Origin of the sequence: Azoarcus indigens (assembly GCF_004361735.1) — a bacterium.
Classification (GTDB): Bacteria; Pseudomonadota; Gammaproteobacteria; order Burkholderiales; family Rhodocyclaceae; genus Azoarcus; species Azoarcus indigens.
The window spans coordinates 129370-187040 of record NZ_SNVV01000006.1 but is presented as its reverse complement, the minus strand read 5'-3'; the positions used below and the strand labels follow the sequence as shown (position 1 = coordinate 187040).

44 protein-coding genes and 3 tRNA genes (1 of these 47 running past the window's edge) are annotated in these 57671 nt (G+C 68.1%); 28 read left to right on the top strand and 19 right to left on the bottom strand.

The features are described 5' to 3' along the window. On the top strand, window positions 1-98 hold the final stretch of the coding sequence (gene leuA / locus C7389_RS09210) for a 2-isopropylmalate synthase (RefSeq protein ID WP_133590579.1). 1603 nt of this gene lie to the left of the window's left edge; the window shows 98 of its 1701 coding nt (coding positions 1604-1701); the start codon falls outside the window, past its left edge; it ends in the stop codon at window positions 96-98. 158 nt (window positions 99-256) lie between these two features. Further along, entirely contained in the window at window positions 257-1000 is a 744-nt protein-coding gene (rquA, locus tag C7389_RS09205; protein WP_133590577.1) for a rhodoquinone biosynthesis methyltransferase RquA, read from the top strand. Between the two features lie 18 nt (window positions 1001-1018). On the opposite strand, the gene C7389_RS09200 is transcribed toward rquA, so the two are convergent. After that, on the bottom strand, window positions 1019-2665 hold the full coding sequence (locus C7389_RS09200; RefSeq protein WP_133590575.1) for a DEAD/DEAH box helicase: 1647 nt from the start codon (window positions 2663-2665) through the stop codon (window positions 1019-1021). A 310-nt stretch (window positions 2666-2975) separates the two neighbouring features. On the opposite strand from C7389_RS09200, the gene C7389_RS09195 reads away from it, so the two are divergent. Beyond that, window positions 2976-4124 (top strand): M48 family metallopeptidase, encoded by a 1149-nt coding sequence (locus C7389_RS09195; RefSeq protein WP_133590573.1) that lies wholly within the window; start codon window positions 2976-2978, stop codon window positions 4122-4124. Between the two features lie 19 nt (window positions 4125-4143). On the opposite strand, the gene C7389_RS09190 is transcribed toward C7389_RS09195, so the two are convergent. The 3 genes from C7389_RS09190 to cbiB are packed head-to-tail and all read right to left on the bottom strand — an operon-like array spanning window position 4144 to window position 6981. Beyond that, window positions 4144-5043 (bottom strand): cobalamin-binding protein, encoded by a 900-nt coding sequence (locus C7389_RS09190; RefSeq protein ID WP_211342503.1) that lies wholly within the window; start codon window positions 5041-5043, stop codon window positions 4144-4146. Continuing rightward, window positions 5040-6044 (bottom strand): threonine-phosphate decarboxylase CobD, encoded by a 1005-nt coding sequence (gene cobD, locus C7389_RS09185; RefSeq protein WP_133590571.1) that lies wholly within the window; start codon window positions 6042-6044, stop codon window positions 5040-5042. Before cobD ends, C7389_RS09190 begins: the two co-directional genes overlap by 4 nt. After that, window positions 6037-6981 carry an adenosylcobinamide-phosphate synthase CbiB gene (gene cbiB / locus C7389_RS09180; RefSeq protein ID WP_133590569.1) on the bottom strand — a complete coding sequence of 315 codons (945 nt, stop codon included), beginning with the start codon at window positions 6979-6981 and terminating at the stop codon, window positions 6037-6039. The genes cobD and cbiB overlap by 8 nt, the downstream gene beginning before the upstream one ends. Before the next feature lie 203 nt (window positions 6982-7184). Here cbiB and C7389_RS09175 point away from each other — a divergent pair, with 203 nt between their 5' ends. Continuing rightward, window positions 7185-8660, top strand: coding sequence for a cobyric acid synthase (locus C7389_RS09175; protein WP_133590567.1), 1476 nt, complete (start codon window positions 7185-7187; stop codon window positions 8658-8660). A 127-nt stretch (window positions 8661-8787) separates the two neighbouring features. Here the strand turns inward: C7389_RS09175 and C7389_RS09170 are convergent, their stop codons facing one another. After that, window positions 8788-9570, bottom strand: a complete 783-nt coding sequence (locus C7389_RS09170) for an enoyl-CoA hydratase/isomerase family protein (RefSeq protein WP_133590565.1) — start codon at window positions 9568-9570, stop codon at window positions 8788-8790. A 252-nt stretch (window positions 9571-9822) separates the two neighbouring features. Between C7389_RS09170 and fumC the strand changes: the two genes are divergently transcribed. Both fumC and paeA read left to right on the top strand, forming a co-directional pair. Next, a complete protein-coding gene (gene fumC / locus C7389_RS09165) occupies window positions 9823-11232 on the top strand; it encodes a class II fumarate hydratase (protein ID WP_133590563.1) in 1410 nt (469 codons plus the stop codon). Between the two features lie 81 nt (window positions 11233-11313). Further along, window positions 11314-12627, top strand: a complete 1314-nt coding sequence (gene paeA, locus C7389_RS09160; RefSeq protein WP_425455568.1) for a polyamine export protein PaeA — start codon at window positions 11314-11316, stop codon at window positions 12625-12627. Between the two features lie 32 nt (window positions 12628-12659). Here the strand turns inward: paeA and C7389_RS09155 are convergent, their stop codons facing one another. Beyond that, window positions 12660-13331: a GntR family transcriptional regulator gene (locus tag C7389_RS09155; protein ID WP_133590559.1), complete on the bottom strand. Its 672-nt coding sequence runs from the start codon at window positions 13329-13331 to the stop codon at window positions 12660-12662. Window positions 13332-13735: 404 nt separating this feature from the next. Between C7389_RS09155 and scpA the strand changes: the two genes are divergently transcribed. The 7 genes from scpA to ypfJ all read left to right on the top strand — a co-directional run bounded on the left by scpA (window position 13736) and on the right by ypfJ (window position 23582). Beyond that, window positions 13736-15901: a methylmalonyl-CoA mutase gene (gene scpA, locus C7389_RS09150; protein ID WP_133590557.1), complete on the top strand. Its 2166-nt coding sequence runs from the start codon at window positions 13736-13738 to the stop codon at window positions 15899-15901. A 46-nt stretch (window positions 15902-15947) separates the two neighbouring features. Continuing rightward, window positions 15948-16958 (top strand): methylmalonyl Co-A mutase-associated GTPase MeaB, encoded by a 1011-nt coding sequence (meaB, locus tag C7389_RS09145; RefSeq protein ID WP_133590555.1) that lies wholly within the window; start codon window positions 15948-15950, stop codon window positions 16956-16958. A 121-nt stretch (window positions 16959-17079) separates the two neighbouring features. Beyond that, entirely contained in the window at window positions 17080-18615 is a 1536-nt protein-coding gene (locus C7389_RS09140) for an acyl-CoA carboxylase subunit beta (RefSeq protein WP_133590553.1), read from the top strand. A 20-nt stretch (window positions 18616-18635) separates the two neighbouring features. Next, on the top strand, window positions 18636-18761 hold the full coding sequence (locus tag C7389_RS25685) for a hypothetical protein (protein ID WP_281275370.1): 126 nt from the start codon (window positions 18636-18638) through the stop codon (window positions 18759-18761). Further along, complete coding sequence (accC, locus tag C7389_RS09135; protein WP_133590551.1) at window positions 18754-20742, top strand: acetyl-CoA carboxylase biotin carboxylase subunit; 1989 nt, start codon at window positions 18754-18756, stop codon at window positions 20740-20742. The genes C7389_RS25685 and accC overlap by 8 nt, the downstream gene beginning before the upstream one ends. 422 nt (window positions 20743-21164) lie before the next feature. Next, window positions 21165-22556: a KamA family radical SAM protein gene (locus tag C7389_RS09130; protein ID WP_211168245.1), complete on the top strand. Its 1392-nt coding sequence runs from the start codon at window positions 21165-21167 to the stop codon at window positions 22554-22556. Window positions 22557-22730: 174 nt separating this feature from the next. Further along, window positions 22731-23582 (top strand): KPN_02809 family neutral zinc metallopeptidase, encoded by an 852-nt coding sequence (gene ypfJ / locus C7389_RS09125; protein ID WP_133590549.1) that lies wholly within the window; start codon window positions 22731-22733, stop codon window positions 23580-23582. 102 nt (window positions 23583-23684) lie between these two features. On the opposite strand, the gene C7389_RS09120 is transcribed toward ypfJ, so the two are convergent. From C7389_RS09120 to C7389_RS09105, 4 genes are all read right to left on the bottom strand, one after another. Next, entirely contained in the window at window positions 23685-24161 is a 477-nt protein-coding gene (locus C7389_RS09120) for a VOC family protein (RefSeq protein WP_133590547.1), read from the bottom strand. A gap of 131 nt (window positions 24162-24292) precedes the next feature. After that, window positions 24293-25045, bottom strand: a complete 753-nt coding sequence (locus C7389_RS09115) for a response regulator transcription factor (protein ID WP_133590545.1) — start codon at window positions 25043-25045, stop codon at window positions 24293-24295. After that, complete coding sequence (locus tag C7389_RS09110; protein WP_133590543.1) at window positions 25042-27156, bottom strand: PAS-domain containing protein; 2115 nt, start codon at window positions 27154-27156, stop codon at window positions 25042-25044. The genes C7389_RS09115 and C7389_RS09110 overlap by 4 nt, the downstream gene beginning before the upstream one ends. 135 nt (window positions 27157-27291) lie before the next feature. Further along, window positions 27292-28386 (bottom strand): AraC family transcriptional regulator, encoded by a 1095-nt coding sequence (locus C7389_RS09105; RefSeq protein WP_425455567.1) that lies wholly within the window; start codon window positions 28384-28386, stop codon window positions 27292-27294. A gap of 255 nt (window positions 28387-28641) precedes the next feature. Between C7389_RS09105 and icmF the strand changes: the two genes are divergently transcribed. From icmF to C7389_RS09060, 9 genes are all read left to right on the top strand, one after another. Continuing rightward, window positions 28642-31920 (top strand): fused isobutyryl-CoA mutase/GTPase IcmF, encoded by a 3279-nt coding sequence (gene icmF, locus C7389_RS09100; protein ID WP_133590541.1) that lies wholly within the window; start codon window positions 28642-28644, stop codon window positions 31918-31920. A gap of 235 nt (window positions 31921-32155) precedes the next feature. Next, window positions 32156-34135 carry an AMP-dependent synthetase/ligase gene (locus tag C7389_RS09095; protein ID WP_133590539.1) on the top strand — a complete coding sequence of 660 codons (1980 nt, stop codon included), beginning with the start codon at window positions 32156-32158 and terminating at the stop codon, window positions 34133-34135. A gap of 95 nt (window positions 34136-34230) precedes the next feature. Continuing rightward, window positions 34231-35067, top strand: coding sequence for an ABC transporter ATP-binding protein (locus tag C7389_RS09090; RefSeq protein WP_133590537.1), 837 nt, complete (start codon window positions 34231-34233; stop codon window positions 35065-35067). A 338-nt stretch (window positions 35068-35405) separates the two neighbouring features. Then, complete coding sequence (locus tag C7389_RS09085) at window positions 35406-36323, top strand: branched-chain amino acid ABC transporter permease (RefSeq protein WP_133590535.1); 918 nt, start codon at window positions 35406-35408, stop codon at window positions 36321-36323. A gap of 54 nt (window positions 36324-36377) precedes the next feature. Continuing rightward, window positions 36378-37445 (top strand): branched-chain amino acid ABC transporter permease, encoded by a 1068-nt coding sequence (locus C7389_RS09080; protein WP_133590533.1) that lies wholly within the window; start codon window positions 36378-36380, stop codon window positions 37443-37445. Between the two features lie 69 nt (window positions 37446-37514). Further along, the gene (locus C7389_RS09075) at window positions 37515-38849 is read left to right on the top strand and encodes an ABC transporter substrate-binding protein (protein ID WP_133590531.1); all 1335 of its coding nucleotides are present in this window, start codon (window positions 37515-37517) and stop codon (window positions 38847-38849) included. Between the two features lie 93 nt (window positions 38850-38942). Then, window positions 38943-39761: an ABC transporter ATP-binding protein gene (locus C7389_RS09070; protein WP_133590529.1), complete on the top strand. Its 819-nt coding sequence runs from the start codon at window positions 38943-38945 to the stop codon at window positions 39759-39761. 42 nt (window positions 39762-39803) lie between these two features. Further along, complete coding sequence (locus C7389_RS09065; protein WP_133590527.1) at window positions 39804-41039, top strand: phenylacetate--CoA ligase family protein; 1236 nt, start codon at window positions 39804-39806, stop codon at window positions 41037-41039. A 112-nt stretch (window positions 41040-41151) separates the two neighbouring features. After that, complete coding sequence (locus tag C7389_RS09060; RefSeq protein ID WP_133590525.1) at window positions 41152-42042, top strand: AEC family transporter; 891 nt, start codon at window positions 41152-41154, stop codon at window positions 42040-42042. A 102-nt stretch (window positions 42043-42144) separates the two neighbouring features. On the opposite strand, the gene C7389_RS09055 is transcribed toward C7389_RS09060, so the two are convergent. From C7389_RS09055 to C7389_RS09040, 4 genes are all read right to left on the bottom strand, one after another. Further along, window positions 42145-42564 (bottom strand): PhaM family polyhydroxyalkanoate granule multifunctional regulatory protein, encoded by a 420-nt coding sequence (locus C7389_RS09055; RefSeq protein ID WP_133590523.1) that lies wholly within the window; start codon window positions 42562-42564, stop codon window positions 42145-42147. A gap of 87 nt (window positions 42565-42651) precedes the next feature. Continuing rightward, window positions 42652-44571 (bottom strand): response regulator, encoded by a 1920-nt coding sequence (locus C7389_RS09050; protein WP_133590521.1) that lies wholly within the window; start codon window positions 44569-44571, stop codon window positions 42652-42654. After that, complete coding sequence (locus tag C7389_RS09045; protein ID WP_133590519.1) at window positions 44568-45503, bottom strand: ABC transporter substrate-binding protein; 936 nt, start codon at window positions 45501-45503, stop codon at window positions 44568-44570. The genes C7389_RS09050 and C7389_RS09045 overlap by 4 nt, the downstream gene beginning before the upstream one ends. Before the next feature lie 4 nt (window positions 45504-45507). Beyond that, the gene (locus C7389_RS09040) at window positions 45508-47451 is read right to left on the bottom strand and encodes a TonB-dependent receptor plug domain-containing protein (RefSeq protein ID WP_162851705.1); all 1944 of its coding nucleotides are present in this window, start codon (window positions 47449-47451) and stop codon (window positions 45508-45510) included. Window positions 47452-47702: 251 nt separating this feature from the next. Here C7389_RS09040 and C7389_RS09035 point away from each other — a divergent pair, with 251 nt between their 5' ends. Next, on the top strand, window positions 47703-48332 hold the full coding sequence (locus C7389_RS09035) for a response regulator transcription factor (protein ID WP_133590515.1): 630 nt from the start codon (window positions 47703-47705) through the stop codon (window positions 48330-48332). Between the two features lie 91 nt (window positions 48333-48423). On the opposite strand, the gene C7389_RS09030 is transcribed toward C7389_RS09035, so the two are convergent. From C7389_RS09030 to hppD, 5 genes are all read right to left on the bottom strand, one after another. Beyond that, window positions 48424-49131 (bottom strand): nucleotide-binding protein, encoded by a 708-nt coding sequence (locus C7389_RS09030; protein WP_133590513.1) that lies wholly within the window; start codon window positions 49129-49131, stop codon window positions 48424-48426. A gap of 98 nt (window positions 49132-49229) precedes the next feature. Continuing rightward, entirely contained in the window at window positions 49230-49982 is a 753-nt protein-coding gene (locus tag C7389_RS09025) for a class I SAM-dependent methyltransferase (RefSeq protein WP_133590511.1), read from the bottom strand. 142 nt (window positions 49983-50124) lie between these two features. Further along, a complete protein-coding gene (locus C7389_RS09020; RefSeq protein ID WP_133590509.1) occupies window positions 50125-53658 on the bottom strand; it encodes an indolepyruvate ferredoxin oxidoreductase family protein in 3534 nt (1177 codons plus the stop codon). 193 nt (window positions 53659-53851) lie between these two features. Next, complete coding sequence (locus tag C7389_RS09015) at window positions 53852-55279, bottom strand: FAD-binding oxidoreductase (RefSeq protein ID WP_133590507.1); 1428 nt, start codon at window positions 55277-55279, stop codon at window positions 53852-53854. Window positions 55280-55396: 117 nt separating this feature from the next. Then, window positions 55397-56485 carry a 4-hydroxyphenylpyruvate dioxygenase gene (hppD, locus tag C7389_RS09010; RefSeq protein WP_133590504.1) on the bottom strand — a complete coding sequence of 363 codons (1089 nt, stop codon included), beginning with the start codon at window positions 56483-56485 and terminating at the stop codon, window positions 55397-55399. 30 nt (window positions 56486-56515) lie between these two features. On the opposite strand from hppD, the gene C7389_RS09005 reads away from it, so the two are divergent. The 5 genes from C7389_RS09005 to C7389_RS25805 all read left to right on the top strand — a co-directional run. Continuing rightward, window positions 56516-57085 carry an Lrp/AsnC family transcriptional regulator gene (locus C7389_RS09005; protein WP_246034688.1) on the top strand — a complete coding sequence of 190 codons (570 nt, stop codon included), beginning with the start codon at window positions 56516-56518 and terminating at the stop codon, window positions 57083-57085. A 72-nt stretch (window positions 57086-57157) separates the two neighbouring features. After that, a tRNA-Tyr gene (locus C7389_RS09000) sits at window positions 57158-57242 on the top strand. 80 nt (window positions 57243-57322) lie between these two features. Next, a tRNA-Gly gene (locus C7389_RS08995) sits at window positions 57323-57396 on the top strand. 14 nt (window positions 57397-57410) lie between these two features. Continuing rightward, a tRNA-Thr gene (locus C7389_RS08990) sits at window positions 57411-57485 on the top strand. A 76-nt stretch (window positions 57486-57561) separates the two neighbouring features. Next, on the top strand, window positions 57562-57671 hold a 110-nt coding region (locus tag C7389_RS25805; protein ID WP_211342506.1), incomplete at its 3' end, for a GTP-binding protein.

Here is a 57671-nt window from a genome sequence, read left to right as displayed (position 1 = left end):
TCGTCACCGCGTCCATCCTCGCCATCCTTTCCGGCATCGACCGCCTTGCCGCCCGCGGCGTGGTCGCGGCGCCGGCGGTGGCCAAGGTCGGCAGCTGAGGCTGGTTCGCGGATAGCCGGTAGCGTTCCGGCCGCTAGCAATCGCCCGCATCCCGGGCGTGTCGGCGGCAGGAAAGCGGGGCGCAAGAGAAAAGCCGGAGGCGGCATCGTCGCCTCCGGCTTTTTTCCATCCGGGCGCCAGGGGTTATGCTCTACCCATGAAACCGGTACCCGAAGACCCCGTATTACGCGGCACCGCGGCCGAGCAGACCCGTGCAAGGCCCCCCGCCGACGCTCTCCCCGACTATCTGGCCCGCACCTACACCTGGGCCTATCTCAATCCCCGCAACCTGCGGCTGCTGGATCGCATGCCGGTGGTCAACGCCATCCTGTGGGGTAATGCGAACCGGCTGATGCAGGCCGCCGTAGCCGAATTCGAACCCGGCCAGCGGGTGCTGCAGGCTGCCTGCGTGTATGGCGATTTCTCGATGCGGCTGGCGCGCCGATTGGGCGATGGAGGTCGCCTGGAGGTGGTGGATGTGGCGCCGGTGCAGGTGGAAAACCTGTGGCGCAAGGCCGCCGGGAAATGCCGGCTGGAGGTCCGCGTCGGCGATCTCGCGGCGGAGGCCACGCTGGCGGGGGAGCCCCCTTTCGATGGCGTGTGCTGCTTTTTCCTGCTGCATGAAGTGCCGGCGCCGGAGCGGGCGCGCATCGTGCACAACCTGCTGGGCGCGCTGCGGCCGGGTGGCCGCATCGTCTTCGTCGATTATCACCAGCCCGCGAGCTGGAACCCGCTGCGGCCAGCGATGGCGGCGGTGTTCCGCTGGCTGGAGCCGTATGCGCCGTCGCTGCTGCGGGCGGACATCACCGCGCTGTCGCCGCTGGGCGCGGGCTTCGTCTGGCGCAGGCGCAGCCTGTTCGGCGGCCTGTACCAGATCGTGGTCGGCGAGCGTCCCGGCTGAGGGCGCCCGCCGCCGGGCTCAGCGGTTGCCGTTGCCCGGCTTGGCCGAGAACAGCGCGGCGCGCTGGCCGCGGTTGCCGTCGCGGCCGCCATTGTTGCGCGCGGGCTGGGCGCGGTTGCCATTCACATCCGGGCGACGGTTGTTGTCGATGCGGTTGCCATCCACGTCAGGCCGTTGCGGTGCTACGCGGTTGCCGTCGATCTCGCCACGCTGGCGCTGGGCGGGGGCGCGGTTGCCATCCACTTCGCCGCGCGGGCGGTCGCTGCGCTGGCTGCTGTTGCCGTTACGGCCCTGGCGGTTGCCGGCGTGCGGACGATCGCCATTGGGGCGGTCACCCTGGGTACGTTCGCCATTCGGACGGCCGCCAGCCGGGCGGGTGCCACCGCCGTTGCCGCGGCTCTCACCGCGGCCCTGGCCTTGACCCTGGCGCTGACCTTGCCCCTGGCCTTGGCCGCGGCGGCCGCCACGTTCCTGGCCGCGACGCTCGCCGCGTTCTTCTTCCACCGGTTCCGGCGTGGCCGAGGGCACGAAGCCTTCGGCAGTGGCGCGGTCGACCCGGCGGCGGATGAGGCGCTCGATGGCGGTCAGCAGCTTGGTCTCCTCCGGATCGACCAGCGAAATCGCGTGGCCTTCGGCGCCGGCACGGCCGGTGCGGCCGATGCGGTGCACATAGTCTTCCGGCACGTTCGGCAGTTCGAAGTTCACCACCTGCGGCAGCTGGTCGATGTCCAGGCCGCGGGCGGCGATGTCGGTGGCGACCAGCACCGGCAGCGAGCCGTCCTTGAACTGGGACAGCGCACGGGTGCGGGCACCCTGGCTCTTGTTGCCGTGGATGGCGGCGGCCGGGATGTCATGCCGGCTCAGGTACTCGGCCAGCTTGTTGGCGCCGTGCTTGGTGCGGGTGAACACCAGCACCTGGAACCATTGCTTTTCCTTGATGAGCCAGGCGAGAAGCTCGCGCTTCTGCTTCTGGCCGATCATGTATACCGCCTGCTCCACCCGCTCCGAGGCGGTGTTGCGCGGTGCCACTTCGACACAGCCCGGGTTGTGCAGCAGGCCGTTGGCCAGTTCGCGGATCTCGTCGGAGAAGGTGGCGGAGAACAGCAGGTTCTGGCGCTGCTTGGGCAGCAGGGCCAGGACCTTGCGGATGTCGCGGATGAAGCCCATGTCCAGCATGCGGTCGGCTTCGTCCAGCACCAGGATCTCGACGCCGGAGAGGTCCAGGGTCTTCTGGCCAACGTGGTCGAGCAGGCGGCCGGGCGTGGCCACCAGGATGTCGACGCGCTTCTTCAGCGCGCTGATCTGCGGATTGATGTTCACGCCGCCGAACATGACCATGGAGGTCAGCGGCACGTGCTTGCCGTAGGTCTGCACCGATTCCTCGACCTGGGCGGCGAGTTCGCGCGTCGGCGTGAGGATGAGGCAGCGCGGCCGGCCCGGCTGGACCTGCTTCGGCCGGCTGGACAACAGGTGCAGCAGCGGCAGGGTGAAGCCGGCGGTCTTGCCGGTGCCGGTCTGGGCGGCGGCGAGCAGGTCGCCGCCGGCGATAACGAGGGGGATGGCCTTTGCCTGGATCGGGGTGGGCGCGGTGTAGCCGGTGTCGGCAATGGCGCGCAGCAAGGGCTCGGCGAGGCCGAGTCCGGCAAAGGTGATTTCAGCAGTCATGCAGCAGTGCTCCAGCGACGGCCTGTCGCTCGAAGCCGAGAGACACCAATCGAGGCGGGCGGGAAAGGGGACCGGAAGGGTCGTTTGAGAAGAAGCCGCGATCGATTGGCCAGGACCGCGGAGGCGGCGAATGATAGCGGTTTCGCTGCCCGCTGGCGAGTTGGGGTGCTGCTGATGCAGTGCGGTGGACGCATCACCGACAGGTAACAGGCGGGTAACAAAATACGCCTCTATTGCTTTTGGACAATATCTGTGCTGCGCTGCGGACGCTATAGTCCGCTCCGGTCCCGAAAATGCTTGGAGACGAGCGATGCCCGCCGTCCTTTCCCGTTTATCCCCGATCCGTTCGCGGCTCGCCCTGCGCCTGGGCGCGGTCGCCGCCACCGGGTTGGCGGCGGTGCTCTTCTTCGCAGCCTGCGCGTTATCGATGCAATTGGCCGGCCTGTGGTTGGCCTGGGAGGCGCTGGGCGAGGGGCTGGGCTTCCTCGCTTTCGCCTGGGGATTGCTGGCGCTGCTGTCCGGCGCCTTCTTCGTGATTGCGCTGCACCTGCTGTGGGTACCCTTGCCGCCGCCATCCGGCATCCTGCTGCCACGCGCCGCGGCCGATTCCTTCTACCGCCTCATAGACCGCATCGGCGGCCGGCTGGGCGCGGGCGACATTCACGGCGTATGGATCACCGGCGAGATGAACGCCGCGGTGGTACAGCGCGCGAGCTGGGGTGGCTTCGGCCCCATCCGCACCCATCTGCTGGTCGGCCTGCCGCTGGCCCACAGCCTGTCGCGCCACCAGCTTGCCGCGGTGCTGGCCCACGAGTTCTCCCACCTGGCATTGCAGCGGCAGGGTGCCGGCGCCTGGCTGGCGCACTTCCGCGCCTGGTGGCTGCGCGTGCTGGAGCGGGCCTGCTTGGTCTGCCCGGTGGCGGCGCCGTCGCTGGACGTGACCTTCCGCCGCTACTACCGCGACATGGTGCGGCTGTCCCGCCTGGAAGAGTTCGAGGCGGACGCCATGGCGGCTGAGATGGTCGGCCCGGCGGTGCTGGGCCAGACACTGGTGGAAGTGACGCTGAAGGAGCGCTTCCTCAGCCAGGATTACTGGCCGATGGTGATGGCTCACGGCGCCGCGCAGAACCCGCCTTCGATCCGCCCCTACCGTGAGATGGGGTTGGGCGTGGCGGCTGGCTTCCTGCGCCCGGTGGCAGCCAGGATGACGGCGATGGCGCTGGTCGACAGCGAGCGCGACGGCGATTTCCTCCACCCCACGCTGGCCGAGCGCCTGCGTGCATTGGGCGTGGGCGCGGAGGTTGCCGCCGAGGACATGCCCTCGGCCGCCAGCCACTATTTCGCGCCGCTGCTGCCCAGCCTGGCGTGGGTGTTCGACCGCGCCTGGTGGCAGGACATGCGCCGCATGTTGCGCGGCGAGCGCAAGGGCCGCGCCGCGCAGGAAGACGGCGAAGCCTGAGCGCCGTGCTTTCTCCGGCCTAGCGGCGCGCGCGCGCCTCTTCCAGCTGGGCGCACAGCCGCGAAGCGCCATCCAGTATCCGTGGCGTGTGCCGCTGTATCAGCTCCGGCGGGATGAAGAACAGATTGCCCCGCTGGCTGGCCGTCAGCCTGTCCCAGTTCTTCCACTGATCCAGCCATTCCGGCCGCGCCTCGCCCATGCCGCTGGCGACGATGGCCTCCGGGTTGGCCGCCAGCACCGCCTCGGTGCCTACGGTGGGCGCCAGCTGCGGCAGCCCGGCGAACACGTTCTCGCCGCCGCATAGCGCGATCACCTTGGAAATCAGGTGCTCGCCATTCACCGTCATCAGCGGCTGGTTCCAGATCTGGTAGAAGGTGCGCACCGGCGGCCGCTGTCCATAGCGCTTCTGCAGCATGGCCTGGCGTTCACGGAAGGCGGCCGCCGCATGGAAGGCGCTGAGCTGGGTGCCGGCGAGGCGGCCCAGGGTCTCCAGGCTGCTCGCCACGTCCTCCAGGCTGCGGGGTTCATTCACGTACACCGGAATGCCCAGCGCGCTGAGTCGGTCGAGGTTGCCGCCGCGGTTACCGGTCTTCCAGGCGACGACCAGGTCAGGTTTCAAGGCCGCCACCGCTTCCAGATCCACGTTGTTGTAGCCGCCCACCTGCGGTAGCCGGGTTGCCGCTTCCGGGTAGTCGCTGTAGTTCACCGCGCCCACCACCTTGTCGCCCGCACCCGCGGCAAACAGCAGCTCGGTGACGTGGGGGGCGAGGCTGACGATGCGCTTGGCCGGCGCGGCGAGGCGCAGCTGGCGGCCGGCGTCGTCGGTGACGACGATCTCGGCATGGGCGGCGGACGCTGCGAGGCCGGCGCTCAGCGCCAGGATGGCGAGGGCGGCGCGGGGGCGGAAGCAAAGGCTCACTTGGGGCTCTCGATCAGGGGACGGAGTTCATACAGTGCCCCGGCCAGGCGGGCGAGGGCGGTGGCATCGCCCGGCAAGCCGAAACGCAGGCCGGCGGGCTGTTCGAAGTGGCGCACCAGGATGCCGCGGCGGGCGAGGGCGTGCTGGAGTTCGGCGGCGCGCGGATGCGGCACCCAGCGGAACAGCGGGCAGCCGTTTCCCCCCGGCAGGCCGGCGGCGCGCAGGACTTTGTCCAGGGCGGAGGCGGCGTTGGCGAGGCGCCGGGAGTTGGTCTGCTGCCAGCCGCGGTCGCTCAATGCGGCCCGCGCGGCATGGCGGGCCGGGCCGCTGACGGCCCACGGCCCCAGCTTTCCGACCAGCGCTGCGCGCAGCGTGGCGGGGGCGAGCACGAAGCCGACGCGGGCGCCGGCAAGACCGAAGAACTTGCCCAGCGAGCGCAGCACCACCAGGTTGTCGCCGCGCCCCACCGCTGGGGCCAGGCTGTCTTCCTCTGTGCAGTCGATGAAGGCCTCGTCCACCACCATCCAACCGCCGCGTTGGGCGAGACGGTGCTGCCATTCCAGCAGGCGCTCGCGCGGGTGGCGGTGGCCGGTGGGGTTGTTGGGGCTGACCAGCAGCAGCAGGTCGGTGTCGTCCAGCACCTGCTCTATGGCCTTGGCGTCGCCCGCCGGGCAGCGGTGCTCAATGCGTGCTTCCCAGGCGGCGGCGTGTTCCGCGTAGCTGGGCAGGGCCAACGTGACCCGGCGGGCGGGCAGCAGGTCGGGCAGGGCCTGGATGGCGGCCTGGGAGCCGGCGACCGGCAGCGCTTCGGCACCGTAATAGTGGCGGGCGGCGGCTTCCAGGCCGTCCTCCTCTTCCGGCAGGCGCTGCCAGACGGCGGTCGGCACCGGCGGCACCGGGTAGGCGTAGGGGCTGATGCCGGTGGAGAGGTCCAGCCAGCGTTCGACGGGGATGCCGTGCGTCTGCGCCGCGGCGCGCAGGCGGCCGCCGTGTTCAAGCACCGGCCCGCTCCAGGATGACCGCGAGCAGGCCGGCAAGGCTCAGCCACAGCAGGATGCCGCGGCGGACCAGGGCGACGGCCGCGCGTATCGAGCCCGCATCCGGCGCCTGGCCGCCACCCAGCGGCGGGCGTTGTTCCAGCTGGCCGTGATAGATCGCGGCACCGCCCAGGGCGACGCCCAGCGCACCGGCGCCGGCGGCCATCACTGGGCCGGCGTTGGGGCTGTCCCAGGCCGGCGCCTGGCTGCGCCAGCAGGCGAGCGCGGCGCGGGTGCGGCCGAGCAGGGCATAGGTGAGCGCGGTAAGGCGGGCGGGCAGGGCGTTGAGCAGATCGTCGACGCGGGCGGCGATGCGGCCGAAGGCGAGGTAGCGGGCGTTGCGGTAGCCCCACATCGCGTCCAGCGTGTTGGCGAGGCGGAACAGCAGCGCCGCCGGGCCGCCGCCGATGAGGAACCAGAACAGCGCGCCGAATACCGCGTCGTTGCCGTTCTCCAGCACCGATTCGGTGGCGGCGCGGGCGACGCCGGCTTCGTCCAGTGCGCGGGTGTCGCGGCTGACGATCCAGCTCACCCGCTCGCGCGCCTGCGGCAGGTTGCCGGCCGCCAGCGGTGCGGCAATGGCTTCCGCATGTTCGGCCAGGCTGCGGCCGCCGAGGGCGAGGTAGAGCAGCAGGATGTCCACCGCCCAGTGCGCCTGCGGATGCAGGCTGCGCAGCAGCAGCGCAAGCCCTACCCAGGGTGCGACCGCGGCCAGCCAGGCGAGCAGGCCGAGCGCGAGCTCGCGGCGGTGGCTGTCGCCCGGCCGCCGCAGCTGGCCTTCGATGGTCTTCGCCCAGTTGCCGAAGCCCACCAGCGGATGCCAGCGCCGCGGCTCGCCAAACAGGCGGTCTGCCAGCAGGCTGGCGGCGAGCTTGATGACGAGGAGGGCGAAGGCGGACATCGGCGGCGGGTTTGCGGCGGGGGCTGTTGTAGTGGGGCGAGCGGCGATGGCGGGACTGGAGGGCTGGCTGGGAACGCGGGGCTGGGTGGTGCGCCAGGGGGCACCGCTGGGCTGAATCCACCTCGCATCCACGCGCGGAGCGCCGCTGCGCGGCCCGTACGCGCGATAATCCCGCCCCTCGACGAGGCAGGAGATTCTACGCGATGTCCAAGGCTGCGGCCCTGATGGTGCAGGGCACGACTTCCGACGCCGGCAAGAGCACGCTGGTGGCCGGGCTGGCGCGGGCGCTGCGCCGGCGCGGGCTGCGGGTGGCGCCGTTCAAGCCGCAGAACATGGCGCTGAATTCGGCGGTGACGGTGGATGGCGGCGAGATCGGCCGCGCCCAGGCGCTGCAGGCGCTGGCCGCCGGCGTGCCGGCGCACACCGACTTCAACCCGGTGCTGCTCAAGCCTTCGTCGGACATCGGCGCCCAGGTCATCATTCACGGCAAGGCGGTGGCCGATCTCTCGGCGCGCGATTATCACCGCTACAAGCCGACCGCGATGGCGGCGGTGCTGGCCTCCTGGCGGCGGCTGGAGGCGGCCTACGACTGCGTGCTGGTCGAGGGCGCCGGCAGCCCGGCGGAGATCAATCTGCGCGACCGCGACATCGCCAACATGGGCTTCGCCGAGGCGGCGGACGTGCCGGTGATCCTGGTGGCGGACATCGACCGCGGCGGCGTCTTCGCCCACCTGGTCGGCACGCTGGAGCTGCTGTCGCCGTCGGAGCAGGCGCGGGTGAAGGGCTTCGTCGTCAATCGCTTCCGCGGCGACATTGGCCTGCTGCAGTCCGGCCTGGACTGGCTGGAAGCGAGGACGGGGCGGCCGGTGCTGGGCGTGCTGCCCTATCTGCATGGCCTCTTCCTCGACGCCGAGGATGCGGTGGCCGGCGGCGGCGTGGCGCCGGAGCAGGCGGCGCTGCGGGTGGTGGCGCCGGTGTATCCGCGGGTATCCAACCACACCGATCTGGACGCGCTGCGCCTGCATCCCCAGGTGGATTTCCAGTGGGTGGGGCCGGGCCAGCCGATTCCGCCGGCCGACCTCATCGTGCTGCCGGGTTCCAAGAGCGTGCAGTCCGACCTCGCCTGGCTGCGTGCCCAGGGCTGGGAGGCGGCGATACGCCGGCATCTGCGCTACGGCGGCAAGCTGATCGGCATCTGCGGCGGCTTCCAGATGCTGGGCACGGCGCTGGACGATCCGCTGGGCCTGGAAGGCCGACCGGCGCGGGTGGCCGGCCTCGGCCTGCTGGACATGGAGACGGTGCTGGAGCGGGAGAAGCAGCTGGCCAACGTCGCCGGCACGCTGGCCCTGCCGGGCGCGCCGGCGGTGAGCGGCTACGAGATCCACATGGGCGTGAGCCGCGGCCCGGCGCTGGCGCGGCCGGCGGTGGAGCTAGGCGGCCGCAGCGATGGCGCGCTGTCGGAGGACGGTCAGGTGCTGGGCAGCTATCTGCACGGCTTGTTCGACCATCCGGATGCGCTGGCCGCGCTGCTGGGCTGGGCCGGGGCGCAGGCGCTGGCGCGGGTCGATCTGGCGGCGCGACGGGAGGCGGACCTGGACAGGCTGGCGGATACGGTGGAGCGGCACATGGATGTGGCTGCGCTGCTGGAGGCGGCGGGAGAGGCGCGGCGGCCGGCTTGAGCGGGCGGCTGCGTCGCGGTTGACGGGGTTGTGCGGCAGGCGGGTGTAAATGCCGCGCTGGCTCGTCTGTCCGTCCGCTCGGCAGGAGGCCCGTTCGCCCTGCGCCTTCTGGCTGACCGGGCGCCGCTCAGCGGCCGCTGAACACGGGCTTGCGCTTCTCCAGGAAGGCGGCCAGGCCTTCGCGGTAATCCTCGGTGTCCAGGAAATCGAAGGCGGCGCGCTTTTCCGCCCCGCTCAGTGGGGCGGCCGACTGCAGCCGGCGCGCCCAGGCCTTGTGGGCGCGGGCAACGCCGGGCGCGCCGGCGGCGATGCGGCGGGCGCTGGCCTGGGCTTCGCCGAATACCGCCTCGTCGCCGACGACGCGGGTGAGCAGCCCTTTCTGCAGCGCCTCCGCCGCGCTCAGGATGCGGCCCTCCAACAGGATCTCCAGCACCACCGCCGGGCCGGCCAGCGCCAGCAGGCCGGCCATCTCACCCGGGTACATCGAGAAGCCCAGTTTGTTGATCGGTGCGCCGAAGCGGGCGGACTCGCCAGCGATGCGCAGGTCGCAGCAGCCGGCGATCTCCAGCCCGCCGCCGATGCAGGCGCCGCTGATCGCCGCCACCGTCGGCACCGGGCAGTCGCGCACCGCGGCCAGTGCGGCGGCGACGCCATCCTCGTGGTAGCGCAGGGCGTCATCCACCGTGGCGCGCACGCGGAGAAATTCCTCGATGTCGCCGCCGGCGGCGAAAGCCTGGTTGCCAGCGCCGCGCAGGATCACGCAGCGCAGCCCCGGCTCGGCCGACAGCGTCTGCATGCTGGCGCGCAGGCCGTGCCACATGGCCAGGTCCACCGCATTGAGCTTGGCCGGGTTGGACAGGGTGACGGTGGCGATGCCGTCCACGGTTTCGGTCAGGATGCTTCCGCTCATCTTCAGGTCCGCGCAGGGATGTGGGTGGGGCGGCGCAGGAGCGCCGTGGCGGGCGCCGTACGCCTTCGTATGGGCCGGGTATGATAGCCGACTCGCCATCCCGCGCGATGAGGCGGTGGCCGGCCCGCGTCGGCCGCGAGGGGGCGGCTGTGGGCTCCGGCGGCGGGGCGCATGTCGATGCAAGCGGCGGGAATCCCGGCGCTGCGCCGCCGTCCAATCCGGAACCTGCATCCCGAACAGAGAGGAAACAGCATGGCCAGCAGCCGTATCGAAACCGATTCCATGGGGCCGGTGGAAGTCGCCGCCGACCGCTACTGGGGCGCGCAGACGCAGCGCTCGGTGCACAACTTCCCGATAGGCGTCAGCCGTTTCCGCTGGCAGCGGCCGATGATCCGCGCCTTCGGCCTGCTGAAGAAGGCCGCCGCCCAGGCCAACGCCGAGTTGGGCGAGTTGCCGGAGCCCATCGCCGCGCAGATCGTGCGCGCGGCGGACGAGGTCATCGCCGGCGCGCTGGACGATCACTTCCCGCTGGTGGTGTTCCAGACCGGCTCCGGCACCCAGTCCAACATGAACGCCAACGAGGTGATCGCCAACCGCGCCATCGAACTGGCTGGCGGCGAGCTGGGCAGCAAGTCGCCGGTGCATCCTAACGACCACGTCAATCGCGGGCAGTCGTCCAACGACACCTTTCCGACCGCGATGCATCTGGCGGTGGTGGGCGAGCTGCACGAGCGCCTCTTCCCCGAGGTGACCGCGCTGCGCGACACCCTGGCCGAACGCGCCGCCGCCTTTCGCGACGTGGTCAAGACCGGCCGCACCCATTTGCAGGACGCCACGCCGGTAACCTTGGGCCAGGAGATAGGCGCCTGGGTGGCGCAGATCGACTTCGGCCTTGCCGCGGTGCATGCGGCGCTGCCGGGGCTGCACGACCTCGCCATCGGCGGCACCGCCGTCGGCACCGGGCTGAACGCCCATCCGCGCTTCGGCGACAGCGCCGCCGCCATCCTCGCCCGCCTCACCGGCCAGCCCTTCCGCAGCGCGCCGGACAAGTTCTTTGCCCTGTCCGCCCATGACGCCCTGGTGCAGACGTCGGCGGCGCTGCGCACCCTGGCCGGCGGGCTGATGAAGATGGCCAATGACGTGCGCTGGCTCGCCAGCGGGCCGCGCTGCGGCATCGGCGAACTGCGCATCCCGGAGAATGAGCCGGGCTCGTCGATCATGCCGGGCAAGGTCAACCCCACCCAGTGCGAGGCGCTCACCATGGTCTGCGCCCAGGTGTTCGGCAACGACGCCACGGTGGCCTTCGCCGGCACCCAGGGCAACTTCCAGCTCAACGTCTACAAGCCGGTAATGGCGCACAACGTGCTGGAGAGCATCGCCCTGCTGGCCGACGCCTGCGCTGCCTTCCGCGAGCATTGCGCTGTCGGCATAGAGCCGGACTACGCGCGCATCCAGGCGCATCTGGAGGCCAACCTGATGCTGGTCACCGCGCTCAACCGCCACATCGGCTACGACCGCGCCGCCGAGATTGCCAAGAGGGCGCACCACGAGGGCCTCAGCCTGCGCGAGGCGGCGCTCGCCAGCGGTTATGTGAACGAAGAGCAGTACGCCCGCTGGGTGGTGCCGGCGGACATGACGGGCGCGTCGGCGCAGACGGGCTGAAGGGCGCGGTGATAGACTCCAGGCGGGTACCGCCGCTCCGGCCGGATGCCGGAAAGGGTGGTCCCGCAAGGAGTCCTTCCCGTGTCTTTGTTCAACAATCTGCTGCTCATCCTGCTTCTCATCGCCGTCAGCGCCTTCTTCTCGCTGTCGGAAATCTCACTGGCCGCGTCGCGCAAGATCAAGCTGCGGCTGATGGCCGACGGCGGCCACGCCGGCGCCGCTCGGGTCCTGCAACTGCAGGACAGCCCAGGCAACTTCTTCACCGTGGTGCAGATCGGCCTCAACGCGGTGGCCATCCTCGGCGGCATCGTGGGCGACCAGGCGCTGTCGCCCTACGTCGAGGCGGCGCTGGTGTCGGTGTATGACGGCCCGGCGCTGGGCACCGCCAGCTTCATCATCTCCTTCATCTTCGTCACCTCGCTGTTCGTGCTCTTCGCCGACCTGATGCCCAAGCGCCTGTCCATGGTGCGGCCGGAGCGGGTGGCGGTGGCCATCGTGCGGCCGATGCAGCTGTGCATGTGGCTGTTCGCGCCGCTGGTGTGGGTGTTCAACGGCCTCGCCAACTGGCTGTTCCGCCTGCTCGGCGTTCCCAACGCGCGGCCGGACGACATCACCGCCGACGACATCGTCGCCATGGCGGATGCCGGCGCCCAGGCCGGCGTGCTGCTGAAGCAGGAGCAGCACCTGATCACCAACGTGTTCGAGCTGGATTCGCGCATCGTGCCGTCGGCGATGACCGCGCGCGAGAGCATCGTCTATCTCACTTTGGGCGAGTCGGAGGAGAGCATACGGCGCAAGATCGCCGAGCACCCGCACGGTAAGTTCCCGGTGTGCGAGAGCACCATAGACAGCGTGATCGGCTATGTGGACGTGAAGGACATCCTGCCGCGCATCGTCACCGGGCAGGACCTGTCGCTGCGCACCCAGCCCATCGTGCGCAAGGTGCTGATGCTGCCGGACACGCTGACGCTGTTCGAGGCGCTGGAGCGCTTCCGCGACGACAAGGAAGGCTTCGGCCTGGTGGTCAATGAATATGCGCTGGTGGTCGGCCTGCTGACGCTGCAGGACGTGATGAACACGGTGATGGGTGACCTGGTGAGCCCCTTCCAGGAAGAGCTGATCGTGCAGCGCGACGACCATTCCTGGCTGATCGACGGGGTGACGCCCATCGAGGACGTGATGCAGGCGCTGCACATCGAGGTCTTCGAGGGCTTCCAGAACTACGAGACCATCGCCGGCTTCCTGATGTACATGCTGCGCAAGGTGCCCAAGCGCACCGACTTCGTGCGCTACCACGGCTACAAGTTCGAGGTGGTGGACATCGACAACTACCGCATCGACCAGGTGCTGGTGACGCGTGAAGAGGGCGCGGCCGCGCCTGTCACGGCGGGCTGAGGCGTTTCCGCCAGGCGTTCAGCGGCAGGGTTTCAGGCGGCGCGGTTACGCGCCTCGGCGATGCGGGCCAGCGCCGCGCGGCCGCTGCTGATGTGCTCGCGCATGCGCGCCTCGGCTGCTTCCGCATCGCGGGCGAGCAGGGCGTCCAGGATGCCACGGTGCTCGGCCAGGGACTGCTCCAGCCGGCCTTCCGAGAACAGCGAGTGGTGGCGCGACAGCTTGATGACCTTGCGCAGATCCTCGATCACCTGCAGCAGCCAGCGGTTGTCCGCCAGCGACTGGACGCGGTGGTGGAAGGCCTGGTTGGCCTCGAAGAAGCGGTCGATGTCCTCGGCCTCCGCGGCGCGTTCCAGGTCCCGGTGTATGTCCTGGAGTTCCTCGAGTTCCGCGGCGCTGGCGCGGGCGGCGGAACTGCGGGCGCATTCGCCTTCCAGCAGCGCCATGATGGTAAAGACCTCATCCAGGTCGCGTTCCGAGATCTCGGTCACATAACAGCCCCGGCGCGGCTTCAGCGTCACCAGCCCCTCGGAGGCCAGCACCTTCAGCGCCTCGCGCAGGGGCGTGCGGGAGATGCCGTACTGCTCCGCCAGCGCTTGTTCGTCTACCCAGGTGCCGGGCGGCAGTTCGTGGGAGAAGATGCGCTGGCGCAGTCGTTCAGCGACTTCCTGGTACAGCGCGAGCGGAGCGATGCGGGACGCGGTCATGGCGTGGAAACGGCAGGGCTGGCGAAACGGGACGCGCAAGGATAACCGCTTCCGTGCCCGATCTCACCCTGGCGTTGCATTCATAATTATGGATACAGTATTATCTGCCGCCAACCGAAGTCAAGGTGGTTTCCGTTGTGCGGCGTAGCATGGGAGGCCTCGCGGCAGTCAATGCCAGGGGTACATGAGAGGGACTGCGCCGCACGGGAGCGTCGGCGGCCGTCTGCGGGAATATCCGCGGACGGCCTCGTCGTCGCATCCTGCTTCGCAGTGGCCGGCCTGGTGCCTGGCCTGGCGGAGCGGATGCCTACGTATGCGGTGCCAAGCGAGCGCGGAGGATGTCCGCGTTCCATGCGAATCTGCTGGGTCGTCCAGGAGCGGCCCTAGTACCGGAGAGCTTTGCCATGTCGAACGCCAACCCGCCCCTCTATCCGCAGCCTGACCTCGAGGCCTGGAACAAGGCGGCCGCCAAGCAGGCGCCGAACGGGGATCTGCAGAAGCTGAACTGGGTGACGCCGGAAGGGCTGACGGTGAAGCCGCTCTACACCGCCGCCGACACCGCCGGCCTGCCACACGCCGACACCCTGCCGGGCTTCGAGCCCTTCCTGCGCGGGCCCCAGCCCACCATGTACGCGGTGAAGCCCTGGACCATCCGCCAGTACGCCGGCTTCTCCACCGCCGAGGCCTCCAATGCCTTCTACCGCAAGGCGCTGGCCGCCGGCGGCCAGGGTGTGTCGGTGGCTTTCGACCTCGCCACCCACCGCGGCTACGACTCCGACCATCCGCGCGTCACCGGCGACGTCGGCAAGGCCGGGGTGGCGATCGACTCGGTGGAGGACATGAAGATCCTGTTCGACGGTATTCCGCTGGACAAGATCTCGGTGTCCATGACCATGAACGGCGCGGTGCTGCCCATCCTGGCAGGCTACATCGTCGCCGCCGAAGAGCAGGGCGTGGCCCAGGAGAAGCTGTCGGGGACCATACAGAACGACATCCTCAAGGAGTTCATGGTCCGAAACACCTACATCTATCCGCCCACGCCGTCGATGAAGATCATCGCCGACATCTTCGGCTACACCGCGCAGCACATGCCGAAGTTCAACTCCATCTCCATCTCCGGCTATCACATCCAGGAGGCGGGGGCGAACCAGGCGATCGAGCTGGCCTTCACCCTGGCGGACGGCCTGGAGTACGTGCGCACAGGCATCGCCAGCGGCATGGACGTGGATACCTTCGCCGGCCGCCTGTCCTTCTTCTGGGCGGTGGGCATGAACTTCTACCTCGAGATCGCCAAGATGCGGGCGGCGCGCCTGCTGTGGTGGCGCATCATGAAGCAGTTCGAGCCCAAGAGCCCGAAGTCCATGATGCTGCGCACCCACTCGCAGACCTCCGGTTGGTCGCTCACCGAGCAGGACCCGTACAACAACGTGGTGCGCACCACCATCGAGGCGATGGCGGCGGTGTTCGGTGGCACCCAGTCGCTGCACACCAACGCGCTGGACGAAGCCATCGCGCTGCCCACCGAGTTCTCCGCCCGCATCGCGCGCAATACCCAGATCATCATCCAGGAAGAGACCCACATCTGTAACGTCGTCGACCCCTGGGCCGGCTCCTACATGATGGAGAAGCTCACCCAAGACATGGCGGACAAGGCCTGGGCGCTGATCGAGGAGATCGAGGCCATGGGCGGCATGACCAAGGCGGTCGAGTCCGGCTGGGCCAAGATGAAGGTGGAGGAGTGCGCCGCCGAGAAGCAGGCGCGCATCGATTCGGGCAAGGACGTCATCGTCGGCGTGAACAAGTACAAGCTCGCCAAGGAAGACCCGATCGAGATCCTGGACATCGACAACCACGCGGTGCGCGAGGCGCAGATCGCGCGCCTGAACAAGATCCGCGAAAGCCGCGATGGCGCCGCGGTGCAGGCCGCGCTGGATGCGCTGACGCGCTGCGCCGAAACCGGCGACGGCAACTTGCTCGACCTCAGCGTGAAGGCCATCCGCTTGCGTGCTACCGTGGGCGAGGTGTCGGACGCGCTGGAGAAGATCTTCGGCCGCTACCGCGCCAACCCCCAGGCCGTGTCCGGCGTCTATGGAGCCGTCGTGGAAGAGCAGGAAGACTGGAAGGCGCTGAAGGGCGAGATCGAGGCTTTCGTCGCCGACGAAGGTCGCCGGCCGCGCATCATGATCGCCAAGTTGGGCCAGGACGGCCACGACCGCGGCGCCAAGGTGGTGGCCTCGGCCTTCGCCGACCTCGGCTTCGACATCGACATCGGCCCGCTCTTCCAGACCCCGGAAGAGGCCGCCCGCCATGCGGTGGAGAACGATGTGCACGCGGTCGGCTGCTCCAGCCTCGCCGCCGGCCACAAGACCCTGGTGCCGCAGATCATCGCCGAGCTGAAGAAGCTGGGCGCGGACGACATCATCACCTTCGTCGGCGGCGTCATCCCGGCGCAGGACTACGACGCCCTCTACGCCGCAGGCGCCAAGGGCATCTTCGGCCCCGGCACGCCGATCCCGGTGGCGGCGCGCGAAGTGTTGAAGCAGATCCGCGCCGCGCGGATTGCGGCCTGAGCACGGGCCTCGGGTTCAAGGCCGTCCGGAGTTGCCGCATCCCGGTATGAATTCCGCCGAAAGACCACCCGGCCAGGGCATCACGCTGGATGCCGCCGACCGCACGCTGGTGGCGGGCGTGCTCGCCCGCCAGCTGCGGCCGCTGGCGAAGACCATCACCCTGGTCGAATCCCAGCGCGAGGATCACAAGCTGCGTGCCCGCGCGGTGCTGGAGGCCTTGCTGCCGGCCAGCGGCGGCGCGGTGCGCATCGGCATTTCCGGCGTGCCGGGCGTGGGCAAGTCCACCTTCATCGAGGCGCTGGGGCTGTACCTGATCGGCCAGGGGCATCGCATCGCGGTGCTGGCGGTCGATCCGTCCTCCACGCTCACCGGCGGCTCCATCCTCGGCGACAAGACGCGCATGGAGCTGCTGTCGCGCGAGACCGCCGCCTTCATCCGCCCCAGCCCTTCGGCCGGCTCGCTCGGCGGCGTGGCGGAGAAGACGCGGGAGACCATGTTGGTGTGCGAGGCGGCCGGCTTCGACGTGATCATCGTCGAGACGGTGGGCGTCGGCCAGTCGGAGACCGCGGTGGCCGGCATGACCGACATGTTCTGCCTGCTGCAGCTGCCCAACGCCGGCGACGATCTGCAGGCGATGAAGAAGGGCATCGTCGAGCTGGCGGATCTCATCGTGGTGAACAAGGCGGACATCGATGCCGCCGCCGCCACCCGCGCCAAGGCCCAGCTGCAGACCGCGCTGCACCTGCTGCGGCCGGCCAGCCCGAACTGGAGCCCGCCGGTGCTGACGCTGTCGGCGTTGCAGAAGGAAGGCGTGGAAGCTTTTTGGCGCACGGTGGGCGAGTATTGCGACATCATGCGGCGCAGCGGCGAGTTCGACAGCCGCCGCCGCAACCAGGCCCTGGCCTGGATGTGGGAATTGATAGACGCCGGCCTGCGCAGCCGCTTCCGCGGCGACGGCCAGGTGCGCGAGGCGCTGCCGCGGCTGGCGGCGGCGGTGCAGGCGGGAGAGACCACGCCGGCTGCTGCCGCGCTGACCCTGCTCGGCTACCTTGGTTGAGGCGGGGAAGGGCATGGTCACGCAGCCGCCGGCGCAGCCACCCATTCGGTAATCGGTAACACGGAAACAGCGTCACCCGGTGCGGAGTCGTGCCGGCAACGGAATCGACAGGAGACCTTCTATGCACGAAATCATCCGCCGGCTGGACGAGAGCCGCGCCGCCGCCCGTCTCGGCGGCGGCCAGCGGCGCATCGACGCCCAGCATGCCAAGGGCAAGTTGAGCGCACGCGAGCGCATCGAGCTGCTGCTGGACGAGGGCAGCTTCGAAGAGTGGGACATGTTCAAGGAGCACCGCTGCACCGATTTCGGCATGGCGGATGCCGAGAAGATTCCGGGCGACGGCGTGGTCACCGGCTACGGAACTGTCAATGGCCGGCTGGTGTTCGTCTTCAGCCAGGATTTCACCGTGTTCGGCGGCTCGCTGTCCGAGACGCATGCGCAGAAGATCTGCAAGGTCATGGACCACGCGCTCAAGGTGGGCGCGCCGGTGATCGGCCTCAACGACTCCGGTGGCGCGCGCATCCAGGAAGGGGTGGATTCCCTCGGCGGCTATGCCGACGTGTTCCAGCGCAACGTCATGGCCTCCGGCGTGATCCCGCAGATCTCCATGATCATGGGCCCCTGCGCTGGCGGCGCGGTGTATTCGCCGTCGATGACCGACTTCATCTTCATGGTCAAGGATTCCTCCTACATGTTCGTCACCGGCCCGGAAGTGGTGAAGACGGTGACGCATGAGGAAGTGACCGCCGAGGAACTGGGCGGCGCGGTGACCCATACCAGCAAGTCCGGTGTCGCCGACCTCGCCTTCGAGAACGACGTCGAGGCGCTGGGCATGCTGCGCCGCTTCATCGACTTCCTGCCGCTGTCCAACCGCGAGAAGGCGCCGGTGCGGCCCACCACCGACCTGGCCGACCGCATGGACGAGTCGCTGGACACCCTGGTGCCGTCCAACCCCAACCAGCCCTATGACATGAAGGAGCTGATCACCAAGGTGGTGGACGAGGGCGACTTCTTCGAGCTGCAGCCGGATTACGCCAAGAACATCGTCATCGGCTTCGGTCGCATGGAAGGGCAGACGGTGGGCATCGTCGCCAACCAGCCGCTGGTGCTGGCTGGTTGCCTGGACATCAAGAGCTCGATCAAGGCGGCGCGCTTCGTGCGCTTCTGCGATGCCTTCAACATCCCGGTGGTGACTTTCGTGGATGTGCCCGGCTTCATGCCCGGCACCGCCCAGGAATACGGCGGCATCATCAAGCACGGCGCCAAGCTGCTCTACGCCTATGCCGAATGCACTGTGCCCAAGATCACCGTGATTACCCGCAAGGCCTACGGCGGCGCCTACGATGTGATGAGTTCCAAGCACCTGCGCGGCGATGTGAACCTCGCCTGGCCGACCGCCGAGATCGCGGTGATGGGCCCCAAGGGCGCGGTGGAGATCATCTTCCGCGAAGAGAAGAACGACCCGGAGAAGATCGCGAAGCGCGAGGCGGAGTACAAGGAGAAGTTCGCCAACCCCTTCGTCGCCGCCCACCGCGGCTTCATCGACGACGTCATCATGCCGCATGCCACCCGCAAGCGTATCTGCCGCTCGCTGGCGATGCTGCGCGACAAGCAGCTGGAAAACCCGTGGCGCAAGCACGGCAACATTCCGCTCTGAGCCTTGGGGGAAGAAAAAGCATGTTCAAGAAGAACCTGATCGCGAATCGCGGTGACCAGCCGCGCAGCGGCGCAGCGACGCAGTCACATCGGCTGGCATGCAAGGCATGCCGTGGCGATTTCACCGCGGAGACCACGCATGTTTAAGAAGATCCTGATCGCGAATCGCGGTGAAATCGCCTGCCGCGTGATCAAGACTGCCCGCAAGATGGGCATCAAGACGGTGGCGGTGTATTCCGAGGCGGACAAGGACGCCCTGCATGTGGACCTCGCCGACGAGGCGGTCTGCATCGGGCCGGCGGCATCCAAGGAGTCCTACCTGGTGATGGACAAGATCATCGCCGCCTGCAAGCAGACCGGCGCCGAGGCGGTGCATCCGGGCTACGGCTTCCTGTCGGAGAATGAGGCCTTCTCCCGCCGGCTGGAAGAGGAAGGCATCGTCTTCATCGGTCCGAAGCACTACTCGGTCGCCAAGATGGGCGACAAGATCGAATCCAAGAAGCTGGCCAAGGCCGCCGGCGTCAGCACCATTCCCGGCTACAACGATGCCATCGCCGGGCCGGAGCAGGCGGTGGAGATCGCCAAGGGCATCGGCTACCCGGTGATGATCAAGGCCTCCGCCGGCGGTGGCGGCAAGGGCCTGCGAGTCGCGTTCAACGACCAGGAAGCCTTCGAGGGCTTCGCCTCCTGCCAGAACGAAGCGCGCAACAGCTTCGGCGACGATCGGGTGTTCATCGAGAAGTTCGTCGAGGAGCCGCGCCACATCGAGATCCAGGTGCTGGCCGACGCCCACGGCAACACCCTCTACCTGCACGAGCGCGAATGCTCCATCCAGCGCCGTCACCAGAAGGTGATCGAAGAGGCGCCCAGCCCCTTCCTCGATCCCGCCACCCGCAAGGCCATGGGCGAGCAGGCGGTGGCGCTGGCGAAGGCGGTGGAATACCAGTCCGCCGGCACGGTGGAGTTCGTCGTCGGCAAGGACAAGTCCTTCTACTTCCTGGAGATGAACACCCGGTTGCAGGTGGAGCACCCGGTCACCGAGTTCATCACCGGGCTGGACCTGGTGGAGCAGATGATCCGCGTCGCCGCCGGCGAGAAGCTGTCCTTCACTCAAGAACAGATTCCGCTGAAAGGCTGGGCGATGGAATGCCGCATCAACGCCGAAGATCCCTTCCGCGGCTTCCTGCCCTCAACCGGCCGGCTGGTGCGCTTCCAGCCGCCGGCCGAGGTCGAGGGCGCGGTGCGGGTGGATACCGGCGTCTATGACGGTGGCGAGATCTCGATGTTCTACGACTCGATGATCGCCAAGCTGATCACTCACGGCGCGGACCGCGACCAGGCCATTGCCCGAATGCGCGAGGCGCTGGACGCCTTCCTGATCCGCGGCATCAGCTCCAACATCCCCTTCCAGGCGGCGCTGATGCAGCATCCGCGCTTCGTCTCCGGCAACTTCAACACCGGCTTCATCGCCGAGGAGTACCCGAAGGGCTTCGACGCCTCCATGGTGCCGCACGACGATCCGGCGCTGTTCGTCGCCGTGGCCGCAGCCATGCACCGCGCCTACCAGGACCGGGCGGCGCAGATCAGCGGCCAGATGCCCGGCCACGAGCGGGTGGTGAAGGACGACTACATCGTCATCCGCGGCGAGGAGCGCTGCCCGGTGACGGTGGTGCCGGCGGCCGAAGGCTACGCGGTGAGCCACCGCGGCGAGACTTACGCGTTGCGCACCAGGTGGAAGTTCGGCGAGCTGCTGTTCGCCGGCAGCCTGAACGGCAAGCCCTTCACCATGCAGGTGGAGCGCGCCGGCCTCAAGTACCGCCTGTCCCACGCCGGCAGCCAAGCCGTCTGCATGGTGATGAGCGTGTCCGCCGCCGCGCTGCAGGCGTTGATGCCGGTGAAGCTGCCGCCCGACCTCTCCAAGTTCCTGCTGTCGCCCATGCCCGGCCTGCTGCGCGAGGTCGCGGTGAGCGAGGGCCAGGAGGTCAAGGCCGGCGAGAAACTGGCGGTGATCGAGGCGATGAAGATGGAGAATGTGCTCAAGGCCGAGCAGGACGGCAAGGTGCGCAAGGTGGTAGCCAGCCCTGGCGCCAGCCTGGCGGTGGACGAGGTCATCATCGAGTTCGAGTAAGGCCGCCTGTTGCCAAGCCGATGGCGCCCCTGAACAGGGGACGCCACCTGAAAAGCCCGCGTCGTGCGGGCTTTTTTTTGCGGTGGGGGGGCGCACGGGCGGCCAGCCGGTGGCCGGGCTGTTTCATCCATCGGCCGGCTGCCGGGCGGCGTCTGCCACGGTGCGCCAGCCGATACCGGGGTGAAATCCATTTCGGCATAGATTATTTGCGCAAAGATAATTGTGCGAATATAATTCGCCGGCTTGCCGCCGCCCGCCTCTTGCGTGGCGGTCCCGCTTCACCGCCAGCGTGCGCGCCCGCCCGGCTCTGCCCGGCCTCCTTTCCCCGCGCCGCTGCCGGTCAAACCCGTTCCCCGAACCGCTTCCGGCCGCGTCCTTCCCGTCGCGCCGGTGAGGGGTGCCCGGCTCAACGAGGAGGTTCCATGACAGCTCAGCTGCAGACTGCGGCACGCCAGTGGCCAGTCGCCCGTGGCGATGTGATCGCCCCCCAGCCTTTCAAGGTCTACACCCAGCGCGACCTGGAGCGCATCGCTCCACTGGCGGCGATGTCCGAAGAAGCCCGCTTCGAGATGAAGGTGGTGTCCACCGTGCTGCCCTTCCGGGTGAACCAGTACGTGATCGACGAACTGATCGACTGGAATGACACCCCCGCCGACCCCATCTTCCAGCTCACCTTCCCTCAGCGCGGCATGCTCACCGAAGGCCATTACGAGTGGATCGCCGAGCTTTACCGGCGCGATGCCGACAAGGCCGAGATCGACGCGGCGGTGCAGGAGATCCGTCTGGAGCTCAACCCGCACCCGGCCGACCAGATGGAGATGAACATGCCGCGCGACGAAGTCGGCGAGCGGCTGGACGGCATGCAGCACAAGTACCGCGAAACCGTGCTGTTCTTCCCCAGCCAGGGCCAGACCTGCCACAGCTACTGCACCTTCTGCTTCCGCTGGGCCCAGTTCGTCGGCGACAAGGCGCTGCGCATCGCCGCCTCCGAGGCGCAGCGGCTGCACGCCTACTTGCGCAAGCAGCCGGCGGTCACCGACCTGCTGTTCACCGGCGGCGACCCGATGGTGATGAAGACCAAGCACCTCGCCGGCTATCTGGAGCCCTTGCTGACCCCGGAGTTCGGACACATCCAGACCATACGCATCGGCACCAAGGCGCTCAGCTTCTGGCCGCACCGTTTCCTCGGCGCCGACGATGCGGACGAACTGGTCCGCCTGCTGGAACGTATGGTCAAGGCCGGCAAGCATGTCGCGCTGATGGCGCACTACAACCATTGGCGCGAGCTGGAGACGCCGGCCGCACGGGCCGCCATCCGCCGCATCCGCGACACCGGCGCGGTGATCCGCGGCCAGGGGCCGCTGATCGCCCATATCAATGACAACCCGGCAGTGTGGGCGCGGCTGTGGCAGACCCAGGTGCGCTTGGGCATCGTGCCCTACTACATGTTCGTCGAGCGCGACACCGGCGCCCGCCACTACTTCGAAGTGCCGCTGGCGCGCGCCTGGGAGATCTACCGCGAGGCGATGCAGCAGGTCTCCGGCCTCGCCCGCACCGCACGCGGCCCCAGCATGTCCGCCAGCCCGGGCAAGGTCGAGATCCAGGGCGTCACCGAGATCGGCGGCGAGAAGGTTTTCGTGCTGCGCTTCATCCAGGGTCGCAACCCGGACTGGGTGCAGCGCCCCTTCTTCGCCCGCTATGACCCGGAAGCCACCTGGCTGAACCACCTGCGGCCAGCCTTCGGCGAGGAGAAGTGGTTCTGGGAGGAGGAGTACGAGGCGCTGCGCGAGGACAGGCTGGCCGTCGCTGCCTGAGCCGGCGCCACCCGGCCGGGCGGCTTTCCGGCCGGCCCTCCGGCCATCTCCATGCCCTACGACAAAGCCCGCCGCAAGGCGGGCTTTGTCTGTCTATACCACGCCGCGCCCCCGCCACATAATGCAGGGCGGCCGGCAGCCAGCCGGCGGGACCGGACGAGAGCGGAGGCCACCATGCGGCTGGGCAGGGAAAGCGACAACGTCGAAGACAGGCGCGGCTCGGGCGGAGGCGGCGCCGGCCGGCTCGGGCTGGGCGGCCTCATCCTGGCACTGGCGGCGCTCTACTTCGGCGTCGATCCGGCGGTGGTGATGCAGATCGCCGGCCTGGCCGGGCAGGGCAGCAACGTCTCCGCGCCGGCCTCCGGCGAGGCGCCCACCGACGAGGCCGGCCGCTTCGTCTCCATGGTGCTGGCGGATACCGAGGACACCTGGGGCCCCCTGTTCGCCGCCAACGGCCGCCGCTACGAAGCGCCGGTGCTGGTGTTGTTCTCCGGCTCCACCCGCAGCGCCTGTGGCGTTGGCCAGGCGGCGATGGGGCCTTTCTACTGCCCGATGGATCAAAAGCTCTACATCGACCTTTCCTTCTACGAAGAGCTGAAGCGGCGCTACCGCGCGCCCGGCGACTTCGCCCAGGCCTACGTGATCGCCCACGAGGTTGGCCACCATGTGCAGAACCTGCTCGGCATCTCGGCCAAGGTGCAGGAAGCGCGCCAGCGCCTGAACGAGCGTGAGGGCAATCGGCTGTCGGTGCGGCTGGAACTGCAGGCCGACTGCCTGGCAGGCGTCTGGGCCTACCACGCCGACCGCGCCCGCCAGATCCTGGAGAGCGGCGACGTGGAGGAAGCGCTGAGCGCAGCCGCCGCCATCGGCGACGACCGCCTGCAACAGCAGGGCCGCGGCTATGTCGTGCCGGACAGCTTCACCCACGGCAGCTCCGCCCAGCGGGTGCGCTGGTTCCGCACCGGCCTGGAACAGGGCAGCCTGCGCGCCTGCGACACTTTCGCCGCCGGCGCGGCGGTGAACTGAAAGGGCTTGAGGAAAGCGGCCGCTGAAGGGCGACCCGGCCGCGCTGAAGTCTTGCGCGGGAGGCTGCGTCCGCTGTCCCGCGGAGCTGCCAGTCGTCGGATTTCAGCCCGCCAGCGTGGCGTAGGCCTGGATCACCTCAGGCGGGGCCTGCACCAGTTCCACCAGTACGCCTTCGCCGCCGATGGGGAACTCCTCGTTGCCCTTGGGATGCAGGAAGGTGATGTCGTAGCCGGCGGCACCGCGGCGGATGCCGCCGGGAGCGAAGCGCACGCCCTGGGCCGTCAGCCATTCCACGCAGCGCGGCAGGTCGTCCACCCACAGGCCGACATGGTTGAGCGGGGTCGCATGTACCGCCGGCTTCTTCTCCGGGTCCAGCGGCTGCATCAGGTCCACCTCGACCTTGAACGGCCCCTTGCCCATGGCGCAGATGTCCTCGTCCACGTTTTCCCGCTCGGAGGAAAAGCTGCCCTGAACTTCCAGCCCCAGCATGTCCACCCACAGGCTGCGCAGCTTCTCCTTGCTGGTACCGCCGATGGCGACCTGCTGGATGCCGAGGATCTTGAACGGGCGCTGGGACATGGGATACTCCGGAACTGGATTAAGAATTCATAATTATAGAGGGCTGGGGTGATAGCCGTGCAAGAGCCCGCTCGATCCGCCGGAACGCGGCAGCGTCCTGCTGCCGGGCCTGGGGGCCGCCTGAGCCGCATTCACTCCCAGCTCACCTGTGCCGACAGTAGATAGCCCGCCCCGTACACCGTGCGGATCAGCTTCGGGTTCTGCGGGTCGTCGTCCAGCTTGCGGCGCAGGCGGGAGATGCGCACGTCTATGCTGCGGTCGAAGGGATCGACCTCGCGCTCGCCCAGCAGCTGCTCGCGCGACAGGATCTTGTTCGGCCGCCGCAGCATCAGCGCCAGCAGGCCGGCTTCGGCGGCGGAGAGGCCGATCTCGCGGCCGTCGGCGGCCACCAGCACATGGCGGCCGTTGTCGAAGGCCCAGCCGGAGAAGCGGGCGAGGGTGCGTTCGGCGCTGGCTTCCGGCGGCGCGGCGCGCTGGTAGCGGCGCAGGATGGAGCGCACCCGGGCGACCAGCTCGCGCGGCTCGAAGGGCTTCACCAGGTAGTCATCCGCGCCCAGTTCCAGGCCCAGCACCCGGTCGGTGACGTCGTTGCGGCCGGTGAGGATGAGCACCGCGCAGGGGCTGTTCTCCTGCAGTTCGCGCACCACCTGCATGCCGTCCATGTCGGGCAGGCCGAGGTCCACGATGCACAGGTCGGGCGCCGACTGGCGGGCGCGGGACAGCAGCTGGCGGCCGGTGGAGAGGTGCTCGGCGCGGAAGCCGTATTCGGCCAGTGCGGCACAGATCAGGCGGGCGATCTCGGGTTCGTCCTCCAGCACGAACAGCGTCGGCGGTGTGCTGGACGGGGAGGTGGCCGCGGATGTTTCGGGGCGGGTGGTGTTCATGATGGACCGTTTTCCTCCAGGGAGAGAATGGCGCTTCCTTGGGTGCTCCCCGCGGCGGTGATGGCCTCCGCCAGGGCTTCGGCGAGCGCGGCGGGATCGAAGGGCTTGCGCAGCACCGGCAGCTCGACGCCGGCACGGCTCACCGCGTTGCCGCTGGCATAGCCGGTTATCAGCAGGATGGGCAGCTCCGGTCGCAGCGCGCGGGCGCGGCCAGCCAGCTCCGGGCCGCCGATGCCGCCGGGCATCACCGTGTCGCTGATCAGTACCGCGATGTCCGGCACCGCTTCCAGCAGGGCCAGCGCCTCGATGCCGTTGCCGGCTTCCAGCACCGCATGGCCGAGGCCGAGCAACTGCAGGCGGATGACCTTGCGCACCTCCGGCTCGTCCTCCACCAGCAGTACCGGGCCGGGCAGCTTTGCCGGCTGCCCGGGGGCGGACGACGGAGAGGGCGCGGGCGCCGGCGGCGGTGCCATCGGCAGCACGAAGCGCACATTGGTGCCGCGCCCGGGCGTGCTGAGGATGCGGATGTTGCCGCCGGACTGGCGCAGGAAGCCGTACACCATCGCCAGCCCCAGGCCGCTGCCGCCGCCGAAGGGCTTGGTGGTGAAGAAGGGCTCGAACACCCGCGGCAGCAGCGCCGGGTCTATGCCGCAGCCGGTGTCGGAGATGTCGATCTGCACGTAGTCGCCGGGCGCCACCTCGACCAGGTGGGCGATGCCCTCGTCCAGCTTCCGGCTGGAGACGGCGATGGTCAGCTCGCCGCCCTCGGGCATGGCGTCGCGGGCGTTGAGCGCCAGGTTGAGGATGGCGTTCTCCAACTGGTGCGGATCGACCAGCGCATGCAGCGGCTCGCCCGGCAGCCGCAGCCTTACCTTGATGGTCTCCGCCAGCGAGCGCACCAGCAGGTGGGACATGTTGTGCACCAGCACGCCGACTTCCACCGCGGTGGGCTCCAGCGTCTGCCGGCGGGAGAAGCTGAGCAGGCGCTTGATCAGTTCGGCGCCGCGGCGGGCGGCCTGCATCGCCGGCTCCAGGTATTCCGGCCGGGCGCTGGCCTCGGCCTGAATGGCGGAGAGGTTGCCGATGATGATGGTGAGCAGGTTGTTGAAGTCGTGCGCCAGGCCGCCGGTGAGCTGGCCGACCGCTTCCATCTTCTGCGCCTGGATCAGCGCCGCCTGGTTGGCCTTCTGCTCGGTGATGTCGGTGGACATGACGAAGAGGCCGGCCACCTCGCCATCGGCGCCGGCCTCGGGCACCAGCACGCTGCGGGCGTGCACCGTGTGGCCGCCGGCGCTCTTGCGGCTGTATTCGTAGGACACGCGCTCGCCGCCGTGCGCCCGTTCGAGGTGGGGATGGATCTGGGCATAGGCGTCCTCGCCGAAGATCTCGCGGATGCTGCGGCCGACGATCTCGTCCTTGCCGCAGCCGAACCATTCGGCATAACCGCGGTTGGCGAACTGGTAGATGTCCTCGCGATCGACGTAGGCGATCAGCGCCGGGATGGAGTCCACGATGAGCTGCAGCCGTGTCTCGCTGCGGCGCAGGGCGCCGGCGATCTGCTCCACCTCGGCCTTGGCCTGTGCCAGTTGGGCATTGGCCTCGGCGAGCTGGGCATTGGCTTCCGCCAGCTGGCTGTTGGCCTGCTCCAGTTCGGCGGTGCGGGCGCGCACCCGGGCTTCCAGCGAGGCATTCTGTTGCTGGATCAGCGCCTCGTAGCGGCGCTGCTCGGTGATGTCGGTCCACAGCGAGACGAAGCCGAGGTTGGGAATCGGCACGCCGCGTATCGACAGGATCTTGCCGTTGGGGCGCGCACGCTCGGTGTAATGCGGCTGGAAGGCGCGGGCGGCGGCAACGCGCTGGGCGACCAGGGCGTCGATGTCGCCCGGTCCGTATTCGCCGCGCTCGGCGTTGTAGCGGATGAAGGCCTCGAAGGGGGTGCCGACCTCGGCCAGGGATTCCGGCAGTTCCAGCAGGGCGAGGAAAGCCTTGTTCCAGGCTACCAGCCGCGGGCCGGAGTCGAATACCGCCAGGCCCTGGTCCAGCAGGTCCAGGCCGGCCAGCAGCAGATCGTACTGGCGGCGCTGCTCGGGGGTGTCAGTGCTAGTCGCCATGAGTGGCGGGTCTCCATCCACTGGATCTTGTTTTATGCGGCCATGGTTGCACATTCGCCCGCGGGCGGGAACCCGCGGGGCGGGTGATGCCAGGGCCGACGATGGCCCAGGCCGACGATGGCCCAGGCCGACGACTCAGCCCGGCGGCGCCGTCTGCGCTGGCTCCGCCTGCGCCAGCTGGCGGCGGAAGCGTTCCGGCGACAGGCCGGTCCAGCCGACCACCGCGCGGTAGAAGGCGGAGGGGTCCGCGTAGCCGAGATCGGCGGCGAGGTCGGCGATGGGCTGGCGGCTCTTGGCCAGGCGGGCGAGGGCGAGGTCGCGGCGCAGCGCGTCCTTGATGGTGCGGAAGCCGGAGCCTTCCTCCTCCAGCCGGCGATGCAGGCTGCGCGGCGACAGGTGCAGGCTGCGGGCGACGTCTTCCAGTGTCGGGTTGTCCGGCAGGGCGGCACGCAGCAGGTCGCGCACCCGCAGCACCATCTCGCGGTCGCGGCGGTAGAGCATGGTGATGCGGCCGGGCGCACCGTCGAGGAAGGCGGCCAGCGCGGCCTCGTCGCGGCGCAGCGGCAGGTCGAGCAGATTGCGCTTGAAGCGGGCGGACAGCACTTCGCCGCCGAAGCTGGAGTGTTCGGTATAGACCAGGGCGTAGTCGTCCGCATGCGCCGGCCGGGCGTAGGGGAAGCGCACCGCGTCCAGCGCCAGGCCGCGGCCGGCGAACCAGCTGGCCACGCCATGTACCAGGCGCAGCAGCCATTCGAAGGCGAACACCCGCGCGGGCGCGTCGGGATGGTCGGTCAGCGCACGGGTTTCGGCGATGCGCAACTCGGCGTGCTCTGCATGCCGATGCAGGCTCAACGCCAGATCGGGCAGCACCAGCCGCAGGAAGCGGGCGGCGCGTTCCAGCGCTTCGCCCAAGGTGGCGGCGCCCAGCATGCCGCGGCACAGGAACTCGAAACAGCCGGGCGCGAGCGGGCGGGAGAACAGGCCGAAGCCCTCATCGCCCAGCTCGGCGACGATGAGGTTGTAGAGCGCGGCGTAGCGGTCCAGCGCCACCCGGTCCTCCGCGCCGGCCAGGGTGATGCCGGCGGCGGCCAGCAGCGGTGCAGGGTCCAGCCCGCGCTGGCGCATGCCGGCCAGCATGCCTGTGACGAAGCCGGCGGCGACCGTGGCCCGCGGCCGTGCCGGCGGCGTGGCGCTGCGGGGGTGATCAGCACTCGTTCGGGTGTGCGGCATGGCGGGGAAGGCGGGCCGAGGGTGGGGCGATTGTGCGCCTGGGGCGCGGGAGGGAACAACTGGCGGTTTGTGCAATTCCAGCTGGAGAGGCTATCCGCTTCCGGGAGAAGTGGCTGCAATAAAGGGAAAGGAAGGCCGCCTGGATATCGGGGAATGCATGGCGGAATTCGCACGATTCCCGTCCGCGCCGGCAATGGCAATCCCGCGGGGCCGCTCCTAGCATGGAAGGAGAAACCATATAAGGGAGCAGGAGACATGACCGACCTCAGCGTTGCCCGCAAGCTCACGCCCTATCGTCCCGTCAACAAGGTGCGCTTCGTTACCGCGGCGGCGCTGTTCGACGGCCACGATGCCTCCATCAACATCATGCGCCGCATCCTGCAGGCCACCGGCGCCGAGGTGATCCACCTCGGCCACAACCGCTCGGTGGGCGAGATCGTCGCCGCGGCGCTGCAGGAGGATGTGCAGGGTATCGCCATCACCAGCTACCAGGGCGGCCACGTCGAGTTCTTCAAGTACATGCTGGACCTGCTGCGTGAGCAGGGCGCCGGCGGCATCAAGGTGTTCGGCGGCGGCGGCGGCGTCATCGTGCCGGCGGAGATCCGCGAGCTGCACGACTACGGCGTCAGCCGCATCTACTCGCCGGAGGACGGCGCCAGCCTCGGCCTGCAGGGCATGATCAACGACCTGGTGGAGCGCTGCGACTTCAACCTCGGCGCCGCCGCTCCCACCGCGCCGGAAGCCATCCTCGCCGGCCTGGCCGATGGCGACCGCGCCGCCCGCCTGCGCCACTTGGCGCGCCTCATCACCGCGCTGGAGAACGGCGCCTGCAGCGAGGCGGCACGCCGGGCGCTGCTCGACGCCGCCGCCGGGCAGCGCATTCCGGCGCTGGGCATCACCGGTACCGGCGGCGCCGGCAAGAGCTCGCTCACCGACGAGCTGGTACGCCGCTTCCGCCTCGACCAGCAGGACGGCCTGCGCATCGCCCTGATCTCCATCGACCCCTCGCGCAAGCGCACCGGCGGCGCGCTGCTGGGCGACCGCATCCGCATGAACGCGATCGACCATCCCAACATCTTCATGCGCTCGCTGGCGACGCGGGAGACCGGCTCCGAGGTTTCCGCCGCACTGCCGGAGGTCATCGCCGCCTGCCGCCTGGCCGGCTTCGACCTGGTGATCGTGGAAACCTCCGGCATCGGCCAGGGCGACGCCGCCATCGTGCCCTTCGTCGATCTCTCCCTCTATGTGATGACGCCCGAATTCGGCGCCGCCAGCCAGCTGGAGAAGATAGACATGCTGGACTTCGCCGACTTCATCGCCATCAACAAGTTCGACCGCAAGGGCGCGGAGGACGCCCTGCGCGACGTGCGCAAGCAGTACCAGCGCAACCGCGAGTTGTTCGCCCAGGCGACGGAGGAAATGCCGGTGTTCGGCACCATGGCCAGCCGCTTCAACGACGACGGCGTTACCGCGCTTTACCACGCCCTGCTGCCGCGGCTGCGCGAGCAGGGGCTGGAGGCCGGTGCCGGCTGCCTGCCGGCGGTGGCGGTGAAAGCCTCTTCCCGCAGCCGCGCGGTGGTGCCGGCGGAGCGCAGCCGCTACCTCGCCGAGGTGGCCGATAGCCTGCGCGGCTATCACCGCATGGTGGCGGCGCAGGCCCGCATCGCCCGCGAGCGCCAGGCGCTGCGCACCAGCCGGCAGTTGCTGGAGGCCGCCGGCAAGGCCGCGGACGACGTCGCCGCCCTGCATGCCGCCAAGGAGCGGGAACTGCTGCCGCAGGCGCGCGCCCTGCTCGACGGCTGGCCGGAAACCCGCCGCCGCTACGAGGCGGACGACTACGTGGTGAAGGTGCGCGACAAGGAAAGCCGCACCCCGCTCTACACCGAATCCCTGTCCGGCAACCGCATCCGCAAGGTCGCGCTGCCCGCCTTCGAGGACGAAGGCGAGCTGCTGCGCTTCCTCATGAAGGAGAACCTGCCTGGGGCCTTCCCCTACACCGCTGGCGTCTTTCCCTTCAAGCGCGAGGGCGAGGACCCGACGCGGATGTTCGCCGGCGAGGGCGATGCCTTCCGCACCAACCGCCGTTTCCACGCCCTGTCGGAGGGCATGCCGGCGCACCGCCTCAGCACCGCCTTCGACTCGGTGACGCTGTACGGCTGCGACCCCGACCTGCGGCCGGACATCTACGGCAAGGTCGGCAACTCCGGCGTCTCCATCGCCACGCTGGACGACATGAAGGTGCTCTACGAAGGCTTCGACCTGTGCGCGCCCAGCACCTCGGTGTCGATGACCATCAACGGCCCGGCGCCGGTCATCCTCGCCTTCTTCTTCAACACCGCCATCGACCAGCAGCTCGCCGCCTTCGAGGCCGCGCGCGGCCGCGCGCCGGACGCCGGCGAGCTTGCCGCCCTGCGCGCCCGCACCCTGGCCACGGTGCGCGGCACGGTGCAGGCCGACATCCTCAAGGAGGATCAGGGCCAGAACACCTGCATCTTCTCCACCGAGTTCGCGCTGAAGATGATGGGCGACATCCAGGAATACTTCGTGCGCCACAAGGTGCAGAACTTCTACTCGGTGTCGATCTCCGGCTACCACATCGCCGAAGCCGGCGCCAACCCCATCAGCCAGCTCGCCTTCACGCTGGCCAACGGCTTCACCTACGTCGAGAGCTACCTCGCCCGCGGCATGCACATCGACGATTTCGCGCCCAACCTCAGCTTCTTCTTCAGCAACGGCATGGACCCGGAATACACCGTGATCGGCCGCGTCGCCCGCCGTATCTGGGCGGTGGCGATGCGGGACAGATACGGCGCCAACGAACGCAGCCAGAAGCTCAAGTACCACGTGCAGACCTCAGGCCGCTCGCTGCACGCGCAGGAGATGGACTTCAACGACATCCGCACCACGCTGCAGGCGCTGATCGCCATCTACGACAACTGCAACAGCCTGCACACCAACGCCTATGACGAAGCCATCACCACGCCCACCGAGGAAAGCGTGCGCCGGGCGATGGCGATACAGCTCATCATCAACCGCGAGTGGGGCCTGGCGAAGAACGAGAACCCTGGCCAGGGCAGCTTCATCATCGACGACCTGACCGACCTGGTGGAGGAGGCGGTGCTAAAGGAGTTCGAGGCCATCGCCAGCCGCGGCGGCGTGCTCGGCGCGATGGAAACCGGCTACCAGCGCGGCCGCATCCAGGAGGAATCCCTGCTCTACGAGCACCGCAAGCACGACGGCAGCTACCCCATCATCGGCGTGAACACCTTCCTCAACCCGCATGCCAAGGCGGCGCAGGAAGTCGTGCTCGCCCGTTCCACCGAAGAGGAAAAGCGCAGCCAACTCGCCCGCCTGGCCGCCTTCCAGGAAACCCATCGCGACGAGGCGCCGCAGTGGCTGGCGCGGCTGCGCGACACGGTGATCGCCGACGGCAATGTGTTCGAGGTGCTGATGGACGCGGTGCGCCACTGCTCGCTGGGCCAGATCACCCAGGCGCTGTACGAGGTCGGCGGGCAATACCGAAGGAATATGTGACGCTTGGAGAACGCTTCCAGCAAAGACGGCGCTACGGCGCCGTTTTTGATTTCAATGACATGGTCCGCGCGCCGGGAACAATTCCCTACATTCCACAAACAGTTGCGCAAAAAAGTGCTGTCACAGTAAGGACAATCAAAAGACGACGCCGCCGGTCCCGCACCGCTGCGGCGGACGACAAGCCCGACCGCGAGCGGGCTGGAGACGAGCAGGGCCACACCAAAGGAGAACGGAGATGTCCGCATCCCACGGGCACGCCGCGCTTGCCGCCCCCCTGGATACCTTTCCCCGCCTGTTGATGCACCACGCCCGGGTCCGCCCGGTGCGGCCGGCGATGCGGGAGAAGGAATACGGCATCTGGCAGACATACAGCTGGGCCGAGGTGGCGAAGAACGTCCGCGCCATCGCCAGCGGGCTGGCGGCGCTCGGCTTCCGCCGCGGCGACCGGCTGGCGGTGATAGGCGACAACCGGCCGCGGCTGTACTGGGCGGTGGCCGCCTGCCAGTGCCTGGGCGGCATTCCGGTGATGCTCTACCAGGATGCGGTGGCGCAGGAAATGGTCTACGTGCTGCAGGACGCCGAGATCCGCTTCGCGGTGGTGGAAGACCAGGAGCAGGTGGACAAGCTGCTGGAGATCGCCGCCGAGGTGCCCTTCCTCGAACACGTGCTTTACGACGACCCGCGTGGCCTGCGCCACTACACCGAGGCGCAGCTGCTGGCGCTGGATGCGGTGCAGGCGCGCGGCGCCGCCCGCGACGCCGGGCAGCCGGCCTTCATCGACGGCGAGATCGACAAGGGCGCGGCCGACGACGTGTCGGTGATGCTCTACACCTCAGGCACCACCGGCAAGCCCAAGGGCGTATGCCAGACGCACGGCGCCTTCATCGCCGCGGCGCGCGGCGGCACCGGCTTCGACCGCCTGGGCGAAGGCGAGGACATCCTCTCCTACCTGCCGATGGCCTGGGTGGGCGACCACCTGTTCTCCTTCGCCCAGGCCATGGTCGCCGGCTTCACCATCAACTGCCCGGAGTCGGCGGAGACGGTGATGACCGACATGCGCGAGATCGGCCCCACCTACTACTTCGCGCCGCCGCGGGTGTTCGAGAACCTGCTGACCCAGGTGATGATCCGCATGGAGGATGCCGCGCGGCCCAAGCGCTGGCTGTTTCACCACTTCATGGCGGTCGCCCGCCGCCACGGCGCCGAGCTGCTGGACGGCAGGCCGGTGGGGCTGGCGGCGCGGCTGCACTACGCGCTGGGGCGGCTGCTGATCTACGGCCCGCTGAAGAACGTGCTGGGCATGAGCCGCATCCGCGTCGCCTACACCGCCGGCGCCGCCATCGGCCCGGACCTGTTCCGCTTCTACCGCTCCATCGGCGTGAACCTGAAGCAGCTCTACGGCCAGACCGAGACCTGCGCCTACGTCTGCCTGCAGCCGGACGGCGAGATCAAGCTGGACTCGGTAGGCAAGCCGGCGCCGGCGGTGGAGGTGAAGCTGGCCGACAACGGCGAGATCCTGGTGCGCGGCCCCATGCTGCTGAAGGCCTACTACAAGCGGGCGGAGGCCACCGCCGAGGCACTGGACGCCGAGGGCTACTTCCAGACCGGCGACGCCGGCTTCTTCGACGACGACGGCCACCTCAAGATCATCGACCGCGCCAAGGACGTCGGCCGGCTGGCCAATGGCGCGCTGTTCGCGCCCAACTACGTCGAGAACAAGCTCAAGTTCTTCCCCTACATCAAGGAGGCGGTGAGCTTCGGCAACCAGCGCGACTTCGTCGCCGCCTTCATCAACATCGACCTGGAAGCGGTGGGTAACTGGGCGGAGCGCCGCGGCATGGCCTACGCCGGCTACACCGACCTCGCCGCGCGGCCGGAGGTGTATGCGCTGATCCGCGACTGCGTGGAGCAGGTGAATGCCGACCTCGCCGCCGACGCCCGCATGGCTGGCGCCCAGGTGCGCCGCTTCCTGGTGCTGCACAAGGAGCTGGACGCCGACGACGGCGAGCTCACCCGCACGCGCAAGGTCAGGCGCAACTTCATCGCCGAGAAGTACGCGGTGCTGATCGCCGCGCTCTACGAGGGCAAGGCCAGCCAGTACATCGAGACCCAGGTGCAGTATGAGGACGGCCGCCTCGGCAGCATCGCCGCCGAGCTGCGCATCGAGGAGGCGGATGTGGTCGCGGCCGGCAGCGGCCTGCGGCAGGCGGCCTGAGGCGCGGATCGCAGCAACAGGGGAAGCACCGGGAACCGAACGGAAGGGCAGTGCCGGAAGCCGCGGCCGTCGCCCGGGGAATGGAGAAGGAGCCCATGAGGATGAACGACATCGCCAGCGCGGTGCGCGAGCAGGCGCCGCCGGCCGGCCATGCCGGCCGCATCGGCGGCGTGGTGCTGGACCTGCAGGGCATCTCGCTGTCCTTCGGCGGGGTGAAGGCGCTCACCGACATCAGCTTCGACGTCCGCGAGCACGAGATCCGCTCCATCATCGGCCCCAATGGCGCCGGCAAGAGCTCCATGCTCAACGTCATCAACGGCGTCTATCACCCGCAGCAGGGCCGCATCCTGTTCCGCGGCGAGGAACGCCGGCGCATGGAGCCGCATCGCGCCGCCGCCCAGGGCATCGCCCGCACCTTCCAGAACATCGCCCTGTTCAAGGGCATGAGCGTGCTGGACAACATCATGACCGGCCGCAACCTCAAGATGCGCTGCGGCCTGCTGCGCCACGCCCTGTACTGGGGCCCGGCGCAGCGGGAGGAGATCGCCCATCGCCTGAAGGTGGAGGAGATCATCGACTTCCTCGAGATCCAGGGCATACGCAAGACTCCGGTCGGCCGCCTGCCCTACGGCCTGCAGAAGCGGGTGGAACTGGGCCGCGCGCTGGCCGCCGAGCCGTCGCTGCTGCTGCTGGACGAGCCGATGGCCGGCATGAATGTGGAGGAGAAACAGGACATGTGCCGCTTCATCCTGGATGTGAACGACCAGTTCGGCACCACCATCGTGCTCATCGAGCATGACATGGGCGTGGTCATGGACATCTCCGACCGGGTGGTGGTGCTGGACTACGGCCGCAAGATCGGCGACGGCCCGCCGGACGAGGTGAAGCGCAATCCGGAGGTGATCGCGGCCTACCTGGGGGCGGCGCATTGAGGGGGCGGCGGTAGTGCAGGGCCAGGTTTTCGCCCCATCCTCCGCGGGGGAGCGCCCGTCAGGGCGCAAGCGCTTGCTTGGGCGAGGGTGCCTCTTTTCCCCTGCCCCGCGCGGGGAGGGGGGAGAAAAACAGGGCGGATGGGCAGGGCGTTGCAAGGAAAGGCCCTAGACAGACTCGGGGCGAGCGGCGCTAGGTAAGTGATGGCTGGTGAATCTCCGGCGGGCGGGGCCAAAGCCGATCGCCGTTGAGCCGTCAGTGTTTCGCGCACTGGGGGCCTGCCAGCCGACCCCCAGAGCCACTCTCCCCGGCTTTCATGCCCATACAGGAGAAAAGCGACATGCAGTTCTTCTTCGAAGTGCTGATCGGCGGACTGCTTTCCGGCGTGCTGTATGCGCTGGTAGCGCTGGGCTTCGTGCTCATCTACAAGGCCTCGGGCGTGTTCAACTTTGCCCAGGGGGCGATGGTGTTCTTCGCCGCGCTGAGCTTCGTCGGCTTCCAGGAAGTGCTGCAGCGCTGGGGGCTGCCGGCGGCGCCGGCGTTCTGGCTGGCCTTCGTGCTGACGCTGGGGGCGATGGTGGTGCTGGGCATCCTCACCGAGCGCATCGTGCTGCGGCCGCTGGTGAACCAGCCGCCCATCACCCTGTTCATGGCCACCATAGGCCTCACCTACCTGGTGGAAGGCATCGCCCAGGGCATCTGGGGCGCCAACGTGCGCGGGCTGGACCTGGGCATCGCCGACGAGCCGGTGGAGTGGGTGATGGAGAGCGCCGGCCTGCTGGTGTCGCGCTTCGACGTTTTCGCCGCGGCAATGGCCGGCGCGCTGGTGCTGTCGCTGGCGCTGTTCTTCCAATACACCCGCACCGGCCGCGCCCTGCGCGCGGTGGCGGACGACCACCAGGCGGCGCTTTCCATCGGCATTCCGCTGCAGCGCATCTGGGCCATCGTGTGGGCGGTGGCCGGCTTCGTCGCCCTGGTCGCCGGGCTGATCTGGGGCGCGCGCAACGGCGTGCAGTTCGCCCTCACCTACACCGCGCTGAAGGCGCTGCCGGTACTGATCCTGGGCGGTTTCACCTCGGTGCCGGGCGCCATCGTCGGCGGCCTCATCGTCGGCGCCTCGGAGAAGCTGGCTGAGGTGTACATCGGGCCCATGGTGGGCGGCGGCATCGAATCCTGGTTCCCGTACGTGCTGGCGCTGGCCTTCCTGCTGCTGCGGCCGGAGGGGCTGTTCGGCGAGAAGCACATCGACCGGGTGTAGCCGGCGAGCACCAACAGACAAGGGCGCCAGCAGCCGCCCAGGGAGCGCGAGACCATGCTTTACCGTGAAGCGGGCCAGTTCAAGGCCAGTTACCAGGCGGACCAGCAGATCTTCCCCATCCGGCAGGATCGAGTTGGCTTTTCCCTGGTGCTCGCCTTCTTCTTCCTGCTGGTGCCGGCGGTGGCCAACCAGTACTGGCTGCAGGCCATCCTGATTCCAGTGCTGATCTTCTCGCTGGCGGCGCTGGGGCTGAACATCCTCACCGGCTACGCCGGCCAGCTGTCGCTGGGCTCGGCGGCCTTCATGGCGGTGGGCGCCTTCGCCGCCTACAACTTCATGCTGCGGGTGCCGGGCATGCCCTTCCTGCTGGCGCTGGTGCTGGGCGGGCTGTGCGCGGCGGCGGTGGGCGTGGCCTTCGGCCTGCCCAGCCTGCGCATCAAGGGCTTCTACCTGGCGGTGGCGACGCTGGCGGCGCAGTTCTTCATCATCTGGGCGCTGACCAAGTTTCCCTGGTTCTCCAACCATTCCGCCTCCGGCGTCATCAGCACCCAGGCGGTGGTCATCCTCGGCTACGCCTTCGACACGCCGGCGAGCAAGTACCTGCTGACGCTGTCGGTGGTGGCGCTGCTGGCGCTGCTGGCGAAGAACATGGTGCGCAGCTCCACCGGCCGCGCCTGGATGGCGGTGCGCGACATGGACGTGGCGGCGGAGGTGATAGGCATACGGCCGCTGCACGCCAAGCTGAGCGCCTTCGCCGTGTCCTCCTTCTACTGCGGCGTGGCCGGCGCGCTCTACGCCTACACCTACCTGGGCACGGTGGAGCCGGAGGGCTTCAACCTGGATCTGTCGTTCAAGATCCTGTTCATGATCATCATCGGCGGCGTCGGCTCCATCCTCGGCGCTTTCCTCGGCGCGGCCTTCATCGTGCTGCTGCCCATCTTCCTGGACAACATCATCCCGCAGCTCTTCGGCGGCCTGCTGTCGTCCAGCTTCTCGTCCAACCTGCAACTGATCGTGTTCGGCGGGCTGATCATCTTCTTCCTGATCGTGGAGCCGCACGGCCTCGCCCGGCTGTGGCAGATCGGCAAGGAGAAGCTGCGGCTGTGGCCCTTCCCCCATTGAATCCGCGGCCGGCGCGCGGCGCCGGCCCGCCGGTGGCATGTAGTCCATACCGATAAAGAGGAGACAAGCATGGAGAAGACGCACCGCGCCCGCCGGGGCGCACCGCTGGCGGCGCTGGCCGCCGGTTTGCTGATCGCGCTGCCGGCGCTGGCTCAGGAGCAGTTCATCGGCCTGCCGAGTTATCGCGTCGGCCCCTATGCCGCAGGCGGTTCCGGCATCTACGGCGGCTGGATCGACTACATGACGCTGATCAATGAGCGCGATGGCGGCATCAACGGCGTCAAGCTCACCTGGGAAGAGTGCGAGACCGAGTACAACAACGCCCGCGGCGTGGAGTGCTACGAGCGCCTGAAGGGCAAGGGGCCGACCGGCAATACCACCTTCCAGCCGCTGTCCACCGGCATCACCTACTCGGTGCTGGAGAAAGTGGCGCAGGACAAGATCCCGATGGTGACCATAGGCTACGGCCGCACCGATGCGGCCGACGGCCGCGTCTTCCCCTGGGTGTTCCCGATGATCTCGACCTACTGGTCGCAGGCCTCCGGCATGGTGAAGTTCATCGGCGGCAAGGTGGGCGGGCTGGAGCAGCTGAAGGGCAAGAAGATCGTCTATCTCTATCACGACTCGGCCTTCGGCAAGGAAGGCATTCCGCTGATGGAGCAGTCGGCGCAGAAATACGGCTTCACGCTGAAGCAGATCCCGGTCGCCCACCCGGGCAACGAGCAGCAGGCGCAGTGGCTGCAGATCCGCCAGGAAAAGCCGGACTACGTGATCCTGTGGGGCTGGGGGGTGATGAACCCGACCGCGCTGCGGGCGGCGGCGCGCAGCGGCTATCCGCGCGACCGTATCGTCGGCGGCTGGTGGTCCGGCTCGGAGGAGGACACGATTCCCGCCGGCGACGCCGCCAAGGGCTACATCTCCGCCAACCTCTCCGGTGTGGGCACCGGCTTCCCGGTGATCCAGGAGGTGCAGAAGCATGTGTATGCCAGGAACAAGGGCAACATGGAGGACAAGAACCGCGTCGGCAGCGTGTATTACAACCGCGGCATCGTGCACGGCATCCTCACCGTGGAGGCCATACGCACCGCCCAGCAGAAGTTCGGCGCCGGCAAGCCGATGACCGGCGAGCAGGTGCGCTGGGGTTTCGAGCACCTCAATCTGGATGCCGACCATCTCGCCAGGCTGGGCGCCACCGGCCTGCTGCCGGAGCTGAAGGTGAGCTGCGCCGACCACGAGGGCGCCGGCAAGGTGAAGTTCCAGCAGTGGGACGGCAGCAAGTGGCTGCCGCTGACCGACTGGATAGAGGCCGATCGCGCGCAGGTGCGTGGGCTGATCGAGGCTTCCGCCGGCGCCTACGCCAAGGAGAAGGGCGTCACCCCGCGCGACTGCAGTAAGGAGCCGTAGCCGCCAGCGCGGTGGCCCGGCGCTCGCCGCGTCGTACCGCCGCGCCCTGCCTCAGTTGCCCGACCTTCTCCCACCTTCCACCGAGAGTTCCCCATGAGCACGGATGCCGCCGTCCCTTATCTGGAGATCAACAACGTCGAGGTCATCTACGATCATGTCATCCTGGTATTGAAGGGCGTGTCGCTGAAGGTGCCGCGCGGCGGCATCGTCGCCCTGCTGGGGGCGAACGGTGCCGGCAAGTCCACCACGCTGAAGTCCATCTCCAACCTGCTGCGCGCCGAACGCGGCGAGGTCACCAAGGGCAGCATCCACTTCAAGGGCGACCGGGTGGACCGGATGACACCCAGCGATCTGGTGAAGCGCGGCGTGATCCAGGTGATGGAAGGCCGTCACTGCTTCGCCCACCTCAGCGTGGAGGAAAACCTGCTGGCCGGCGCCTACACCCGCGGCCACGCGCGGGCGGAAATCCGCGCCGGGCTGGAGAAGGTCTATCACTACTTCCCGCGGCTGAAGCAGCGCCGCGGCTCGCAGGCCGGCTACACCTCCGGCGGCGAGCAGCAGATGTGCGCCATCGGCCGCGCGCTGATGGCGCGGCCGGAGATGATCCTGCTGGACGAGCCTTCCATGGGGCTGGCGCCGCAGATCGTCGAGGAGATCTTCGAGATTGTGAAGGACCTCAACCGCAGCGAAGGCGTGGGTTTCCTGCTCGCCGAGCAGAACACCCTGGTGGCGCTGCGCTATGCCGACTTCGGCTACATCCTGGAAAACGGCCGGGTGGTGATGGAAGGCGCCGCCGCCGAGCTGGCCGCCAACGAAGACGTGAAGGAGTTCTACCTCGGCCTGTCCGGCGAAGGCCGCAAAAGCTTCCGCGACGTGAAGCACTACCGCCGGCGCAAACGCTGGCTGTCCTGAACGCGGCGCCATCGCCGCTTTCCCTTTCCTGCCGGAGCCCCCATGGAGCACTACGACGCCCGAGAAACCCGCGATCCCGCGCAACGGGAAAGCGAGCTGTGCGCCCGCCTGCCGGCGCTGATCGCCCACGCCCAGACGCATGCGCCGGCCTGCGCCCGCCTGCTTGCCGGCGTGGATGCGGAGGCGGTGAGCAGCCGCGAGGCGCTGGCCCGCCTGCCGGTGACGCGCAAATCCGAGCTGGTGGAGCTGCAGCGCGCGGCCCGGCCCTTCGGCGGCTTCGCCGCGGTCAGCTGGGGGCGCGCCTGCCCGCGGGTGTTCGCCTCGCCCGGGCCGCTGTACGAGCCGGAGGGCGCTCGCGCCGACTACTATCGCCTCGCCCGCGCGCTGTTCGCTGCCGGTTTCCGCGAGGGCGACCTGGTGCACAACACCTTCTCCTACCACATGACGCCGGCCGGCTCGATGATGGAGGGGGCCGCCCATGCGCTGGGCTGCACCGTGTTCCCCGCCGGCATCGGGCAGACCGAGCAGCAGCTGGCCGCCATCGTCGACTTGCAGCCCAATGCCTACATCGGCACGCCCTCCTTCCTGCGCATCCTGCTGGACAAGGCGGCGGAGCAAGGTGCGGCGCTGCCCTTCGCCAAGGCGCTGGTTTCCGGCGAAGCCTTTCCGCCCAGCCTGCGCGAACGCTTCGCCGCCGCCGGCATCACCGCCCGGCAAGCCTATGCCACCGCCGACATTGGCCTCATCGCCTACGAAACCCCGGCGCAGGACGGGCTGGTGCTGGACGAGGACGTGCTGCTGGAGATCGTGCGCCCCGGCACCGGTGACCCGCTGCCGCCGGGCGAGGTCGGCGAGGTGGTGGTGACCAGCTTCAACCCGGACTATCCGCTGATCCGCTTCGGCACCGGCGACCTTTCCGCTGTGCTGCCGGGCGCCTCGTCCTGCGGCCGCAGCAATCAGCGCATCCACGGCTGGCTGGGGCGGGCGGACCAGACGACCAAGGTGAAGGGCATGTTCGTCCACCCTGGCCAGATCGCCGAGGTGGCGAAGCGCCATCCCGGACTGGGGCGGCTGCGGCTGGTGGTGGATAACCCGCAGCAGATCGACCGCATGACCCTGCACTGCGAGTTCGGCGGCGCGGTGTCGGCAGGGTTTGGCGAGGCAATCGCCGCCAGCCTGCGCGAGTTGACCAAGCTGCGCGGTGAAGTCAGCTTCTGCGCGCCCGGCAGCCTGGCCAACGACGGCAAGCTGATAGACGACATCCGCCGCTACGAATGAGGCGGGGGCGGTGGCCTCCGCGCCGAGCGCTGCCGCTTGAGCCCCGCCCGGCTTGTGCCGGGCCGCGGAACACCGTAGAACAGCGACTTTCCCCGTCACCTCGTCTGCCGAAATGCAAAGCCTGCTGCTGCTGTTGCCGGATTTCTCCCTGATCGTTCTCGGCGCGGTGCTGAGGCAGGTGATGCTGAACGAGGCGGCCTTCTGGCCCAGCGTCGAGAAGCTGGTCTATTTCATCCTCTTCCCGGCGCTGCTGTTCAACGCGATGGCGACCGCCGACATCGACCCGGATGGCACGCTGCCGCTGTTCTTCAGCGGGCTGGGGCTGATGCTGTCCGGCTTCGCCCTGGCCTGGCTGGGGCGGCCGCTGATGGGCCTGTCGCCGCTGGCATTCGCCTCGCGGATGCAGTGCGCCTACCGCTTCAATACCTACATCGCCATCGCGCTGGCCGGCAAGCTGCATGGCCCGGCAGGCGTGGCGACCATGGGCGCGCTGTGCGGCACCATGGTGCCTTTCGCCAACATCTTCGCGGTGAGCCAGCTCGCCCGCCACGGTCAGACCAACATGCTGAGCGAGATCGCCCGCAACCCGCTGGTGATCGCCACCGTGGCCGGCCTGATATGGAATCTCGGTGGCCTGCCGCTGCCGGATGCCGCCGCCTCCTTCCTCAAGCGCCTGGGCGACGCCGCGGTGGCACTGGGGCTGCTGGCGGTGGGCGCCGCGCTGCGCTGGGGCAAGGCCGAGGGCCGGCTGGCCGGTTCGGTATGGCTGCTGGTGGTGAAGCTGATGCTGTTGCCGGCGATTGCCTGGGGGCTGGGGCGCCAGCTCGGCCTGGAGGGTGTGCCCTTCGACATCCTGGTGCTGTTTGCCGCATTGCCCACCGCCAGCTCGGCCTACATCCTGGCGATGCGCATGGGCGGAGACGGGCCGGGCGTGGCCTGGCTGATCTCCGCCTCCACCCTGCTGGCAATCATCTCGCTGACTTTCTGGCTGCAGCTGCTCTGAACTTGCCTTGCTCCGCGCGGAGCCAGGGGAAACGGCGCGAGGGGCTGGGGAGGCCTTCGGCAGGGGGGGCTGCCTGGGCCGCTTGACGCTCCCGGGCGGCGTTTACTCGCCGGCCGCGGTACGGCGCTTGCCCTCGGGAGCGGTGGTGTCGCCGGCCTCCCCGGTATCCGCCGCCTTGTTGTCCTGGACGCCGCTCATGAGGTTCCAGGGCCACATCGCCGCCGCGGCGAAGGGATTGGCTTCGCCGGCGTCGCCTTTTTCCGCGGCGTTCTTGGCCTGCTGGCTCATGGCCTTCACCGCGGCGAGGGCGGCGCGCTGCAACTCCAGGCCCTGGGTGGTCATCTGCAGCATGTTGAGGTTCATCTTGAGCCAGCCCTCGACCGCCTTGAGGTCGGCGATGCGCTTGTCCAGCTCATCGAGGTCCAGCGTCGGGGTGACCATGCCGGGGAAGGAGAAGCCCATGTTGTTCCACAGGCTGCGCACGAAATCGAGAGGGTCCTGGCTGGATGGGTCCTGAGACATCGTCGTGCTCCCGCAGGGTTGAGGTCGTTCCATCTTACCCGATGCGCCCGGCATCCGTTGTCGTAAAAGCCGGGGCGGCGCGATCGCTCAGACCGGGTTGCGCAGGCGGTTGATCAGGGCGCGCAGCCGGGCCGGCCGCACCGGCTTGTGCAGCAACGGCACGCCGGCCTCCTGGGCGAGGGCCTGGGTGTCGGCGCCGGTGTCGCCGCTGATCAGGATGGCGGGCAATTGTTCGCCCAGCAGCTCGCGTACCGCGCGGACCATGTCTATGCCGTTGCGCGGGCCGTGCAGGCGGAAGTCGCTGATCAGCAGGTCGGGGTGGCGGCTGTCGGCAAGCATTGCCAGCAAGTCGTCCGGCGTGCTGGCAGGAATGACCTCGCAGCCCCAGGAGCTGAGCAGGCCTTCCATGCCGGCGCAGGCGAGCGGGTCGTCGTCCAGCAGTGCAATGCAGATGTCCTGGAGGTCGCCCGGCGCACGGCCGCCGTCTTCCTCCTGCGTGGGCGCCGGCGGCTGAGCCATCGGCATGTCCACCGTGAAGACCGAGCCGCGCCCCGGGGTGGAGCGCAGGCCCAGGCCGTGGCCGAGCAGGTCAGCCAGTTTGCGCACGATGGCCAGGCCCAGCCCCAGGCCTTTGTCGCGGGCGCGCTCGTTGTTATCCAGCTGGACGAACTCCTGGAAGATGATTTCCTGCGCGTCCGGCGGAATGCCGATGCCGCTGTCGCGCACTTCCACATGGATGCGCTTGCCGCGCTTGCGGGCGGCGATGAGGATGCGGCCGGCCGGCGTGTAGCGGACGGCGTTGCTCACCAGGTTGGTGACGATGCGCTCGAACAGCACCGGGTCGCTGTCCACCCACCAGTCGTTGGTGCGCACCTTCAGTTGCAGTCCCCGCTCCTCGGCGGAGGAGCGCTGCTCGGCGGCGATGCGCAGCAGCACCGGCTGCAGTGCAAAGGGGCGGATGTTGGGCTGGAGCACGCCCGCGTCAAGCTTGGAGATGTCCAGCAGGCTGTCGAGCAGATTCTCCATGGCCTCGGCGGACGCGGCGATGCGCTGCACCAGCCGCCGGCTCTGCGGCGCGTGGGCGTGCTGGCCGAGTTCGGTGATGAAGAGGCCGAGGGCGTGCATGGGCTGGCGCAGATCGTGGCTGGCGGCGGCGAGAAAGCGGGACTTGGCGAGGTTGGCGGTCTCGGCCTCCTCCTTGCGGGCGCGCAGCTCGGCGGTGGCCTCCTCGATGCGGCGGGCGAGGTCTTCATGGGCCGAGGCCAGTTTCTCGGCCATTTCGTTCACGCCCTCGGCCAGCTTGCGCAGGCTGCCGCCGCCCATCAGCGGTACCCGTTCGCCCAGCTTGCCCTGGCCGATGCGGGCAACGGTATGCGCCACCACCCGGATGGGGCCGCTGACGCCGCGGCTCAGATGGCTGGCCAGCAACAGGCTGCCGACCAACACCAGCAGCACCGAACCCGCGCCGGCCCACAGCATTTCATCCCGCTTGCCGTGCAGGTGCTTCAGCGATAGCTCCAGCACCACGCTGCCCAGCGGGGCCTCGCCGAGATGGACCGCCGCGCCCAGGGTGATGGCGGTGAAGCCATCGTCAAGTTCCAGCCGGTTGGGCCGGATGGGCTCGATGATGCGCAGCGTCGGGCCCTTGATCATGGTGGATGGCTCCAGCACCGCGCTGGTGGGCAGCGGCGGCAGCTGGCCGTCCAGCATGCCGCTGCGCGCCAGGGTTTCGCCGTTGCGGTCTACGATGCTGACGCCGACGATGTCGTCTTCTGCCAGCACTGCGCTGGCGAGCTGCTGCAGGGCGTCGCGGTTGCCGGAGAACACCGCGTATTCGCTGGCGGCGGCGAGCTGGCGGGCGAAGGCGGTGCCACGCGCGGTCAGTGCTTCGTCCATGTCCGCCAGCCGCGAGGTGGTGAAGAACACGGTCAGCACCACCGCCAGCGCCAGCATCGGCACCACCGCGGCAACCATGACCCGGGCGCGCACGCCCCAGCGGGCGATCATGGCCGGCCTTCCCTGCGGGCGAGTTCGTTGCCCAGCCGCTCGGCGCTGTCCAGCTGTATGCCCAGCGAGCGGGCGACGTTGGTATTGACCGCGACTTCGAACTGCCGTGGTGGCCTCGGCGGCGGCAAGGTTTCACCGGAGAGCACCTTCTGCACGGTCTCGGCCGCCTGCTGGCCGATCTGCTCCGGTGTCGAATACAGGCCGAGAAGGGCGCCGGCGCGGACGTAGGCGGAGGAGAAGCCGACCACCGGCGAACGGTGGCGGTAGGCGGTGAGCAGCACGTTCTGCACGGTGAAACTGTTGAACACCTGTGCATCCGGGCTGGCGATGAGCACCGCCGGCTCGGCGAGCACCCGCTGCAGCGCCGGGTAGAGATCGCGGTCGGCGGTGACGTTGGCTTCCCGCACCTCCAGCTGGCGTTCCCGGGCAAGCTCGCCCAGGCGCAGATTGAGCGCCTCGCTGTCGCTGCCGGTGAGCAGGGCGATGCGTTTCCAGTCCGGCAGCGCCAGGCGGATGAGGGCGATCTGGCGCTCGGCCGGCTGGTCCAGCAGGATGGCAGAGACCGTGGCGCCGCTCTTGGGCATGTTGGGCAGGCGGGAGTAGGCGCTGCTGGGCAACAGGGTATGCAGCACCGGTTGCCGTGGCGACAGCCCCGCTACCACCCGGGCCGCCTGCGTGCCTATGGTGACGATCATGCGGCTGCCCTCCAGCCGTTGCGCCGCCAGCTCCTCCCAGCCCTGCTCCTCGATCTCGACCCAGGGCATTGTCCGTTGCAGTTGTGAGCGCAGGGCCGCGCTGGCTTCAGCGTAAGCGCCGTCGCTCGAGCTGTTGACGATGATCAGTGGCGGCGCCGCCCATCCCGGCCCCGCCATTGCCCCCAGCGCAAGGCTGGCGACGAGGCGGCAGAGGAAAAGGCGGAGGGCGGCGTGCATGGGCTTAGATCTCTAGCCTCAGCGTCGCGTAGGCGGCCGGGCCGGTCTTGATCCAGGGGACGTACTCCGCATGGTGAGCGCCGATGTTGCTGATCGTCACCGCCAGCTCGGCGCGGGTGGTGCCGATGTCCAGCCGCCGGGCGACACGCAGGTCGGTACGCTGGTAGGCCGGCAGGCTGTCGTCTTCGTCGCGGTACCAGGCCATGGCGCCGACGTAATGATGGGCGACGCTGAAGTGCCAGTTGGGCCACGGCGCCCAGCCGGCGAGGACGGAGGCGGAGGCGCGGGGGGCGGAGTTCTTATAGAACGGCTTGCTTTGGATGTCTTGCTCGTTGGTGCTGATCTCGATGCGGCTGTAGTTCAGGCCAAGCCAACTGGTTGCGGCCGGTCGCCACAGCAGTGCTAATTCAGCGCCATGAATACTAACTTTGCGATTGCCTATGGGTTGCTTAGCCTCACCGTCATCCATGGGTGGAGGTGGGAATAGAGGAGAAGGATTGCTCTGGAAATGCGTGAGTCGGTCCAACTTCTCCTCAAACACGCGGACGTCTAGCGAGGTGCGCCACCGTTCTAGTTCTGCGAGATAACCTATTTCCCGAAAGCGAAGCCGCTCTGGGGCCAGGGTTTCGCTGGGAGGTTGATAAGCTTGTCTGAGGAGAATGACTCCGTTCCCGTAGAAGCGCGCATCTCCTTCTTGCTCGAAAGGAAAGGGCTGCCGATAAGCTCGGCCAATAGCTACACGCAGCGTATGTTCTGGCGTTAATAAATAGTTGATACCTAAGCGGGGGGACAGTTGGGCCGAGTTATAGTCGTCCTCTTCCGCCATTGCGCCCAGGTTTATCAGCCAGCGATCCGACGCGCGCCATTCCAGGTTGCCGAACAGGCGGCGGCTGGTATAAGTGATGGCCTTGCCGGGATAGAAATACTGCGGTGCATCTATCTTGTCCTCGCGCTGCCCTAGCCCCCAAACGACACGGATATCGTCTCTTGGAGAAAAGGTGTGCTCAAGCTCGAGTTCGTCTCGCTCGACCGTATATCCGAAGTCAACGCCGACGTTGATCGTAGCCCAGGAGGGTAACTGGGGAAATTCTGCTGAGGTGATCAGAACCCCATATTCATCCTTTAATCGCTCGCTTTGGTGAAGATAACTAAGCGTTAGCTCCTCCTGGGCATCAGGCAGCCAATGCCATCGTATCTGCCCAAATGAAGAACTGCTGCGTTGGTCGCGGGGAGGGTCAGATAACTCCCCGGCGGTGCCGGCCCGATTGTCGAAGCGCACGCCGCCGGCGTGGATCTCCACCCGGTGGGTGGCGGCGGGCTGCCAGTCCATGCGCAGGTCCGCCCGGTGCTTCTGCCAGTTGTCTTCCAGGCCCCGGGTGCCGTCGTCGCTCTCCCGGCCCATGCCCAGGCGGACGTTCAGCGGGCCGAACTGCTGGGCGATGCTGACCTGGCGATCGCGGATGCCGTTCTCACCCTGGGTGAGGCGCATCCGCAACCCGGGCGTGTCCGCCGCTGGCCGGGTGATGATGTTGACCACGCCCATGAAAGCTTGGCTGCCGAAGGCTGTGGCATTCGAGCCGCGAAAGACCTCGATGCGCTCGATATCGTCGATGTCAACGGTGAGCTTGTGCCATTCCACCCCGCTGAGGAAATAAGGGGAGTAGAGGGAGCGGCCGTCCACCCGCACCAGCATGCGGCGCGGATTGTCGTCGGCCAGCCCGTGATAGGCGGTCAATGGCCTGAAGGCGTTGGCTTCCCCGACCTGGAAACCGGGTACCCAGCGCAGCAGTTCAGCTACCGAGCGGGCGCCCGAGGCACGGATCATGTCGCGGTCGATGACGGTGATTGCGCCGGGTGCCTCCCGCGTGGGCTGGGCCAGTCGGGAGGCTGACAGGACAACGGGCAGATCACCGAGATAGGCGTCTTCCGGCGCATCGCCGAGTGCCATGCCGGACGCCTGCGCAACCGACAAAGCCCCCAGGGCTCCGTATAGCACGCCCCACCAGCCGAATCGGCGCAGGCTGGAGGCAGGGCAGGGGTGAGACTGGAGCATCGGCAAATGTCGGTTAAATGGGCAGGGTCGGATTTTCTCCCGTTTTGCGCCGTCCTGATAGTGGGAGCGAACACGAGGGGTCTCATGATCATGCTATGCTTGGCGCATGGCGCGCGTGGCGATGCCGGAATCCAGTGGAGCGAGCAGTGACGAAGATTCTCATCGTTGAAGATCATGCCCTGGTCAGAGAGGCTATGGCCCAGAGTCTGGGGCGGCTTGAACCGGGTATCGAATGCGTAGAGGCCAAGGGCGCGGATGAGGCCCTGGCCCAATTGGAGAAAGGGAGCGATTGGGATCTGGCCATCATCGATCTGATGCTGCCGGACATGAACGGCTTCTCGCTGCTGGCGGTGCTGGCCAAGCGTTTTCCCGACGTGCCCGCCATTGTCGTTTCAGCGATGGATGACGAGGCCTCGGTGCGGCGTGCGATCAAGGGCGGCGCTTCCGGTTTCGTCTCCAAGGCGAGCTCGGGCGAAACCCTGCTGCAGGCGGTACGCGTGGTGCTGGATGGCGGCGTACATACGCCCGATGCCGGCAGCGGCGCCGCCGGCAAGCGCAGTGGCGCGCCGGTCAGCGAGCGCTTTGGCCTGACCGCCGCTCAGACGCGGGTGCTGGAGTTGCTGGCGCAGGGCAAGACCAACCGTGAGATCGCCGATCTGCTGGGGCTTTCCGAAGGCACGGTCAAGGTCCACATGTCTGCCATTTTCCGCGCCCTTGGCGTTTCCAATCGGGCCCAGGCGCTGGTAGTCATCGCGCGCCACGGGGCTCGACTCTGACGCGGCTCGCTGCGGCGGCGGTAAAAGCTCAACAAGAAGCGGCCACTGCCGGCTGGGCGGTGGCCGCTTCTTGTGCTTGTTGCGCAGATTCTCAGTGGGAGCGGCGCTCGCCGTAGCCCAGCCGCATCGGCATTTCCGAGGCCGGCAGGCGTTCGGCCTCTTCTTCGCCAGCCTCCTTGCCAGGCACTTCGGTGTAGTCGATTTCCAGCACCTCCAGTACTTGCCGCGCGATCGAGCGGCAGGCGTTGGCGAGTGGCGTCGGCAACTGGTCAGGCACCTGCTTCTGCAGCAGCAGCTTGGAGGAGGAGAGTGCGCCGACCGGGCGCAGGATGCGGTGGCGATAGGCGCCCATGAGCTGGGCAACGTTGCGGTCTGCCGCTTCCCGTTGCCACGAGTTGCTTGGCCATTGGGAGGGGACGGCATAGGCGCGGGGGAACATTTCCAGGTCGCGCACGACGGTGCGGATGTCCTCGTGCGATTCGCGGAAGGGCAGCAACACGATGTCGGACAGCGCATACAGCTTGCGGTCCATCTCTGTGCGGTTGCCGCCGCCGTCTATCACGCCTATCCAGTCTTCTAGCGTGCGCAGCTTGTCCACCACCTTGGTCAGGGCGTCGCGAGTGCGGGCGTCGGCGGTGATGTAGCGCCGCCCTTCGGGGGAGAGCGGCTCGCGGGAGGTGTCGGTCAGCACGCAGGCGGAGCGTTGGCCCAGTAGCCCGAGACCCTGGCACAGCATGTGCGACAGCGTCGTCTTGCCGGTTCCACCCTTGTTGCCGATCACGCAGATGATCTCAGCCATGAATCGATTCCTCAGCTCGCGGCGCTTGCTCGCCGCACCATGCCATTATCGGCGCGGGCCTGTATGGACCTGAGCCGGAAAAGCGGCGATTCGTGCCGCTATTTCCCGGCTTCTGCCGTCGGTGCGCGATAACAGTAGAGCCGGGTGTGGCGACGGTCGTTCACTTCGACGACGATGTCGGGCTCGCGTTCGGGAACAGGGAAGCTGTTGCTGACGAGCAGCGCGCCGGCCTTCATTTCCTGCACGGCCTTGCGCCATACGGCGGCCATCGGAACCGGGGAGAGGAAGGCGTATATCACATCGTAGTCGCCCCAGGGATGGGCGAAAAGGTCGGCACGGCGCCAGGAGATGGCGGGCGCGCGGCACAGCAGGCGGCCGAGCAGCCAGGGGCCGGGAGCGGTTTCAACGCCGGTCAGCGCGCAGTCCGGCCGCAGGGCGGCGACATGGCGCAGCACGGTGCCGGTGCCGGCGCCGATGTCCAGCAGGCGGGCCGGTTGGCCTACAGGAAGCAGGCCGGCCAGCGCGGCGGCGGTGGAGCGGTTGCTGAGATAGAGCGGGACTTGCGTGCGGAAGCTGCTCCAGTAGATAACGGCCAGGGCCAGGAAGGCGGCGAGATACCAGCCGGGATGAAGTTCCATCCGCAGCGCCAGCAGCGCCAGTGGCAGGAAGGCGAGATGGATGGGCAGCCACCAGCGTGCGCTGCGCAGCAGGGCGGCGATGATCGCGGCGCTGACCGCCTGTGCGCCGGCCAGCGTCCACAGCGAGGCGGGCATGAGCCCGCTGCGGGCGAGCAGGTAGGCCGTTACGGCGCCACCGAGTTGGGCGCAGAGCGCCTTGAGGCTGGCTGGCATAGAGGGGCAGCGTTCAGAGGGTGAGGGTTGCGGCCGGAGAGGCGCTGGCGATAAGCCGCGAGTCCGCGAACAATCAATGTGCCTCGCCGCGCCCGCTGGATCATAGCTTCCGCGGAGCGCGGCGAGGAGATCGTCGCTGCTTTCAGGCTGCCCGCGTAGTGACCGCTGCGGGGTTGCGCCATTGCGTGAGGAGCCTGGCGCGTTTGACCGCCGCTTCTTCCATCGCCTTCTGCTTCACCAGGCCGAAGCCGCGTATGCCTTCGGGCAGGCGGGCGAGGGCGCAGGCGAGTTGCAGGCGATCAGCGTTGAGCCTGCCGAGGATCTCGACTACGTCCTTCTCATACTCCGCGATCAACGCGCGCTCGGCCTTGCGCTCGGCGCTGTAGCCGAAGACGTCCCACCGGCTGCCGCGCAGTTTCTTCATGCGGGCAAGCAGGCGGAAGAGCTTCAGCATGCCGGCGCCGTAGCTGCGTTTGGCGATGCGTCCGGTGCGCGGATCGGGGCGCGCAAGCAGGGGCGGGGCCAGGTGGAAGCGCAGGGTGTAGTCGCCGCTGAAGGTGGCGGACAGCTTTTCGTGGAAGGCGGGCTCGGTGTAGAGGCGGGCGACTTCGTACTCATCCTTGTAGGCGAGCACGGAGAAGTAGTTGCGGGCGACCGCTTCCGCCAGCGCGTTGCCGTCCGGCCCGATCTGCCTGTGTACGGCTTCGCGCACCCGCTCGACCAGCCTTTGATAGCGTTCCGCGTAGGCGGCGTCCTGGTAGGCGCGTAGATAGGCGGCGCGGCGGGCGATGACTTCGTCCAGGTCGGGCGGATGCAGCGGCTGGGCGGGCGTCGGGCGCAGGCGGCGCATGACTGCGTCCAGGTCGTTGGCGGCGCGGCGGCCCCAGAGGAAGGCGCGTTTGTTCATGTCCACCGCGACCGCGTTGAGTTCGATTGCGGTGGTCAACGCCGTGAGGCTGACCGGCACCATGCCTTTCTGCCAGGCGTAACCGAGGAGGAAGAGGTTGGTGGCGATGGCGTCGCCGAGCAGCGCGGTGGCTAGGGAGCGGGCGGGGATGAAATGGGCGGCCCCCGGCAGGGTGGCGTCGGCGATGGCGGCTTCCATGCGCGGCAGCGGGAATTGCCAGTCGGGTTTGTGGGTGAAGTCGGAGGTGGGGGTTTCGGCGGTGTCCACCACCGCCCGGGTGCGGTCTGCCGCCATTTTGCCCAGCGCTTCGACGCTGGCGCTGACCACCGCGTCGCCACCGATCACGCAGTCCGCCTCGCCGGCGGCGATGCGCACCGCGTGCAGCGCCTCCGGCGTGTCGGCGATGCGCACATGGCTGAACACCGAGCCGCCTTTCTGCGCCAGGCCGGTCATGTCGAGCACGGTGACGCCCTTGCCGTCCAGGTGGGCGGCCATGCCGATGAGCGCGCCGACGGTGACGATGCCGGTGCCGCCGACGCCGGTGACCAGCAGGCCATAGGGCCGGGCGGTGGCTGGCAGCGCTGGCTCGGGCAGGGCGGCGGGAGCGGTTTCGCCGTCCGCCAGCGAGTGGTCTTTGCGCAGGCTGCCGCCTTCCACGGTGACGAAGGACGGGCAGAAGCCGGCCAGACAGGAATAGTCCTTGTTGCAGGAGGATTGGTCTATTTCCCGCTTGCGGCCGAACTCGGTCTCCAGCGGCAGGATGGCCATGCAGTTCGACTGATCGCCGCAGTCGCCGCAGCCCTCGCACACCGCTTCGTTGATGAAGACCCGCCGGGCCGGATCGGGGTAAGTGCCGCGCTTGCGTCGGCGGCGCTTTTCCGCGGCGCAGGTCTGGTCGTAGATGAGGGCGGACACGCCGCGGCAACTGCGCAGTTCGCGCTGGATGGCGTCCAGTTCGTCGCGGTGGCGTATCGGCACATGAGGGAGGTCGGCCGGGCCATAGGGGCGTTCGCTACCGTCGGTGACGACGACGATGGTGTGCACGCCTTCTGCCTGCAACTGACGGACGATGCGCGGCACAGTGAGCTTGCCATCCACTGGCTGGCCGCCGGTCATTGCCACCGCGTCGTTGAACAGGATCTTGTAGGTGATGTTCACCCGTGCCGCGACTGCCTGCCGGATCGCCAGCAGGCCGGAATGGAAGTAAGTGCCGTCGCCCAGGTTGGCGAAGAGGTGCGGCTCGTCGACAAAGGGCGCCTGGCCAACCCAGGGCACGCCTTCGCCGCCCATCTGGGTGAAGGTGCCGGTATGGCGCTCCGGCATCCAGGTGACCATGTAGTGGCAACCGATGCCGGCCATGGCGCGGCTGCCTTCGGGCACCTTGGTGGAGGTGTTGTGCGGACAGCCGGGGCAGAAGGTGGGCACGCGGTCGATGGAGAAGCTGCGTGCGGCCAGCGCCCGCTCCTTGGCTTCGAGGAAGTCCAGCCGGGCACGTATGGTGTCGGAGGTGAAGAAGCGGCCGATGCGGGCGGCGATGGCGCGGGCGATCAGCGTTGGCGTGAGTTCGCCGGCGGCGGGGAGCAGCCAGTCGCCGTGGTCCACTGTGCCGTCGGCGCGGGCGATGCGGGCCCATTCGCCCTTTTCGTCGAACTTGCCGATGACCCGCGGCCGCACATCCTCCCGCCAGTTGTAGAGTTCCTCCTTCAACTGGTACTCGATCAGCTGGCGCTTCTCCTCGACGACCAGGATCTCCTCCAGCCCTTCGGCGAAGCGGCGCACGCCGTCCGACTCCAGCGGCCACACCATGCCGACCTTGTACAGCCGCAGGCCGATGGCGGTGGCCAGCGCTTCGTCGATGCCGAGGTCGTCCAGCGCCTGGCGCACGTCCAGGTAGCTCTTGCCGGCGGTGATGATGCCCAGCCGTGGCGCCGGCGTGTCGATGACGATGCGGTTCAGCCGGTTGGCGCGCGCATAGGCCAGCGCGGCGTAGAGCTTGTAGTGGAGAAGGCGCTTTTCCTGCACCAGCGGCGGGTCCGGCCAGCGGATGTTGAGGCCGTCCGGCGGCAGCGGGAAGTCGTCCGGAATCGTCACCCCTACCCGCTGGGGATCCACATCCACCGAGGCGGAGGTTTCCACCGTGTCGGCCAGCGCCTTGAACGCCACCCAGCAGCCGGAGTAGCGCGACAGGGCGAAGCCATGCACGCCGTAGTCGATGTACTCCTGCACGCCGGCGGGGGCGAGCACCGGCATCATCATCGACTTGAAGAAGTGGTCGGTCTGGTGCGGCAGGGTGGAAGACTTGGCGGCGTGGTCGTCGCCGGCCACCACCAGCACGCCGCCGTGCCTGGCACTGCCGGCGGCGTTGGCGTGGCGGAACACGTCGCCGCAGCGGTCCACCCCCGGCCCCTTGCCGTACCACAGGCCGAACACGCCGTCGTACTTGGCGGCAGGGGAGAGTGCAACTTGCTGAGAGCCCCACACCGCGGTGGCGGCAAGGTCTTCATTGACGCCGGGCTGGAAGACGATGTGGTGGTCGGCGAGGTGGTGCTTGGCCTTCCACAGCGTCTGGTCCAGGCCGCCCAGCGGGGAGCCGCGGTAGCCGGAGACGAAGCCGGCGGTGTTGAGTCCGGCGGCGAGGTCGCGCTCGCGCTGGATCATCAGCAGCCGCACCAAGGCCTGATAGCCGCTGAGATAGACGCGGCCGGCTACGGTGGTGTACTTGTCCTCCAGGCTGGCATGGAGGGGCGTGTGGGGATCGGCTTCGGCCATGGCTGTCTCCTTCCTGTCCGAAAAATCTTGTTCTTGGACCTGGGGCGGGAAGCTGCCTTGTGGGCGCCGCCGCCTTGATGCGAGACGTTCCGTTTTTTGTTGCCTGGTGCTGCCTGGCCGGTCGCCCGCCGTGCCATCCTGGGCTGCGGCGGGCGCCGGTTCAATCCTTGGATACCCGTAGCCGGCGACGGGTTCAGACGAGCGGCGTGGCCTGTTGCGGGGGCGGCAGGATCTTGCCGGGGTTGAGGAGATCCTGCGGATCCAGTGCACGCTTCACCAAGCGCATTGCATCCAGCGCGGCTTCGCCGTGTTCGGCGAGCATGAAATCCTGCTTGCCGATGCCCACGCCGTGCTCGCCGGTGCAGGTGCCGCCCAGCGCCAGCGCGCGCTCGACGATGCGCCGGTTCAGCGCTTCGGCGCGCTCGATCTCGTCCGCATCCTTGGGATCGACCAGGATCACCGTATGGAAATTGCCGTCGCCCACATGGCCGACGATGGGCGCGATGAGACCGGTGGCGTCGATGTCGGCGCGCACGCCGGTCACGCATTCCGCCAGCTTGGAGATGGGCACGCAGACGTCGGTGGTGATGCCGCGGCAGCCGGGACGCAGGTTGATGCTGGCGAAATAGACGTCGTGCCGCGCGGCCCACAGGCGGCTGCGGTCTTCCGGCCGGCTGGCCCAGTCGAAATCCAGACCGCCGTGTTCGCGGGCGATTTCCTGCACCGTCTGCGCCTGCTCGTCCACGCCGGCGGGCGAGCCGTGGAACTCGAAGAAGAGCATGGGGGCTTCGCGCAGCGTGGTCTTGCTGTAGCGGTTGATGGCCTGCACGGTAAGGGTGTCGACCAGTTCTATGCGGGCCACGGGCACGCCCAGTTGTATGGTCTGGATGACGGTGTTCACCGCCGCGGCCAGATCGGGGAAGGCACAGACGGCGGCGGATACCGCTTCGGGCAGCGGATGCAGCCGCACGGTTAGCTCGGTGATCAGGCCCAGGGTGCCTTCGGAGCCGATCAGCAGATGGGTGAGGTCGTAGCCGGCGGAGGACTTACGCGCCCGGCCGCCGGTACGGATGGCACGGCCATCGGCGAGTACCGCGGTCAGCCCCAGGATGTTCTCCCGGATGGTGCCGTAGCGCACCGCGTTGGTTCCGGAGGCTCGGGTGGCTGCCATGCCGCCCAGGCTGGCGTCCGCGCCGGGGTCGATAGGGAAGAACAGGCCGCTGCCGTGCAACTCGGCGTTGAGCTGCTTACGGGTGACGCCCGGCTGGACGACCACGTACATGTCCTCGCCGTGAATGGCGAGCACCTTGTTCATCTCGGAGAAGTCCACCGTGATGCCGCCGCGGATGGCGAGGATATGCCCTTCCAGCGAGCTGCCGGCACCGTAGGGCACGATGGGCACGCCATAGGCGCGGCAGGCGTCGACGATGGCGGTGACTTCTTCGGTGCTACTGGGAAAGACGACCGCGTCCGGTGCGGCGTCCGGGAAGTGGGATTCGTCATGCCCGTGGTGGGCGCGCACGCCTTCTGATGTGGTAAAGCGGGTGCCGAAGCGGGCACTCATCTGTTCGATGAAGGCCGGCGGCAGCGGCAGGCGCGCTTCGGGATGGGGCGCGTTCATGGTTGTCTCCGTTCTTGGGTCCGAGCCCTGGATTATCGTTCTTTTCCCGCAGGGCCGCGGGAATGCGCACGCCTCCGCGCTTGCGCAGCGGAGGCGTGCGGGTACTCGTCGGAGGGGTCAGGCTGCGCGGTCTTCGAGTACGCCGCGGCGCACCTGGTCAAGCTCGATGGAGTCGAACAAGGCCTTGAAGTTGCCCTCGCCGAAACCGTCGTCGCCCTTGCGCTGGATGATCTCGAAGAAGATCGGCCCGATCACGGTCTCGGTGAAGATCTGCAGCAGGCGGCCGCCATCGGCGGTGGGGGCGCCGTCGATCAGGATGCGGTTACGGCGCAGCCGTTCCAGGTCCTCGCCGTGGCCGGGCAGACGGGTGTCGACCGCCTCGTAGTAGGTTTCAGGTGTATCCAGGAAGGTCACGCCATTGGCGCGCATGCCTTCGACGGTCTCATAGACGTTGTCGGTGGTCAGCGCGATGTGCTGGATGCCCTCGCCTTTGTAGGCATGCAGGAATTCCTCGATCTGGCTCTTGTCGTCGGCCGATTCGTTGATCGGAATGCGGATCTTGCCGCAGGGGCTGACCATGGCGCGCGACTTCAGGCCGGTGAGCTTGCCTTCGATGTCGAAGTACTTCAGCTCGCGGAAATTGAAGATGCGCTGGTAGAAGCCGGACCAAACATCCATGCGGCCGCGATGCACGTTGTGGGTGAGGTGGTCGATATCGACCAGTCCGTAGCCGCGCGGATTGCGTTCCACCCCGGGCAGCCAGTTGAAGTCGATGTCGTAGATGGAGACGTCGCGATAGCGGTCGACCAGGTAGATCAGGCTGCCGCCTATGCCCTTGATCGCGGGGATGTTCAGTTCCATCGCGCCGGCTGCACCGGGGTGCGCTTCGGCGCCCGCCGCAAGCGCCGCCTCGAAGGCCGCCGCGGCATTCTCAACCCGTAGCGCGATCGCGCAGGCGGAGGGGCCGTGCACCCGGGCGAAAGCCTGGGCAAAGCTGGAGGGCTCAGCGTTCAGGATGAAGTTGATATTGCCTTGCCGGTACAGAGTGACATTCTTGGCGCGATGGCGAGCAACCGGCTGAAAGCCCAACTGGCGGAAAAGGGCGTCCAACTGCGCCGGATCTTCCGCGGTGTATTCGACGAACTCAAAGCCGTCGGTGCCTAGCGGATTGCCGCGCAGTGCGGCGGTCGGGGTGGGGCTGTTCATGGCTTGTCTCCTGCCTGGTCTGGTGTATGTATGAAGAGCAAGCTTAGGCGCAGCACTCAGCAATTCGCTTGCGAAATGGCCCGGCTGGCGAATAAATTTTGGCAGTTCATTGCGCAGAAGGTGGCTTTGAAGATGGATCGTATCGACCTCAAGATTCTCGAAGCGCTGCAGCAGGACGGACGCCTGAGCAACGCCGATCTGGCGCAGCGGGTTTCGCTTTCCCCTTCTCCCTGCCTGCGTCGGGTGAAGCAGTTGGAGGAGAGCGGGGTGATCAAGCGCTATGTCGCTCTGCTCGATGCCGCCAAACTGGGCTTGGGTCTGCAGGCTTATGTCACCGTGACCCTGGAGAAACGGCGGGACAGCCAGATCCAGGCTTTCCATGCCGCGGTTTCTTCGTGGCCGGAGGTGCTGGGCTGTTACGCCCTCACCGGAGACATGGACTATCTGCTGCAGGTGGTGGCGGACGACCTGGAACACTTTTCCCGCTTCCTGATGGATAGGCTGCTGAAGCAGGAGGGAGTGGCAAACGTAAAATCCAGCTTTGTGCTGCAGGCGATCAAAAACACAACGGCGCTGTCACTCCAGGAGCGCCTTCTTTGATCTTTGCGAAAAAGGGCCAAGAAGGGTTTGACAAAGTTTTTTGATGCCTCTATAGTGCGGCGCTTCTCGCTTGGAGGGGTTCCCGAGCGGTCAAAGGGATCAGACTGTAAATCTGACGGCACTGCCTTCGAAGGTTCGAATCCTTCCCCCTCCACCAGTAGTTATGTCGTTCCGCTGTGCTGTTCATGCGGTCGGCGGCGGTTGATGCGAGTCGGCTGCAAGTCGTGTTCAAGTGAAGCGGGTGTAGCTCAATGGTAGAGCAGAAGCCTTCCAAGCTTACGACGAGGGTTCGATTCCCTTCACCCGCTCCAAGTGCAGTTTCGGAGCCCATGTAGCTCAGTGGTAGAGCACTCCCTTGGTAAGGGAGAGGCCACGTGTTCAATCCACGTCATGGGCACCACTCATTTTCTGCCTGGCCGGGCGGGTGGCGCTAGTCCCCCAGTCCGGTTTTCTGATTCTGATTTAAGGGTGTCGATATGGCGAAAGGTAAGTTTGAGCGGACGAAGCCGCACGTGAACGTAGGCACGATCGGCCACGTTGACCACGGCAAGACGACGCTGACGGCGGCGATCACGACGATTCTGTC

Excerpts from the sequence above, each read along its gene's own strand:
- rquA (WP_133590577.1), top strand. The coding sequence starts at position 257 with ATGAAACCGGTACCCGAAGACCCCGTATTACGCGGCACCGCGGCCGAG.
- C7389_RS09200 (WP_133590575.1), bottom strand. The coding sequence starts at position 2,665 with ATGACTGCTGAAATCACCTTTGCCGGACTCGGCCTCGCCGAGCCCTTG.
- C7389_RS09195 (WP_133590573.1), top strand. The coding sequence starts at position 2,976 with ATGCCCGCCGTCCTTTCCCGTTTATCCCCGATCCGTTCGCGGCTCGCC.
- cbiB (WP_133590569.1), bottom strand. The coding sequence starts at position 6,981 with ATGTCCGCCTTCGCCCTCCTCGTCATCAAGCTCGCCGCCAGCCTGCTG.
- C7389_RS09175 (WP_133590567.1), top strand. The coding sequence starts at position 7,185 with ATGTCCAAGGCTGCGGCCCTGATGGTGCAGGGCACGACTTCCGACGCC.
- C7389_RS09170 (WP_133590565.1), bottom strand. The coding sequence starts at position 9,570 with ATGAGCGGAAGCATCCTGACCGAAACCGTGGACGGCATCGCCACCGTC.
- fumC (WP_133590563.1), top strand. The coding sequence starts at position 9,823 with ATGGCCAGCAGCCGTATCGAAACCGATTCCATGGGGCCGGTGGAAGTC.
- C7389_RS09155 (WP_133590559.1), bottom strand. The coding sequence starts at position 13,331 with ATGACCGCGTCCCGCATCGCTCCGCTCGCGCTGTACCAGGAAGTCGCT.
- scpA (WP_133590557.1), top strand. The coding sequence starts at position 13,736 with ATGTCGAACGCCAACCCGCCCCTCTATCCGCAGCCTGACCTCGAGGCC.
- meaB (WP_133590555.1), top strand. The coding sequence starts at position 15,948 with ATGAATTCCGCCGAAAGACCACCCGGCCAGGGCATCACGCTGGATGCC.
- C7389_RS09140 (WP_133590553.1), top strand. The coding sequence starts at position 17,080 with ATGCACGAAATCATCCGCCGGCTGGACGAGAGCCGCGCCGCCGCCCGT.
- C7389_RS25685 (WP_281275370.1), top strand. The coding sequence starts at position 18,636 with ATGTTCAAGAAGAACCTGATCGCGAATCGCGGTGACCAGCCGCGCAGC.
- accC (WP_133590551.1), top strand. The coding sequence starts at position 18,754 with ATGTTTAAGAAGATCCTGATCGCGAATCGCGGTGAAATCGCCTGCCGC.
- C7389_RS09130 (WP_211168245.1), top strand. The coding sequence starts at position 21,165 with ATGACAGCTCAGCTGCAGACTGCGGCACGCCAGTGGCCAGTCGCCCGT.
- ypfJ (WP_133590549.1), top strand. The coding sequence starts at position 22,731 with ATGCGGCTGGGCAGGGAAAGCGACAACGTCGAAGACAGGCGCGGCTCG.
- C7389_RS09120 (WP_133590547.1), bottom strand. The coding sequence starts at position 24,161 with ATGTCCCAGCGCCCGTTCAAGATCCTCGGCATCCAGCAGGTCGCCATC.
- C7389_RS09115 (WP_133590545.1), bottom strand. The coding sequence starts at position 25,045 with ATGAACACCACCCGCCCCGAAACATCCGCGGCCACCTCCCCGTCCAGC.
- C7389_RS09110 (WP_133590543.1), bottom strand. The coding sequence starts at position 27,156 with ATGGCGACTAGCACTGACACCCCCGAGCAGCGCCGCCAGTACGATCTG.
- C7389_RS09105 (WP_425455567.1), bottom strand. The coding sequence starts at position 28,386 with ATGCCGCACACCCGAACGAGTGCTGATCACCCCCGCAGCGCCACGCCG.
- icmF (WP_133590541.1), top strand. The coding sequence starts at position 28,642 with ATGACCGACCTCAGCGTTGCCCGCAAGCTCACGCCCTATCGTCCCGTC.
- C7389_RS09095 (WP_133590539.1), top strand. The coding sequence starts at position 32,156 with ATGTCCGCATCCCACGGGCACGCCGCGCTTGCCGCCCCCCTGGATACC.
- C7389_RS09090 (WP_133590537.1), top strand. The coding sequence starts at position 34,231 with ATGAGGATGAACGACATCGCCAGCGCGGTGCGCGAGCAGGCGCCGCCG.
- C7389_RS09085 (WP_133590535.1), top strand. The coding sequence starts at position 35,406 with ATGCAGTTCTTCTTCGAAGTGCTGATCGGCGGACTGCTTTCCGGCGTG.
- C7389_RS09080 (WP_133590533.1), top strand. The coding sequence starts at position 36,378 with ATGCTTTACCGTGAAGCGGGCCAGTTCAAGGCCAGTTACCAGGCGGAC.
- C7389_RS09075 (WP_133590531.1), top strand. The coding sequence starts at position 37,515 with ATGGAGAAGACGCACCGCGCCCGCCGGGGCGCACCGCTGGCGGCGCTG.
- C7389_RS09070 (WP_133590529.1), top strand. The coding sequence starts at position 38,943 with ATGAGCACGGATGCCGCCGTCCCTTATCTGGAGATCAACAACGTCGAG.
- C7389_RS09065 (WP_133590527.1), top strand. The coding sequence starts at position 39,804 with ATGGAGCACTACGACGCCCGAGAAACCCGCGATCCCGCGCAACGGGAA.
- C7389_RS09060 (WP_133590525.1), top strand. The coding sequence starts at position 41,152 with ATGCAAAGCCTGCTGCTGCTGTTGCCGGATTTCTCCCTGATCGTTCTC.
- C7389_RS09055 (WP_133590523.1), bottom strand. The coding sequence starts at position 42,564 with ATGTCTCAGGACCCATCCAGCCAGGACCCTCTCGATTTCGTGCGCAGC.
- C7389_RS09050 (WP_133590521.1), bottom strand. The coding sequence starts at position 44,571 with ATGATCGCCCGCTGGGGCGTGCGCGCCCGGGTCATGGTTGCCGCGGTG.
- C7389_RS09045 (WP_133590519.1), bottom strand. The coding sequence starts at position 45,503 with ATGCACGCCGCCCTCCGCCTTTTCCTCTGCCGCCTCGTCGCCAGCCTT.
- C7389_RS09040 (WP_162851705.1), bottom strand. The coding sequence starts at position 47,451 with ATGGCACTCGGCGATGCGCCGGAAGACGCCTATCTCGGTGATCTGCCC.
- C7389_RS09030 (WP_133590513.1), bottom strand. The coding sequence starts at position 49,131 with ATGGCTGAGATCATCTGCGTGATCGGCAACAAGGGTGGAACCGGCAAG.
- C7389_RS09025 (WP_133590511.1), bottom strand. The coding sequence starts at position 49,982 with ATGCCAGCCAGCCTCAAGGCGCTCTGCGCCCAACTCGGTGGCGCCGTA.
- C7389_RS09020 (WP_133590509.1), bottom strand. The coding sequence starts at position 53,658 with ATGGCCGAAGCCGATCCCCACACGCCCCTCCATGCCAGCCTGGAGGAC.
- C7389_RS09015 (WP_133590507.1), bottom strand. The coding sequence starts at position 55,279 with ATGAACGCGCCCCATCCCGAAGCGCGCCTGCCGCTGCCGCCGGCCTTC.
- hppD (WP_133590504.1), bottom strand. The coding sequence starts at position 56,485 with ATGAACAGCCCCACCCCGACCGCCGCACTGCGCGGCAATCCGCTAGGC.
- C7389_RS09005 (WP_246034688.1), top strand. The coding sequence starts at position 56,516 with ATGAAGAGCAAGCTTAGGCGCAGCACTCAGCAATTCGCTTGCGAAATG.